The organism is Shewanella sp. SM87, from assembly GCF_025653705.1.
Classification (GTDB): Bacteria; Pseudomonadota; Gammaproteobacteria; order Enterobacterales; family Shewanellaceae; genus Shewanella; species Shewanella oncorhynchi.
The window spans coordinates 1-53,534 of record NZ_JAKKSC010000015.1; the positions used below are offsets into that span (position 1 = coordinate 1).

The window sequence follows — 53,534 nt, forward strand, 5'->3', positions numbered from 1 at the left end:
CCTCCATAGCAATAAGGCTACCTTCGGGGAATTGTCTAATTTTATCGAGCAGCTTGTTTCTGTTAACCTTTTTGTTACTCATGACAGAGTTATCCATAAGACAAACACAAACTTGAAAAACATTTTTGGCTAAATCGATACCAATAACTTTAATATCCATGATGGAAACCTCCAGAACTATTTGTCAGCTTTAAGCTTGGCATAATACTGCAAGCTTAGGTGCTGAGGCGTCCATCACATCACTACACATGATACTTTCGCGTTGTTGCTCTTTGAGCAATGCTCGCTTAAATTTTGCAAAGATAGAGTGATTTACTGAATCAAGAACGGGGGTCTAAGAAGTCAAGTGTGACCTGGAGAAAGGATCAAGGCGAGAGCATCGCTGCGCTCAACGTCCAGAGATCGAAATGGAGCAAGGGGGACTGCTACGTAAACCTCGTAGTTTACTTTCTAGCCCTTGGCGAAGATAAGTCTCCTACAGAAAATAAGTGTCATGTTCGAGTTCGCCTACCTGTCGAAGAGCTATCCACGGTAGTGTCGATAGCAGATGATTGGTTTCTAGAGAGGGCGATGTTTCAAGACGCTGCGAATTTATCAGCATCTGACTCCCAGCATAAAATGGTCGTTAAGGAGCTTAAGTGTGTCACCGGCACATAACTAGTCGGTCAACCGGCCGCCAAAAGCGTGGCGCTTTTGGTGCCCTCCGCTGCCCTCCTACGCTGGTTGCCATCAGCGTTAGGCCGCAATGTCGCTCTGAAGTTTTGGTATAAAATTATATGAGAAATTATTTTGAGAGTCCGTTTAAGGGTAAACCTCTCACTGAACAGATTAAGAACCCGAATATCAAGGTTGGTCGTTATAGTTACTATTCAGGCTATTACCATGGACATTCATTTGATGAATGCGCCCGCTACCTCCTGCCAGATCGCGATGACGTTGATAAATTAATTATTGGAAGCTTTTGCTCCATAGGAACAGGCTCATCCTTTATCATGGCTGGCAATCAAGGGCACCGGCATGATTGGGTTACATCATTCCCTTTCTTCTACATGAATGAAGAGCCTGCATTTTCGGAATCAGCTGATGCTTTCCTAAGTGCAGGTGATACCGTTATAGGAAACGACGTGTGGATCGGTTCGGAGGCAATGATTATGCCCGGAGTAAAGATCGGTCATGGAGCAGTAATTGGTAGCCGGGCTTTGGTGACCAAAGATGTAGAGCCTTACGCGATTGTTGGCGGAAACCCGGCAAAAGCGATAAGAAAGCGGTTCTCAGAACAGCAAATTTCAATGTTACTGGAGATGCAGTGGTGGGATTGGTCGTTGGAGCAAATTAAAGAAGCAATGCCTTTTTTGTGTTCGTCTGACATCGAAGGACTTTACCGTATTTGGCAACGTTCAAGTGCCTAAAAACCGGCCGTTGTCATCCCTTCGGTGCTGGGAAGGCTTTCCGCCGCTTCGCGACTACAAGTCCGCCCCAAGGCCGGGTGTTAGTTTTCGTAGAGATGGAGCTTTGTAGATGTTTAAGAAATTTATTTTTTTGTTAGTTATGATTGTGTCTCTTACTGGCTGTAGTGCAACAGGTCCAAAATTTACTCAAACGGAAGCTCCTGAGGTAAATAAAGCTAAAGTGTATTTTTATCGTCCTTGGGCCATGCTGGATGGCGCCGCTGCTCCTATGGTACAGATAAATGGGGTAGATGGTTTTGAAATCAGTAATGGCGGCTTTCATATATTGGGCCTTAATCCAGGCAATACGATAATCGCAGTTAAAGAGGGCGGCATTATGTCCAACTGGCGTGCAGGACCATTGCAAATCTCTTTCGATGCACAAGCCAATAACACTTATTTTGTTCGCTTAACTGCAGGGCTTGCTAACTCAGCTTATCTTGGGGGAGTAGCCAGTATTTCTGGGAATTACTCGCTTGGATTGGTCAATCCAGAAACTGCAAAGCAAGAGTTGCGTGAAACTAAGAAAAACTAACAAGGCAAGCCAGCATCGCACCTTAGGTGCTGGACTCGCTTACGCTCGCCGCTTGCGGCGTTAGGTAGACAAGGATAACTCAGAGTGTACCTCAAGTATTTCATCATAATTACCTTATCCCTCTTCACTATGGGTTGCCAATCTACCCCAAAAGGCGGAGCCATTCCCATTGAGTCCGCTAAAGAAATAAAACTAGATGTTTTGAATATCAAATGGAGTGATCTTAGCTTAGCTCCAGGCGATAGAAGAATTGAAGATACAGGTTTTGTAGTCGCTAATTGGTCTGAGTTTTCTGATGATATTGGTCTATATTTAGGCATTTTAGGCGTATTAGCATCTGATTTATCAAATGAAAAAAACTTAGAAGGGCGCTTGGAAACTGAGTTAAAAGAAAATTTTGATTTGGCTAAAATTCTATTGGATTCGTTAAATTCACACCCTGAATTAATATCAGAAATAAAGTCAATTCACTTAAACTCTAATATAAAAAATCAAGTAATAACACTTGAGCCATGGTGCATTATATTTTCCAATGAAAAAGGTCTTATTTTTGTTCCTCAGCTCAAAGCCACATTAAAATCTGAGTCTGGAAATGCAATTTGGGAAGGCAATTATGGACCAATGAGCAAAAACAAGCCATTTGCTCTTAAAAACTCAATGACGAGCGAAAATATAGCTTTATTAAAAGCCAGACTAATTAAAGTCTATGGAGAAATTACAAACCAATTGACTGCTAATATCCAAGGTCAAACTAATTATGTAAGTAAAGATGAACATCAAAAGCTTACCGATGAGCTTATGAATAACTTGGAAATCCAGCTTGATGAAAATCTACTTAACAAGCAAATTAATAAGGAATAAAACATATGGGCTTTCGCTCCGATCAAGTTTAGCCCACATGTTTTAGCCCATTATTTGGACGTTAGGTGTCAGAACTATGAAAGTACTTTTTCTATTATTGAGCATGCTTTACCCAGCCTTATGTTTGGGGAGTGACACAATGTGGGATGTCTACATTCAAAAAGATGAATGGGCAGTACTTACAAAAAAACCTTCAGGTGAGTATTCTTTACCACTTGCTATAAACTCAATACCCAAAGGTGTCTGGATCGAGAATTTTAGGTTTTTTCCAACAGAAAAAGACGAGAAGATGCAGGCTGAGCTGCACAAATATTTAGAGGCGAAATATCCACGCTTACAAGCCGAGGCATTAGCCTCTGCTGGGAATATGCATAATCCAAAAATCATAGCTCTGCGAGATGCATTTAAGGAAGCGATACTAGCAACCTCAATGGTTAAAAGTCTAAATTCTGCGTTAACAGATGGCTCAAGATGCGAGCGTATTACCTCAACGAGTTTTGAAAAGTTTCATATTCAAACAAAGACAACAGGGCAACCAATTTACGGCGCAATGGTATGGCTCACTACAGAAAAATGCACCGAGCAACCCTAATACTTCAGTTTGGTTCGAAGCTTCGTTCATGCGGCCTAGATAATCCCTAGATCTCCTTAAAAAGTTGGGAGCACTCAAATCCATGCAGCAGCAACCCTAAAGGAGTATGCAACGGCATTTTTTTGATGCTTTTGTGTTAATTTTTCCGCTCGAAAAGCTAAGAGGAATTGCGAGATTTTGAGCTGTCTTGCGTGAGTTCCAAGTGCTCAATCGTACAATCTCCACTGACGCAACAAAAATCACTTCTGGACAAAACCTTGTTAGATAATTCACTCTGCTTAGTCAGATTCGGATTAGCTATTCTATTAGTAACGTCTCTGTTGACTGTAAACTAATCAACTCTCGATATTACTAGTCGGAATAGGCATAACAGGGACATAAATCAATTCTATAAAGATTTGATTCATCTCAAGGGAAAAAAGCGCCCCAGAATAGCTGCAAACGGGGCATTGGGGATAGCGTGAATCAGTCTGATGTAGAGTGATTCACGGGCACGATTTTTAGTTAAACAACCATGAGGAAATCTATGGCTAATGCTCGACTCACCGAGCAGATTTAGTTGGTCGCTCTTTAGACGTGTTTTTTGCACTAAAGCTGACAACTACTATGCTTTTGAATTTATCAATCAACAAATATAGATTCTTCTGAAGAATCAGCATCAGGTAACATTTGAGCAAGGACTTTATCTACCCTTTTACCGTCCATATCCATAATTTCGAGTCGCCAACCTGCAACTTCAACAATATCTGTGGTTTGAGGTATTTTCCCTAATTCATACATTAAAAATCCATTTAGCGTTTGATAACGCCCATCCTCTTCATTTGGCAATTGCTTTATACCTAAAGCGTCTTTTAGGTCAAAAATAGGGATTAGACCATCTAGTAATAATGAGCCATCTTCCCTTTTTATCACCATCTGATCATTCACATCTTCCTGAAAAAACTCACCAGTCAGTGCATCCATCATATCTTGAAGCGTTACCAGCCCTTTCAAATCACCATATTCATCAACAACAAACACCATCTGCGAGCCTGTAGTACGAAAATGCTCAAGTAGCTCCATTCCAGATAAGCTGTTGGGTACAAAGTTACAATTCTTAACGAGATCCACCAATTCTAAACGTTCACCCGCGATAGACTGTGAAAGGAGTTGTTTAGCTGAAATAATACCCACCATATCATCAACATTGTTACGACAAACAGGAAATCGTGAGTGAGGAGACTGCATAACAGTTCGCAGATTTGCATCAAGAGGCAGGTTTAAGTCGAGAAATACAATATCAGACCGTGGCACCATCAAAGAAGAAATAGTACGTTCATCTAATCGAAAAACATTTTTGACCATCGCATGTTCATTGTGCTCAATCACCCCTGCAGATGAACCTTCTTGCAACATAGCCTGAATATCTTCCTGAGTCACATTGTCGTCAAGTCTATGCGAAAATCCCATTAGACGCATAAGAGCATGAGTTGAACCGGATAACATCCATACAAATGGTTTGGTTGCTATTGCTAGAAATACCATTGGTTTAGCCATTAGACAGGCAATACTTTCCGCACTGACTTGACCAATTCGCTTGGGAACTAACTCACCAATGACAATTGACACATAAGTGACAATGATAACCACTAGAACGGTTGAAAAGATGTTGGTTAAATCTGGACTTAGACCAAAAGTCTGAAGCCAAAGTGACAAAGGTTCGGCGAGGATGGATTCACCAAATATTCCGTTTAAGATCCCTATTGATGTTATGCCTATTTGCACAGTTGACAAGAATTGCGTTGGATCTTCTGCCAGTTTGAGCGCTGCTTTAGCAGTGCTGCTACCGCCATGAGCAAGGGCTGTTAGCCGTGACTTGCGAGCAGTCACAATGGCGATTTCCGACATAGCAAATAAGCCATTTAACACAATCAAACCAATAAGAATAAAAATTTCCATAGTCGTGGCTCTGGGTTCCGCTTTAAGTTGAACAAGAAAAAATGAATAGACAATTGATACTGAAACTCAATGAGCTCAGCTAAATATCGAAAGATAGCTTAGATACAACTCATGAAATAATCTTCTTAAAAAACAAAAGAATATAACGAAAGGACCGTTCCCAGAACGGGCTTGGGGTATGATTTGAAATTCTCAGAACAAACCATCTACTAGCTGCTATCAACTTTTTGATTAGCCGTGTATTTGATTGTGTAGAAAGTTGTCTTAACTCATTAAAATAAATGGAAAGACAATGTTTATTGATAATGGCTGCAACAACTGAAGTTACAGCGTATCGTCGGTGAGGGTCCATAATCCTACATAAAAAAGTGATTGTAATTCGCATATTAAACGAAAAGAGAGAGTTGTAAAGTATTAGTAATTAACATAATTAGTACGGATACTTAAGCTCTAATATTAAAAAATTATAGCTTAAGTGTATGAGTAGCGAAGACTACTTAGGTCATCAGTTGTACGAAGAACTTACGTTTTTACCTTACTTAAGCACACTAAGGTTAACAAAAATTTAAGAAAAACACCTAAATTTTAATGAAGCTCTAGTTGATTAGAATAAAACCAAAAGGCATAGTGCGCACATAGATTTTAACCGTTATCGCATTAAAGTGAATTTTTGCAAAGTGTCCTTATCCTATCTCCAATAACAGTGGCCCTGAGTGAATGATCCATTTTGTAAGAGTGTAAAAATGCTATACATAAAAGTTTTGGGCAATGGATGCACAAAATGCACAAGTACAGCAGTGTTAATCACTGCTATAGCGACTAATCATGGCATCAGTATTAACTTGATTATGGAGTCAGATCCAGAAGTGATGATGGACTATAGAGTGGTGAGCTCACAAGCGGTTGTTATTAACGAAAGATTAATGCATTGGGGCTCTACTCCCCAACCATACATGGTTGAATCATGGCTAAACATTTTGCGCTGAATTGTTGCATTATCACTGCTCAATAAATCAATAATGTACTTTCTTATTTCACTCTCACTTCAACTCCCAATTAATATTCTATACATATAGAAAACAAAGAAAAATCACACATTATTATTGTTGAATTGTTACCTTATTTTCCAAAATATCTGTAAGCACAACAATACTCATTAACAAAGGCCGGTCAATATCCAAGCTTGATACGACGAGTCTACTGGTTTCAATTAAGAATGGGGCAGAAGTGCTTTACCCAAAGCTAACGCCGAATACTAGATTTTGGTCACGTGAATCAGTCTAATGTAGAGTGATTCACTTACATGGACCAGAAAAATTAGTGAATCAATCCGCCAGCTCTTGCGATCCCTACAATACCAATCAAAATCCAAAAACCATTGAGTAACGTGTAAGCGGCATCTTTGCGTAAAGTGGCACACCATGTTAGCAAAACAGCATCTATCGTGTTGAAAATCCAAACAAACATAAAAGGACTTTCAGGGCCAAGCCAACTGACAAGTGAGAAACTAAATATTCGCATTAGAACACCAACCATTTCAAAGGTCCGCATGTTTGCGTTCAAAAATGCATTAAATTTTTTATAAGACAATTTATTACTACTCTTCTATTTATAAGCAAATTCTTATCATGTAGAACTACATAAAAGAACGACTGTTACTAACGCAATCCCTTTGACACAGGGTAAATTGCACGAAATTTTAGTATGTAAACCTGACTAGGTAAATCTGATTCAACGGCTCATTTTTGGCAAAAACGCGTTAGTTTTGTTACCCGTCATCTTGCTAACCTCTTTTTCACCCATTCTATTGTGGATGCTGACTAGCTCGGTATCCGCGCTATAGCGCAAGTGTACTGAGATCACTAAATTAGTACGCTTCGCCCCGTTGGTAAATGTTCTAGACGATCTCCAAGTACTTCTTTAAGTAATCCAAATGCTTTCATTCCTGTGCAATGTCCTGTGTACAGCTTATCAATTGGATAGTGTGACAAAGCTTGACCGATTGCTTGAATATCTTGTTTAGTCCCACCAATGCTATTCAATAGTGGCAAACCAACCAAGTGAAAACCTCCAACAACTGCTTTTATTCTGTGGTTAGGGAACAGTTCAATAGCAGTCTCAACCATATTTAAAACACCGCTGTGAGCACAACCAGTAAAGACGATTAGGCCATCGCTTTCTTTAACGACCAAAAGTAATTCATGGTCAAATGTATCATTTTCGTAACCATTTTCTGATTGGGTATAGAGATACCGATTCCCTTTTGGTTTTTCATATTTATCACTAATTTCGGTTATAATAAAAATGTTCGGCAATATCTCTGTTGTATGTTCAACAAAAACTAAGCGCTCACTTGCATTTTTTAGCAATTCTTTATTAATACCAACATCATTCTTAAAACCAAACGCCTTAAATCGATAGTTTTTATCCTCACAGTCTTTCAGATATATCTTTGCTTTAGAATTTCGTTCAATAAAGTGAGTAGTACCGTTGCAATGATCGTGGTGACGATGAGATATCACTGCTAGATCAATGTCTTGAATGCTAATATTCATCAATGCCGCATTCTCACAGAACGTACTACTGCTTCCTGTATCAAACAGAATTTGGCTTCCCATTGTCTCTACATGAAAAGAGAGCCCCCGCTCAACAGCTAGATCTGGCCTACTGTCTAAACGAGTATTATCAACTAATGCTGTAAGTTTCATCATTATCCAAAATAGTGGTAGTACCTTTGCGCTTAACGCCTTATACCTGCACGAAAGTAATTAAAAGTAGGCACTTGCCATCATTACAAAAATTTTTGGCACAGACTACTTCACGATCAGTGATTCTACCGGATTAAAATTGCTTTGGGGTAGAAGTGGGTTAAAGCTATCTGTCGGATCTAATTGCATAGTGGTTTGAATATTGAGGGGTTAAGTCAAGACTAATCCAGTTCAATCGTGCGTTCAGTTTGACCTGTTCTTAGACCACTATCTTCACCTGCAGACGTGTCACCCAATCTCGTTACGCTTTATGCCTAATCGTCGGTTTTACCCAATCCCAATGCGCATAATGAGCGCTGAACAGTTATCTGCTAATGCCGGTGTGGATGATGTCAGTACCTAAGAGTGTGGTCCTATGATCCTGCCGTGTGTTTACCTGCAGGTGTGGCCGATAATCTCACGCTGGCTAAATAGTATTTGTGAGGCCGGGAGATTCGTTGGGCTGATAGGTATTGATGCCTGGCATCAAGGTGCTTGTTTACGACTTTGTCAGCGGCTTTACCTGCAGGTGCGTTAGTCGTTCAGGCATTTGCTGATGTTTGTGGGTGAAGCTGGCACAAATAGGACTGATATAGGCGTGTTGAGCGACGATGACGAGTGAGAATAGCGCACGTTTTCTTAGCATTAGTTGTTTCTGGTTTGTTATTTGGCGATAGGTGTATTACACCATTATGGTTCAACAGTTCTTCGATGCGGCCTAGATAATCCCTAGATCCCCTCAAAAAGTTGGGAGCACTCAAACCCATGCAGCAGTAGGGCTACAGGCATATCGTTGCATCAACCCTACAGGAGGATGCAACGACTCGCTTTTGTTGCTTTTGTGTTAACGCTTGAAGGGCGTAAAGGGTAGGGCAAAATGTGAGTTTTTTGGCAGTTCTGGGTGAATTGATGGCGCCTAAATGGATCCTTCTATTCCGCTCACTGTTTCGGTCGCGGCCTCATCCTGCGAAGGCGTTATCCGCTCCCCTTTTTTAGTCATCGAAAGCAGGTGAACTGGGATGATCTGCACACTGTTTCTGGGGGATTGAACGCGTTTTTAGGCTCATGCTGCCTTAACCTGAATTGTTATTGATATATTTCTATTCAATGGGTGTTGTTCAGTGTGTTGCACCAATATGGTTCAACCGTTTTTCGATGCGGCCTAGATAATCCCTAGATAGCCTCAAAAAGTTGGGAGCACTCTAGCCCATGCAGCAGTAAGGCTACAGACGAGTCATTGCATCAACCCTAGTGGAGGATGCAATAGCGTGCATTTGTTGCTTTAGTGTTAATTGTTGGCAATGGGTGAAGAGGGTAAAAGCCAAGGTTTTTGACGGTTTTAGGTGAATTGCTTCTGTCTAGGACTAGGCTCATTTTAACCGAGTGCCAGACTCGTTATCTTTACCTATATTAGTCATCCTGCATGGATAGGAATGGAGCGATGATCATGTGCAATTATGAGGAATTTTGATTTTCAGATGGGCGGATTTTGTGTCTCGCCGATGCTCACGGTTTGATTGAAACCGAACGCGACACTTTATGATGATGAGAATCGCTCTCAACTCGATGTAGATGCGAACCATTATCATCGAGGGTCCTTCCGGCGCGGTTGATTGCGGGGGCAGTGACGCGCAGTACTTCACTACATATGAGGATTTTAGAGGGCTTGGTTGTCGTTTTATTTGCAGGCTTTTAGGGGGCGTTCATAATTTCAAACACTGTTTATGATATTGATTTTAATTGATTATTTTCCTTGCCCCCTCAGGTGCTCGAAAAATAGATGTGCTCGGATATACCAACTTCAACAGATCGATTTTGTGATCCTTTGATCTTAGTTGAATGGACCGATATTTTGCCTCTATGTGTAAGTGAGTCACTATAAAAGCGGAGAACGGTGAGGGGAGAAACCTACCTTTAGCTTGAATACATCAGAGCGTCGCCGCCTAGGCTCATCGATTCGTCCCAGCTTTATCTCAAAATCACTTAACTGATAACTAAACCATTCAAAATTGGCTAACCGGTTAGTACTGTATGTCATGACTGTGATTTTACGCAGTACTTAACCAATGCTTGCCACCGCAAAAAGCTCGCGCTAATCAAGTTGCAATCAAACAATCCATTGGTGGTATTGGCGAGTCATTAGGTTAAGGAAGACTGTTCGTGGTTATGCCTGCAATGCCAGTTGGACCATCTGCAGTATTTTGGTCTGAAAAGACCGCAGTAATTAGTGATGATTAACTGCCAAAGTCAGCCAGTACTAATGTTAGGATAACCATTCTCTCAAGTCGAAGCGTATGACCGACAGCGAGAAGCAGCCAACCTTATGGGGTTAAGCTGATGAGGGGGTGAATGACAGCCTGAATGTGGGGCCCCAATGCTGTCAACCAAGGTCAATAATCAGTCGAAAGTGAGAGTGAAAAATGAGAAAGCTAAAACGATATCAAGTGATTACCTACCAAATTGTATAAAAAACTGCTACCGCAAAAAAGCAAATTCCGATAGCATCATTCATACCCATTTACACGGATGTGGCAGCGGCCAAGTCCAACAAGCGATTTATGCCCTGCAAACAGCGCTGTGCATAAATACTAAGACATTAGTGCCACAAACTATGAGCACCCAAGAAGAATTTTTGGCAATTAAATATGCAGCAGGAATACTGTACACCAAAGACATCATTGAGCATGTTAATTCTCAATTAGATAAAGGTATTTGGTCGGATGTCTTTCTTGAAATATTAGATTGCGATCCAAAGGGATGGGGATGTATTTCAACGCTATTCGAAAAATACCTAAAAGAAATAGGTGTATTAATTCCGACAATAGAAGAGGCTGCAAGAGAACTAGTTGAGCATCATGTACTATTAATTGCTTCGGGCACAGTAACGCCCTGTATGCAGTTTAAAAAGTTACTCGAAGAAATTGATAATTATGATTATTACAGCAAAACAAAAGACTATCTCGGGGATAATCTAGGCATACATCAAATGTACGGTTGGTACTACGAAGATTACTGTACGGTTGATCAAATCAACCAAGGAATTCTTGAAGCAAGCAAAGTTTTGGTTACCACGTATGCAAAAAAACACTAATAAGCGCATGGTGTTGTACTGGTTTTCGTTGTGCTTCAAACCAGCAGCAAATGCGAGTGTTAGCTGTATTTAAAGTATGGCAATATCATTAGACTTTAGAATAAAAGGAATTATTATGAAAAAACTAATATTTATCTTAACACTGTGTATTTCTTCTCTTGTTTCGGCCAATGAATCTTCTGGTTCAACTGCAGCAAAAGAGTGGCTTAAAATCGTTGATGCGGGTAATTACACTGAAAGTTGGCAAAAATCTGATTCATTCTTTAAATCACAATTGTCACAAACCAAGTGGGATACAGCACTTAAAGGCGTCCGAACTCCATTAGGTAAAGTTAAATCACGCTCTGAATTAGGCGCTAAAGAATATTCATCGCTTCCTGGTGCCCCAGAAGGTGAATACTTAGTTATTCAATTTCAAACCGAATTTGAATATAAAAAGTTAGCAACTGAAATATTAACACTTAGTAAAACTAGTGGGCAGTGGCTTCCAGTTGGTTACTTCATTAAATAATTTTGTTGTATTTACTTAGGCTTGCAGGACTAACAAGGCCGCGCAGCAAAGCTGGCGATGTTAGACGGCGCAGACAATCTATTTGTCATTGCACTGTTCAACCCAAATTCTTCACCGAAGTCCGATGTTTTTACCATTGACGCATATGCCGCACATTTGTTTTAGACGATAGTTAAAATGGTCTAAATCGACGCCTAATTGGCACTGCTTTTGCGGTGCTATTCAAAATTTCAGACATCATTATCAGTGATTTTTTTTACACAAAATGGAAAAGTCATCTTTAGGATTGAGTAGAAAATCTTTACCTACAATTGAAGTCATCTCAGCTTCGGAGATAAGAGGATTGTCAATTTTAAAAATTAACCTTTGATTCATTTTGCTTTTTATCAAAAAATCACAATGACGTTTGTAAAATAATCTATCAAACTCACCATTGTTGATTATTCTTCGAAGACCGACTTCTATTCTCTGGGCTAAGTGAGGCTTGTTAGGTGAAACATAAAAATACGTAGCAAGAGGAATATGCAGCAAAATGTTTTCATCAATAACTAGATTTGGATACTGTAGATTGAACTGCTCAAGTTCTTGATAAGCTTCGTTCACTCCACGGCCAAATGTAACAAACCTTCCCTTTGATAGCATGTTAAATAAACTATCATATTGAATGCTTTCTACGACCCCAAATCCAGCCTGTTGCATGGCAACTTTAGTTGACCATTGACTACCTGACCCTGTTTTAAGAGACGTTAATTGCATAATAGAGGTTATTTGAGCTAACGATTCCGCATTTTTCTTCTGAATAATGAAAATCCTAAACCCTTGAATTCCCTTACGGATAGGAATTTTTATTGGTATAAGCTTAGTATTCCACTCTGAACTAGAGGCTTCAGCTATAACATTAATAGTTTGACCATCTTGTAATTCTCTTAATATGCGATTTCTGCTCATAATGACATCGGAAACCTCCAGTGAGGCTTGGCCGAAATCGGCATTGGTTGCATCAATCACTAGCTGTAAAAGGTCATATGTATATTGGTACCTATGGTCAAGGTTCGATTCTGAGTGATTGATAATGAATTGATCGTTAGCATAAGTGATAGGTACGCTTGTTATGGCCATCAAGGGAATAACAATCAAAAAAATTCTAACTATTTGTAAGTTATACATAAGAAACTCATGTCCATGTTCAGAAACCTATTTACTACATCCTCAAATAGACTATAGCTTAATTGGTCTGAACGGCGAAAAAACTAATGACTTGTATAAATTATACTCATTAAATATTTACGATATGTGAGCATTCCACCAACTAGGATAAGCAAATATTCTAGCTGCTATTTTGAGGCAACTTGGGGTGTGGCTTTAAAGAGGCCTATTTAGCTGGTTTGTGGGCCGCATCTAAAACGATGTGTATCGACTGCAAATGAGAATCAAAAATGTTGGGAGTAAACAGATTTAACATGAAAGAATATTGAGGTTATACGTAATCTTGTTGTCTCAGAACAGTTAATTTGGAAGGTTATTAAACTGAGTGTGTACATGTGGGTGTACAGATTTGGAGTGTGTACATTGATTTTTATATTATTAATCAATGGTTAAGTGGTTATTGTTTCGTAGTCGTGCCAAAATATGCTTAGCTGAGAATGATTAGACATAAATTAAATTCAATGACAGTTTGTCGAATAATAACATCTTAACACCGATATTCCTCGAATGAACATTTACACTACAAAGGTGATTAAGCCATTATCTTGAAAATATAACGGCTTAATAGGTGATCTTCATTAAGATTCGACGGTACAATTGCGGTTAAATAGGAGAATAATGTCTTATGTACCATCAATTTCTAAATGAACCTATGGTGCTTGATGTTGCAAAGGCATCAATACTCACATTACGGCTACCCGACGATGTGAGTGATTTTATTGTGTCGCAGGCGATCAATGCCCCTTTACTAGAGATTATCGTCATAGCTGAAGCCGGAATTCAGCAAAATATAGTCATCCGCTTCCAGCCGTTTATGGGTCTTAAGGTCGAATCGTTACCGCAAAGCCCTCAGGCTTTCAATACACCAATAACCCGCGGCCTTGGGCAAGGTTTTAGGCTTTATACACGGATGGGAACTGCTGCGAAATTTTGTGCGGCTGAATTGAGGCGAGGTGTATCTTTTACCTTAGATACGACTCATCATTTAGGTGCAGATAATGACTTAATAGGTGCAGATAGTTACTTAACTTTTGCCTTACAAGCCAATTCAAAGTTTGAGTTAGTACCCTTAGAAGCGGATTTGCGGGTTTTGCATGAGCCCAAAGCGTTAATGGTTGCTAAAGCACTGTTAGCAAGGCACTACGACTATGCCGCATCATCTGAATCTCTTGCAATTTACATGACTGAAATCGAGCAGGTTAGATTAGAATTGCAGGCGTTTATGCGTGGGGAGCTTGGTCAATGTCATGCCAGCCTTGCTGATGAAGTATTAAGGATCGATCCCTTGCTACTGCAAAAACAACAATGGTTATTTAGAACCTATACCCATATGTTTGAGCGACCAAACTACAGCCGCGCTGCTAATGATGTCGATAACACTGATAAGCTATTAAGAAAATTAGAGTGTTATGAATTACTCGCTTCACCGGAATTGATCCTGATGGTAGACCGATTGATGGAAGACGAAACGTAAACTTTTTTACCCAAATTTAGCTAAATGATAAGAGTCCATTATGCATTATTTATGTCCCCTGTGTGCCGCCCCACTGACGTTAACGGAGCGAACTTGGGGTTGTTCACAGCAACATAAGTTTGATATGGCCAAAGAAGGCTATGTCAACTTATTACCTGTACAGAAGAAAAACTCAAAAGATCCTGGTGATAATAAACAGATGATGTTTGCTCGGCGTGAATTTTTAAACGCGGGTTACTATCAAGGTTTGAGTGATAGAGTGAATGAGCTCGCGCTTGAGTTTGGTGCCGAAGCAAAACAAATCCTCGATATAGGTTGCGGGGAAGGGTACTACAGTCAACGTTTACTCCATGTGTTGAGCCAGCACCATGATTGCAATTTACAAGGTATAGATATTTCTAAGTCTGCAATTAAATATGCAGCTAAACGTTACCCTAATTTGCAATTTTGTGTCGCAAGTGCCTATGAAATGCCAATCGCATCCCAAAGTGTCGATCTTGCCATTCGTATTTATGCCCCTTCAAAAGTAGAAGAGTTACAACGGATTATGGCTGATGGAGGCTTACTGATAACGGTTTCTCCGGGACCTTTACACCATTTTGCGTTGAAACAACAAATTTATGCTGAGCCAAGATTACATCCCGTTTCCACAGCGCATATTGCTGGATTTGAGTGCCTTCATCAGGAGCGCTTAATCTCCCAGTTAGAACTGGCAAACAGTGAACATATTGCTCATTTTTTAGAAATGACGCCCTATGCTTGGAAGTTTACTCATGCCCAAAAGCAAGCATTTGCGTTGCAAGGACTGAACTGTGAATTGGATTTCCAAATTGAAGTGCATCGGATTTCAAAGTAAGCGATAAGATTAAGCTATTGAAATAAAGTATTTAAAATGCTTAACTGTACTTGCTAAACAGCATGAACCTAGTGTTCTGCTAGCCGGTTGCAAAACCGTAAAGTAGATTTAGGCAAAATAAATAATCCAAAGTGTCGCAGTGTGTTGACTTATCTTTAGAATGGTTTATAGTCTTATCAGCTTGAAGGTTGGGCTTATATTTATGTGTTCAATACGACCAGTTCGTCCTGTAAACATAAGTAATACCGGCATTTTCCAGCTCCACCCGCCGTTAAGGCTTTAATTTTTTATTTACAGGATTTATATTATGTCTCAAGTTACTGGTGTTGTTAAGTGGTTCAACTCTGACAAAGGTTTCGGATTCATTGAGCAAGAATCTGGTCCAGATGTATTCGTACACTTCCGTGCGATCAACTCTGACGGTTTCAAAACTCTTGATGAAGGCCAAAAAGTGTCTTTCACTGTGACTCAAGGTCAAAAAGGTCCACAAGCTGAAAACGTAACTATCATTGGTTAATTTTCAGTGCTGTTAGCCTAGAGCTGATAGCAATGGATTAAAGGGCTATGGTTAATTCCGTGGCTCTTTTTATTTGTGCGAAAATAAGATTTCATTTAGTTTAGATTGTTGAATCCAGTATAAGTATAAGCGACCAGATCTACTTAACATGTCGCATTAATTTAATGCTTAAATCTGAAGTTAATCCTCTAATCTTTCTCTGTTAGAATCCAATTCTGATATCTCCAAGATTTTCAATAAAACCATTTGATACACCTCCTTATTTTTACCCCTGTAACATTCAATTCCATTATATGTTAACTCTTAACGCTTGCTCTTATCGAGTTTATTTTTTGCGTAATCTTATATTCAATGTCGAACGCGAATGTGTCTAATCATTCATTTGTTGTAAATCAGTGACTTCAGATATTGCCGAATATGATTGGTGCACTTGCACTTGCATTTCTTGTTCTTAGTCATCCTGCATATACTAAGCTGTATCTAAGGCTGAAAGCCTTGTAGTAAAGAGTTGAGACTAGCAAAGCATTTAGTGCTTGATATTAAAGAACACTAGCTTATTTATGATGTAGTTTGCAGCCGACCAAAAACGAATATTGCTATTCAGATGCCTTGCATTTCGTACATTTAAGCATTTTCGACGGAAGCTTTAGGTTGCTAATTCAACTTAATTATCGGCTACTTTATCGCGGAATAATGCTCTCCCTCGACTAGTTTTCCTAACTTATAAAGGAGGGGTCTACAGTTAGCACTAAATGGATTAAGAGCCCTTTCTACTGGCGGGTATTGGCCTGATATTTTGTTAGCATGTTTATTGCTTCTAATGTGACGTTAGTGACAACGCAAGAATACTTAAAGTTGAGAACTATATACCGAGGATCTTTTGATGGGTTATGTTATTCAAGGGACTACGATTAAGCCGAAAAATGGATAGAGCTAAATTTAAATATTGTGGAGTATTACAGTATAAATAGAAAAGCCATGCAATTGCATGGCTTTTCTGGTTTAGCTTAAGTGATTATGGACGCGCCATATCCGACTCTGCACCATTAGCGAGTTTGATTTTGGCTGTAGACTCTTCGTTCGCAGTATTCTCATACTCTCGTCCTTTAGGGACTGCCACTTGTTCTCTCACTTCAATGACAGGCTTGGTCATATCTGAAGACACCATAGAGCCAAAGCGGCTGGCGGCTTTCGGCTTGCTGACAACAACGGCATCCGTGATTTGCGGTGTTGTTGGAGCCGTTTGTATTGTGGCTTGAGGCTTAGCGATAGCAGCCGGTCTGGCCATTGGCGCAGAGGCTGTTGCTTTCACGGCTTCTTTTACTTCAACGCTCGGTGCAACACTTGGCTCGACAAGTGTTTCGGTTTTAGCTGCTTCAGCTTTGGGTACTGCTACTGATTTAGTCACTGAGCTTTCAACTGATGGGACTGTAACGACTACGGCTTCAGCAGTAACGCTGGTCACCTGAGTTTCAACGATTGACGCAAGGTCAACTTTTACGTCAGCAGCCTTTGGCTCTTCCGCTTTCGTTTCAGTGGTTTTAGTCACAACAGGTTTAGTTTCAACTTGCTGAGTTTCAACTGCTGCAACGTCATTTGCTTGAGGCTCAACTTTTGCATCTACTTTAACAACAGCAGGAGCTTCAACAGCTGGAGTTGCACTTGTTTCAGCTATTTCGACGTCAGCAGTTTTAACGGCCGGTTCAGTTACCGCTGTTGTTTGAGTTGCAACAACAGGAGTTTCCACTCGAACACTGACGATTTCGCTTGGGTACTCTTGGTCAGCACCTAATTCGTCATTAGGAACGAATTGCGCTGGCGTTGATGTACCTTGGTCATCTTCGTCGCGACGACGACGTTGACCCGCTGCACGAAGGTGGCGAGGGCTACGACGGCTACGACGTTGACCATCTCTTTGCTCGCGTTTTGATTGATCATCAGCATTCGCATTTTCGTTGTCAGCATCAACTTCGCTATCTTGCGATACAGCATCCGCTGCTACAGTATGAGCTGCTGTGTCAACCAAGGTGTTTTCAGCTACGTTAACAGCATCAACCGCAGGTGTTTCTACTACAGTAGAAATTACAGTTGTCTCTTCTAGCACAATATTTTCTTGCGCTTCTTGAGCAGGAGCAGCTTCCTTACGAGGCTGGCGACGTGTTCTTGGCGCTTTAGTTTCTACTGGCGTTTGTGCAATGACTTCAGCTTTGGTATTAACACTGATAGTACTTGCCGCTGCGGCGTTAAGGGCTGCAATTTCCGCTAACACTTCTGCGGCATCTTCAGGTGCAATTGGGATCGCATTATCTGGCGTATTATGGCCATTATCGATACGCACCTTACGACGCATGTTACGGCGCTGACGACGCTCACGGGCGACTTCTTGCTTAGGGGCATCATCTGCTTCAATGTCGGCAACAACATCTTTTGGCGCTTGTACGCGTGGCTTTGGTTCAGCTTTAGCTGGACGTTTAGCCGCTTCTTCTTTTTCGCGTACTGGACGTTCTTGTGTGCTGACTACTGCATCAGCCGGTTTTTTTGGATTGCGGCTACGCGGCTCACGAGTGCCTTCTTTTGCTTTGTCGGCATCTTGGGCATTGCGTGGGCGGCGAGTGTCATTACGACGGTTACGGCGATTTGCGTTAGCCGCACTGGTATCCGTTGCTTTAGTTTCAACAACTTTTACGGGTTCAGCTTTTTCACTTGGCGCAAACATGGCACTGATTGCACTCACAAGCTTGCTGAAGAAGCCTGGTTGTGGCGCTTCAACTTTCACCGTTGGTGATGGGGCTTGTTCTACTTTTTGTGGCGCTGCAAAACCTTTTAATGCCGGGATAGGCGCCGCAGTACGTTCCAGTTTGCGTGGCTCATACAATTTGGCTTCAGGATGCTCTATACGCTTATAGCTTGATTCACTGATTTCATCATCACTACGGTGACGGATCACGCGGTAATCAGGCGTCATCATGTGTGCGTCAGGTATCACATACACTTCGACATCGTGACGCTGTTCTGTGATGCGAATGGCTTTGCGTTTCTCGTTTAACAAGAAAGCTGCAACATCCACAGGCACAATCGCTTCGATTTGTGAGGTGTTTTCTTTGATGGCTTCTTCTTCCATCAAACGTAAAATTGACAGTGCTAAAGACTCGGTACTGCGAATCGTTCCTTGGCCATGACAGCGAGGGCAGATATGCGCTGCAGATTCTTCTAAAGAGGGGCGCAGACGTTGACGCGACATTTCCATCAAACCGAAACGAGAAATGCGACCTAACTGCACGCGAGCGCGGTCGTGGTGCACAGCATCACGTAAACGGTTTTCAACTTCACGCTGATGACGTACTGGCGTCATATCGATAAAGTCGATAACCACTAAGCCACCTAAGTCGCGGAGACGCAATTGACGGGCAATTTCATCGGCGGCTTCGAGGTTAGTGTTAAGTGCTGTTTCTTCAATATCGCCGCCTTTAGTGGCACGGGCAGAGTTGATATCGATTGAGGTTAAGGCTTCAGTTGGGTCGATAACAATCGAACCGCCAGATGGCAGACGTACTTCGCGTTGGAAGGCGGATTCAATTTGTGATTCGATTTGGAAGTGAGTGAATAATGGCACTTCAGCTTCGTACAGTTTTACGCGCTCAACGAAATCAGGGCGAACTAAGGCGATATGTTGCTTCGCTTCTTCAAAAATACGTGGATGATCGATGAGGATTTCGCCCACGTCACGGCGTAAATAGTCACGAATAGCGCGAACTATCACATTGCTTTCTTGGTGAATTAAGAAAGGTGCGCCTTTAACTTGTGAAGCTTCGGTGATCGCCGCCCAGTGGTGTTGTAGAACTTTTAAGTCCCACTTTAACTCGGCAGATTCTTTGCCTACACCCGCAGTACGCACGATAAGACCCATGCCAGCAGGCACTTCTAAGTCAGCCATCGCTTCTTTTAGCTCAGTGCGTTCATCACCTTCGATACGACGAGAAATCCCGCCAGCACGTGGGTTGTTTGGCATTAATACTAAGTAAGAGCCTGCAAGGCTGATGAAGGTCGTTAAGGCTGCACCTTTATTGCCGCGTTCTTCTTTGTCAATTTGGACAATAACTTCCTGTCCTTCACTGACCACTTCTTTGATGTTTGGGCGACCTTGGAACGAATATCCCTTCGGGAAATATTCTCTAGCGATTTCTTTCAGTGGCAAAAAGCCGTGACGATCGGCACCGTAGTCGACGAAAGCGGCTTCTAAAGACGGTTCTACGCGGGTAATTTTACCTTTGTAAATGTTTGATTTTTTTTGCTCATGACCTGGACTTTCAATATCTAGATCATACAGTTGTTGCCCATCAACAAGGGCAACACGCAACTCTTCTGATTGAGTTGCATTGATTAACATACGTTTCATGATGACGTCATTCTTCTTTAAATAGAGGTCATCAAACATCGCGCTTCGCTGCATTACGGGCCTAGCAGTAGGTCAACTGAGCCTCACGGCTGGTGGCTAGGCAAGAGGTGCGCATTACTGTTAGACGCAGTCGCTGCGTGTCGCATCCTATTTATGGCTTATTTTTTAATGATTACAAAAACAAGGAATTCGTTGTAAAACATCAACCAACCCCATAAATTCTTTAGTTTCGTTCCGGTAATGCCCAAGTCGAATCGGTTTGTCTGACGACAAGTTAAAATATCCTTCGAAATCGGGGAGGAAAACCTAGGGTAAACCTTATTAAAGTAAGGTGACTTTCTCGATTTAATCGTAAAAAACGCATTTGTGGTATTTTTACTCTGTATACGATTTGCAAATCAATGATTTGCTATCAAGAAAATCTTTTTTTATCCGTTAAATTTTCCGCTTGGGATCAGGGCGTTGTGAACACTTTATTCACGGCTTATCCCTAATCGCTGGTGAAATATAGCAATAATCAAAAAATTCAGCAATGGAAAGGCACAATTCTTCTCAGTTGTTGTACAATGGCGACCGTTATAATTAGATGGCGCATCATGAATATAGAATCCACCCCACAACAGGTTCAGTTGATCACGATTGATGAAGATCACTTCGAACAGCGTATCGATAACTACTTAATGACCAAGCTGAAGGGCGTGCCGAAAAGCATGATCTATCGCATTGTCCGCAAGGGCGAGGTTCGAGTGAATAAGAAACGCATCAAACCCGAGTACAAGTTGCAGATTGGCGACATAGTACGTATTCCGCCAGTCCGCGTGGCAGAGCCGGATAACCGTACCGCACCATCGGCGAACTTAAGTAAAGTCTCGCAACTCGAAGATCGTATTTTGCATGAAGACAATCATTTGATCGTGCTGAATAAACCTGCTGGCATTGCCGTGCATGGTGGTAGTGGAGTCGATTACGGTGTGATTGAAGCATTGCGTTCACTGCGTCCTCAACAAAAGTTTTTAGAGCTAGTACATCGTCTCGATAAAGATACTTCGGGCGTGTTGTTGGTGGCGAAAAAACGTAGCGCGCTTAAACATCTGCATGATCAGCTTCGATATAAAAAGATGCAGAAAGACTATTTGGCCTTAGTTAAAGGGGAATGGTCTGCTCAAGATAAAGCCGTTAAACAGCCTTTATTGAAAATCACTCTTAAATCCGGTGAGCGCATTGTGCGTGTTAATGCGGAGGGTAAACCTTCAGAAACGCGCTTTAAAATTATGCAGCGTTACCAAGGTTGTACTTTAGTGAAGGCAAGCCCTGTCACTGGACGTACTCATCAAATTCGGGTGCATTGCCAATTTGCTGGCCATCCTATCGCCTGTGATGATAAGTACAGCGAGCAAGGGTTTGACGATAGCATGCGTGCATTAGGTTTAACTCGACTCTTTTTACATGCTGCTGAATTGATGTTCATTCATCCAGAAAATGATGAAGTGATGCGGGTTTCAGCGCCTTTAGATGAAAATTTGTCGCAATTACTCGATAAGTTAAAGCGTGCGTAATCGACGGGGATAGGTTTCAAGGATGAAGATAAAGCAATACGATTTAGTGATTTTCGATTGGGATGGCACTCTGATGGATTCCATCGGTAAAATTATCACTTGTATTGAAAATATGGCTAAGGCATTGCAGTTACCTATCCCAACTGAAAGTGACATTCGCGATATTATTGGTCTTTCTATGACAGAAGCGCTGCGAGTCCTATTTCCACACGGGCTCAATCTCAGCGCTTCTTCTGCCAATTCTCAGCATCAGCAGCATCCTAAAAATGCATTTAGCCAAGGCGAAGATGATCAATATCAGCAGATGCGCGCTGAGTTTAAAGTACAATATTTGCATTTAGACACCACGCCAACGCCCTTGTTTGTACAAACTCCTGCATTAATCGATGACTTGTATAGCCAAGGCTATAAGTTAGCCGTCGCAACTGGTAAAGCCCGTGCGGGACTTGATCGCGTCTTTGAGCAAACAGGCTTAGGTCGATACTTTGTTGCGTCACGCTGCGCCGATGAAGTGCACAGCAAACCCCACCCTGAAATGATCTCAAGCTTGCTGAAAGAATTGAATATAGCACCGAACAGAGCCTTAATGGTGGGTGATTCTCTGCTGGATTTAACCATGGCGGCCAATGCTGGGATTGATAGCGTTGGCGTGACCTATGGCGCTCACAGTGCCGAAAAGTTGCTGCGGGCAAAACCTATCGCCTTGATAGATTCACCAAAGCAATTACTGCAATACCTCTAACACTGCTATTTAATGCTGGAGCGGCAATACATGCCGCTGCGCATGAGACTTCCTTATCACTTTTATTTACGTCTCATCTTCTCGTCGATGAAACGACTCAGTAGCTCGGTATTTTTGATGCGCGTCATTGATTCAATAAACTGAGCAAATAGAGCAAAGCCTTGGTAAACGTTTAAGCGAGAACGTCTACACCTTGGGCTAACAGCATTTCCGTCAGTAATATCAGTGGTAAGCCAACTAAGGTATTGGGATCGCGACCTTCGAGCGCTGTAAATAACGCGATACCTAAACCTTCGCTCTTAAAACTCCCTGCGCAATAATAAGGCTCTTCCTTTTCTATGTAGGCCACAATCTGCGAATGGCTAAGGTGCCTAAAATGAACCGTAAAGGGTTCAACCTCAGCGGCCATAGCGCCAGTTTTGGCATTATAGAGTGCAAGACCAGTATAAAAGGTGATGGCCTTGCCTGAGGCTTGAGTGAGCTGCGCGACGGCATTATTAAAATGATGGGGTTTACCGATAATCTTGCCATTAATGACGGCAACTTGATCGGAACCAATAATCAGACCATCGGGGAATTGTTCTGCCCCCGCGACGGCTTTTGCTTTGGCTAATCGCAGCACTAAAGCATGGGCCGATTCTTCGAGATACGCCGTTTCGTCAATATTAGGATTGCAGCATTCGAAGGGTAACCCGAGTTTTTGCAGTAAAGATTGTCGATATATAGACGTCGAAGCTAAGATTAATGGGGTTGGCATAATGAGATATCCGCAAAAGAGTGACTCATATTGTGACCAATCAATGCGGGAGAGTGCAAGAGTTTCGTCTTTTACGGTTTCTTTTCAATGAATGCGACTATTTTAGTCGGCTTGCGCTTGTATGCGGCTTCATGCTTGGGTACTATTTCGCTTCCGTCAATTTCAATGTTGGGGCAAGGGAAAGGCTTAAGTCGCAAACTGGGACTTAAGTTAGTATTTTTTCTTTGACTCTAGCGTTTTCAAACTATAATATGCGCGCCTTATGCAAACAGTAAAGATACCGGTTTCAATTGATCCATTTCGCGCCGCCTCGAGTCGCCTAGTTTATCAGGGCGTTGTTCCTGGTGTGCAACTGAAAAGATTAACTGAGTTATGTGCCGGCGACTGTTCCGATGTGGCAGTGTCGCTTGAATGTGGCGTAGATTTACAGGGGATAGTCTACCTGAAAGGGAAGGCTGTGACGGAGCTCACTCTGATATGTCAACGTTGCATGACACTATTTACCACTGAGGTTACGGTCGAGTTTTGTTTTGGTCCATGTCGGACTAAAGCAGAAATCGATGAGCTCCCGGATGCGTATGACCCAATTGAGTGCAATGAAATTGGCGAAGTGCGTCTACATCAATTGATCGAAGATGAATTGATAGTCGCTATGCCGATAATCCCAATGCATCAAGAAATTGATTGCAGTGCGGGATCTAAAGACATGGTTGTAGGCGAGATAGAACCCGCTCAAGAGGAGCGTCCAAATCCGTTTGCAGTGTTAGAAAAACTGAAGAGCAAGTAATCGAGGAGACAGGCCAATGGCTGTACAACAGAACAAAAAATCACGTTCAAAGCGCGGAATGCGCCGTTCACATGACGCACTGAGCACTGCTCAGCTGTCTGTAGACGCTACCAGCGGTGAAATCCATATGCGTCACAATGTGACTGCAGATGGCTTCTATCGCGGTAAAAAGGTAATCAACAAGTAATTTGTTGGTTTCCTAATGACGAATCTGACGCTTGCGTTAGATGCAATGGGTGGTGATCATGGCCCCCACGTCACGGTGCCTGCAGCCTTGCGGGCACTACAATTACATTCTTTTCTTAAAATCATTTTAGTCGGTGACAAGACTGAAATTGATGTCTATCTACGTCAAGCCGAAGTGAGTTTACTTTCGCGCATAGAAATCATTCATACCGATGAAGTCGTTAGTATGTCCGATAGGCCTGTGCATGCCTTGCGTACACGTAAAAACAGTTCCATGCGATTGGCTATTGAGTTAGTGCGCGACGACCGCGCACAAGCGTGTGTGAGTGCCGGTAACACAGGGGCGCTGATGGCAATGGCGAAAGTATTGCTGAAGACCTTGCCTGGTGTTGATCGACCCGCATTAGTCAGTTGTTTACCTGCGGTGACTCAAAAACCGGTTTATTTGTTGGATTTGGGCGCGAATATTTCCTGTGACTCGGAAACCTTATTTCAATTTGCTGTGATGGGCTCAGTCCTGTGCGAAGCGGTAGATAAGAAATCTCGGCCAAAAGTCGCCTTGCTCAATGTGGGCGTTGAAGAAATTAAAGGTAATGACCAAGTTCAGCAAGCCGCGCAGTTGCTGCAACACACAGAACAAATCAATTACACAGGTTTTATCGAAGGGGATGAAATCTATTCCGGTAATGTGGATGTGATTGTTTGTGATGGGTTTGTGGGTAACATCACGCTCAAGACCTCTGAAGGTATTGCCAAGTTATTAGTACATCAGTTAAAACGGGGACTAACCCAAGGTTTATTCGTTCGTTTTCTGGCTAAACTTATCGCCCCTCGTATCCAGGCGGTCCTTAGTCAGATGAACCCCGACCACTATAACGGTGCAAGTCTGATAGGATTGCGCGGAATAGTTGTAAAAAGCCATGGAAACGCGGATGAAACTGCCTATTTACAAGCAATTAGTTTGGCAGTAACGGAAGCTCAACGTCGACTCCCTGAAATGATAAAAGATCGTTTGGAGTCGATTCTTTTAGATATCAATCACTGATACCGCGACAAACAAAGATTTATCGCGACATTCGCTAGTATAAAACCTTTAAAATCCTCGTTATGCGTCAAATCACTGCGACAAACTAAGACATTCAAACTCGACATAAGACAAGCAAAACTTGTACAAATTTGTGTGCAAATTTACACTATGTACACCGATAGCCGCTCAGGCTAAAAAAATTTGTACACAAAGAGGGTTTATGGCGCTGTCAGATTCATGGCTAAAAGCTAACTCCGGCAAGGAGATCGACAAGGCTTATGAGAAGGCCGATCGTGATGGCTTAAGTGTGAGAGTGTCACCCAAAGGCAAACTTACATTTCAATTGCGCTATCGATATATTGGCAAAGCATCACGACTTGATCTCGGATCTTACCCTGCGACTTCATTAAAGTCCGCCAGGACGGAATGCTTACGTTTAAAAGGTGAGCTAGAGAAAGGTTATAATCCTAAATTAGTTAAAATTAACGATCGGATTGAAATTGAAAATGCACCAACGATCAGCGACTTGTTCTATCGTTGGCATAGTACGAAAAAAATCATAAATGAAAAGTGCCACAAGCAGGTATTACGTAGCTTTGAAATTCACTTATTACCTAGAATTGGCATGATGTTAGTGCAGGACACTAAATTACATACATGGCTTACTGTGCTTGATAACATCGCGAAGGGAACGCCAGCAGTGGCCGCAAGTATATTGGCCAATGCCAAAAAAATGCTTGGCTGGGGCGTTAGAATGCGGCTAATCAGCGATAACACTTTATCTGACATTGGTGCGAGAGAAGATCTTCATATCGTTAAGCGAGTTGGCAAGCGTTCGCTGAGTAATGATGAAATCGTCTTGCTTTGGGATGCGCTTAGACGCTCAAGAGTTGCACCTAAAAACAAAGTCTTTATAAAGCTCCACCTGTTCTTCGCTTGTCGCACAGGTGAACTACGGCTAGCTGAAAAGTCACATTTTGATTTTGATAAAATGGTCTGGACTGTTCCGGCTGAAAACCATAAAACTGGTTATAGTGGCAACCAAATTGTCAGGCCTATCGTGCCTGAAATTGTGCCTCTACTGAAAGAGGCTTTTCTATTAAGCTCAGGTAAATTTTTATTTGGGTCGGCAGATTCTTTCAGCGAAAAGCCTGATAGTGAAGCCAAGCCGTTAGCGTCGACATCGCATTTATCTATAGTGAACGTCATCAATAATTGGATAAATAAGCATCATGAATGCGGCATCACGCATTGGTCTATCCATGATTTACGTAAAACCGCGCGTACTAACTTTTCAGATTTGACAGATGAAAGGACTGCAGAGGTGATGCTCGGGCATAAGTTGCCAGGCATTCAAGGCGTGTATGACCACAATTTATATTTAAAAACCCAAGCGGCAGCATATACCGCTTGGCATCATAGATTGTGCGACATTATTGGAAGTGAGTTGTAACGATATACAGAACGATAGGGGGGGGGATGTTAAGCGGCTTGGCTGTTATTTGTTTGGTGGTTTGCTGCTTGAGTCTCCCACGCTTCTACATCATCGATGGCCCACAAGTTTTGACTGCCTGCTGCTAGCATCCGTGGTTTTGGAAATGGATGTTGTGGTTTTTGCATCCAGCGGTAAATGGTGCGGCTAGTGCATCTAAACCGCTCGGTGATGTCTTTTGTACACCAGTAACCTTTAATCATCATGCACCTGCCTTATTTAATATGCATTCGTCTAGTGCCATTAGGTCGGTTTTCATCCCCATCCTATCTAATCGAGCAATCACTGCTTGCTCACGGCCATGGACAGTTGATAGATCAAACTCATGGCGTTTGCTAAGGGTTGCCACTTGTTGCTCAAGCTCGGTAATTCTGGCTTTAAGCTCGGCGTTCTCAGCGATAGCTAGGTTAAGTCTGTCATTCATCTTCATGCTGCACCTGCCTTGGCTTATGCCATACTTCCCATGTTTTAGCCTGAAACATACCAGCAAAAGTCTTGAACGTACCAAGTATAATCAGCTTCCAAAATGCCATGATAATATGAACCAAGAAGACGAAAGCATTTAAAGAAATAACCGCGAAAATAGTGGGCAATGTCATTAACACCATTAACGTTCTTCTAATGCCGTTATGTTTGATTGTGCCAATATATCTAGGCCTTAAACTTTTTTTATCTTCAGTGAACTCAAACATTAATTACCACCTTGTTCAAAACATCTTTTATATCTATTCCTGTACTTTTCATCGCTAAGCTTTGATAAAAAGCTCGATTCTATTAAAGGCCAATCAGCAGAACTGTTAAAAATTGCCGCTTGCCTTTTATCGCATGACCACCCTGTATTGCTATCAGTTTCACCTTCAACCCATTCAAGGTGCTTGCATTGATGACACGACTTACTTAGGTTGCCCATCACTCACCACCCTTAGCCGCTTGCCTTGTTATCCATTCTTCTGCAAGTACCTTGATGAATGGCATTGAGCAACCTTCTGCCGATTCTTTTGCAAAATCGCGGACAGCTTTGGCGCGGATATCAGCAATTGATTTTGCATATCGATGTTCAGACTCATACCGCTCAGACCAGTGCATCACATCTTCTGAATTAAATGCGCAAGTATCGTCATCCTCGTTTTTTTCATCTTTGATACGTTCCATATAGCCGTCATACCAGCCATCGCCGATTGCATCTACAAAGAGCGCTTTTACTTCTTCAAGCTCGTTTTGCAACTGGTCGCGCAAGGCTGTCACGTTCTTAAGCGTTTCGGCTGTTTTAACTGCAATGCCAAGATCAACTTCCATCGCGTTTACTTGGTCCTTTAATTGCTGAATCTCGGTACCCAGTTTTTGTTTAACATCGAGTAGAACAGTGGCAGGAACATAAGCACCAAGACCTTCAACATTGATTTGGCTTGAGCCATTGCCGTCTAATAATACTCTGCGTTTAGTTGTCATCACTTACCTTCCTTTGCCAATTCCTCGGCGAGTCGTTTTAAAAACTGTTGGCAGCTGCCGGCTTGTTCGCGTGGCATGGCGTACCACTTCTTAAGCGCTTCGCGAATTGCGGTTGATTGCTTCATGCTGCTTCCTTGGTGCGCTCTATAGCCCACCAAGCAACAGGGCCATCTTCGGTATCGTGAATTGATAAAAGAATGGCATCTGCACTAGGCGCTTCTGGATTCCACTCACCAAAACCAGCATCACCATCTTCAAAGTAATGAATCCATGCAGGATGATCTTCAGTGATTTCGGTATCCATGCGGTTAATAACTAACTGAAAATCCATTTCAGCTTGCCACTGCTCAATCGCATCCTTAGAAATGCATTCGGCACCGTCAAAATTTGGAAGTTGTGAGTGCTGATAATCACCATACCCATCACGAACAACTGTTTCTGTATTGAATTTCATACTGACTCCTTAATGGCTTTTTCAGCTTTCTTTTTGATAGTGACAGCCGTTTTGTGCAGCGTTTTTTTATTACTGAGTGAGGCTGTGGCGGCAATTATTTGATTTGCCATTGAAAGGGCTTCTTGTGGATCGCGCTTGAGTAAATATTGAAGTGACATTTTTGCATCATCAGCGCTGGTATTAAGGTATCCCTGCAGCCTAGACATGATGGTCACCTTTAAGCCGTTTAGTGGACGCTATTTTTATACGCGCTAATAGCAAAACCGTTTCTTTAGCATCGGCATGAGCGCGGCCTAAACCCATCTTGTTGACAACGGCATGCTCTGCGGTGGTGACAAGCATTAAATTGCTAATATCACAGTTGGTGCGGTCGTTATCGATGAACCAAATTTTATGGCTTTCGGGCACTTTACCGTGGTGTTTTTCCCACTCGATAATGTGTTTTAGTCGCCATGTTCTAGGCTCAGATACTTTTACCATCACAAAGCCGTCTTTATTATCGATACGCTCTGATCCAACAGGTTTGTGGTTCAGTGGCATATCGCCTTTTTTAAACTGGGTTGCTGCAGAATTTCCGCCAGCTTGCCAACCTTTCATCCCAGCATTCCACGTTTTACAACCAGGATTAAATCGGCCAGTACGTCCCGATTTCATTTTATGGTTGCGGGTGAAAGCACGGATCTGATTAATCGTTTTTTCAGTACCAAAGGTATGGTTAAAAGCCGTGGTAATTTGCTCGATGGTGAGGCTTTTATATTGCAGCTTTACCCACTCATATTGTTCGTCGGTAAAACTGCGTAATTTGCCTTTCGTTATTTCACCTTGTTTGCGTCCACAGGTGATACCGTGGTTCGAACATGCAGCTTTAATCTGCGATAGCGTCTTGGTGTAACCAAAGGCACAATTGAAAAGTGCTGTGGTTTCAGCAAGTGACTTTTCAGGATACGTTGCACGCAAAAAATCAAGCATGGCAACAGTGAAGAAGAATCTAGCCATTCTTAGCCTCCAACATTTCAGGGAGTTTTCTACCTACGCCCATGTCATTTGCTGCTATTTGCGCATCGAGTGCTAAACGTGCGTTAGCCACAATTTGTGTCGAAATTTGAGTGACTGACTTGGAACGATGGATTTCATCTTGCAGCGCTTCACCTTTTAAGCTTTCGTCAGACAGTCGCTCAAGCTGTGCAAATAGGTGATTATTTAGGTCGATAAGTTTGTTTTTCATGCTGGTTCCCCTGCAATATTTTCTTGCTTAAGCGGGATTTCAATTGAGCCCTTTACCTCGTTACCAAACACATCCCAGCCTTTAGTTTTTGTCCTGGCGAACATTTCAAGGCGAGGAACATCACCCATTAGCTCAACGCATTTATCACGAAATTCATCGGGCTTTTGGCTGTGGCGAATGTTTTGATATGCGCCTACGTAGCAAAGGTGTGCGAGCACTTCATCAAGGCTTTCTGGATCAAAATTACCCACTGCGCGAACGCTGCGGCATGCGGGTGTTGGTTTTCCTTTTACTGCGATGATTGCCGATTCACTGCCTGCACGGGACCAAAAGCCCATACCAAAGAATGGATTGTTGTTCACTGTTAGCTTGTTCCACACAAAGCCATTCATGTTTTTAAGGGTGAATCCCCAGCTTTTAACCAGATCAATGGCATCCTGCGGCATGGCTCCCACGTACCACATCACCAGTACACAGTTGTCGTCGGCAATGCTGCCCACATCGAGGCGCTTTAAGTCCTCGGTGCTGGTGACTGTGTACTTGGCTTGGGCGCTAGATTTCATCGAGCCGCCCGTGTTTTGGTTGCTAAATGCCCATGGCGGATCCGCGTAAATCACTTGATATTTTTTGCTCATGCCGCATGCTCCTTTGAATCACTGATTGCAGCCCTAAGGTGCTGTTCAAGTAATTCATTACCATTCATATAGCTTGCTGCCATGCTGACCAACTGCTCGAGTTCAACGATCCGCACATTGGCCGCGGCTAATTTGGCAAGATGCTTTTCCCAGTCGATTTCTTTGATGGCTTCAACAACGCCCATGGTGTTGTTAAGCGTGGTTTGGGCGCGCATCAGGTTTGATAGCTCGATAAAGTGGCGAGCGGCGCAGCGTTCTGGATCCAAGCCTGTGGTGTAGTGCAGCTTTAGGGCGGCAATAGTGGGCTCGGATGTGATGCGCGTTAGCGATAGCAGTAAGTCGAGTTTTGGCTCAGGTTCGCTGCCTGCCAGCAGGTAGAGCATTTCGCGGGATGATTTAGGTGCGGTCATGCTTCACCGCCTGTGGTGCTGATCACCTTGAACTCAATTACCCAAACCCAAGGGTTTGATTTCAAAGATTGTTCGCCGTAGATTTTCTTCCATAAAAACTTAAAGTTGAATGCCGCTTTGAACTTCCATCCCATTTCTGGAATTTCTGGGTAATCACATCCTTCAGCGATTGCGTCTTCTTCGCTGATATCCTTCAATCGCTCTACACGAACATCGGTTATCTCTAGTATGATGCGAGCAGCCCATCGCGGCATATGGATAGATGGTTTCCACTTGATAACTTCATACCAGCCATCTTCTAAATCAGAAGGCTTATGCGTTGCTTTATAAGCAATGGTAGATTTGGTGCATAAACCAACTTGAAAAGTCTCACGCACATAAAGCTGATCGCCGACTTCACCAAACTGGCAATTTTGTAAGTCGCCGTTATTCACTTCGCCTGCAATCTCATTTGGACTGAGGTTGCATCCAAAGTTTTTGTCTTTTAATGGCTTAACAATTCTGCGAGTTTGCGTTTTACGACCATCAAGAATGGCTTGCACCATTTCGGTGTTGAAGATTATAGGGCGCTGTTTCATGCTGCTGCTCCTGCGCGTTCTGCTAACTTGTGCATGTAGCGAATGACTTTGGTATGGCATGAGCGGCAAACGGTGTCGGCAATAAACTCGCCTGACTTAGTGATGTTGCATTCATGCTTATCGGTTTCGATGCTGAATTTCTCGCCGCGCTTAACTTGTTTGGCGCATATATCGCAGGTTAATTGGAAGTTCATGCTGCCACCTCTGGGAAACAGGTTATTTCAACGCGGGCGCGAACTGGGTCGAGCTTTTGTTGCATCGTTTTTAGAATAAGGTTTGATGTCAGCATCACGGCATCGGCGTTGGCGAGTAACTTGCCTGTTTTGGAGCAAATGCAGCGGCCTGTGAAGTCTTGGCTGTTGCGGGTCCAAACGAGGTTTTGGTAAGCGTAGCGCCAGTGTCTTTGGCCGATTGACTCAGCCACATTTGCGGCGCTCGCCAGCGCTTTAAGCATTACTGTGGTGGTAAATAAGCCGGATTCGCGCTCTTTACTGCCAAGGGATTGGAGCTCCATTGCTGCGCCCATGGTGTTCCAAAAGTCATAGGCAAGGGTGGCGTGGAATGGCTCAAAGTTTTTCTTGGTACCCAGCATGATGGCCGTGGCGTCTTTAATTTGTTTAAAGGACCAATAGCACTCGCTCTGTGCAGTGGGTTTGTTTGTCGCAAAATCAACACGGCCTTGCATCCAGTCGATTTGGTTCACTAAATCCATGGTGAGCTTTGATAACTCATCCCTGTGGTTATAGGTATCTGACAAACCTTGAGGCGGCTTGCTGGCATTTTGGTTTATATCGGTAAACGCTTGCTGGCGCTCTTGCAGCGATAAATTCATGTACAGGGTGATAGAGATTGAGTCTTGCGACAGCTCCGGGGATTTTTCGAGTGCCTTTGCGATACCTGTGGCGCGGTGCTGACCATCGAACAGTTTGATAATCGAATCAAGGCCGATTTTTAATACACCAACCACGCCGCTGATTTCGGACGCTTCGAACTTTGGCGCATCGCCGCCTGTTGGCACTTCAACCACGCCGATAATGCCTGGCAGGTAATACCCCGTTGGATTCGTTACCATGTAATTGCCAATAGATTTAGCACGGGCAGGGTTAACTTTGCGCTGGCTGCGGTCGAGCACACTGCCGGCATCGTCAATGCGTAACATACGAACTAATACACGCATTGACATGATCACGGTGTAAAACACTTTACCGCCTTGTACGCCCACCACAGCGGGCATTGAGTAACACATATCCATCATGCTTCTCCCTGTTCTAGTTCGTTTTCTTTGAGTTCATTCACGCATTTGGGGCACACGCAGACAAAGTATTCATTGTCGTTGATGGCCTTTTGCCAACCTGACTGGCTTAGGCCTTCGGTGATATCTGCTAGCACGTTTAGGCTCTTGCGTGGAATGAAGTGCGTTTTAGTGCAGCTGGTGCAGGTAATTTGGTAGCCTTTCATTACCTCGATTTCTTCAAAATCGGGAGGGGATAGAGTTAGCATGCTGCACCACCTGTAGTGCTGATCACCTTAAACTCGATAACCCACACCCATGGGTTGTCCTCGACGTTGTGATAAATAGATTGCCACAACTTATGAAAAGCTCTTTTTGCGCTTCTTGCTAACTGGCAATTTCCATCATCTTTTTCGTGGGTGAATCCTTCGCAAAGCCCTAAATCTTCTTCACGAAATGTAACGCAATTTATTCCTTCGGCCTTGGCATCTTGCTCGCTGATATCATTTAGCCTTTCAACCCGAACAGCGGTGACTTCAAGCAGAATGCGAGCGCAAGAACGTGGCATGTGGATAGATGGTTTCCATTTGCTTTCGCCACTATCACCCATTGCTTTGAATAAAACTGTTCCGTTAGCCTGACATGAGCAAGGCGATTCACTGCAACCACATTCATCAGATGAATTGAATAATCTCCAAGTCTCACGTACCCAGAACTGATCGCCAATCGTGCCGAATGGTGAAACAAACGCGCAATCTTCATCGCTAACACCAAAAAGCTCATAATTTGCGGGTTGATAGAATCCGCGCTTATCAACAATTGTCGGTGTATACCATTCGGCATTTTTAGAAAATGGCGCCCAATCATAATGCGGCTGAGCTTTAAACATTCTGCGCGTCTGTGTTTTGCGGCCATCAAGAATGGCTTGCACCATTTCGGTGTTGAAGATAATAGGGCGCTGTTTCATGCTGCTTTTCTCCTTGCCTTGCTCACTTTCAATTCTTCGCAGGTATCCGACACAACAAAGCTAAGGCCATTGCGTTCGCTGTATTGCTCTGCGCAGCTATAGTTTTCGTAAGGATTTAAACCCCAAGTGATACAGCCGCAATGTGGGCAGTTACCGCGAGTTTTACCTGTGGTTTGGCGGGTGCGTGGGCGTTTGGGTTTGCGAATGCCTACAGCGGTGATCATTCGGCGTTCGTTGATGTTGGCGGCTTGGAAAGTACGGCGAGCGATGGCGTCTATATCCGGCTTGGCGTAGATGTTTGCATCAATGCCAAGTTCATCGATACGCGCAAGCGCGTTGCGGTAGCTGAATACCACGGCGCCTTTGTAGTTAACACTCAAAAAGTCAAAGGTTAACCAGTAAACGTCATTACCGTCCCATCTGCCTTTTTGAGAGATAACGTATTCATCACAGCCTGACTTTTCGCCAGAATCGCCTAGGTACTGACAATCAACACGCACGGTTGCCAATTCATCCACAAGCTCTTTGCATAGCGGAACGTCAGTGTGACGGATGTTGAATTTGCGCTGTGCTTCTTCAAGCGTAAAAACTTCAGCAAGATCGAGGTTACTGGTGTAGCCGCCTCGGTCTGCCCAAAACATGCAAGTACTGCCAACGTTAGAGCGCGAATCGCGCAGGTAGAATAATTGGCTCATGCTGCCTCCTTGCTGGCCAGTTTTTCATTTGCATGTGGATTAACCCAAATGCACTCGGTACGCAGTCCTGTTCCATTGGCTGCAGAGCAACGCGCTTGCTTTTTGTGTAATGACCAACCAACTAGCATGTCGTTATAAAGCTCTGTCTCGTAACCGCTCAACACGACCATCCCATCAACATTAAGCAGTTGATCAAGTAACGCTTGATGCTCATCAATAGTCATTTCGTGCTGATAAACCCCTTTATTATTTCTTAGCTGCCGAGTCTCTTTGACGTATGGCGGATCAACATAAAACAGGGTGCTATCGGCATCATGTGAGCGAATGCAATCAGGAGCAGGGCGGCTCTCAATGTTTACTGCTTGCAGGCGTTCACACACATAAGCCAGCATTGGAGGATATTTAGCCCATAGATGTGCGCTAGTGTTATGCGCTCGTTTTGCCTCTGAGCGGAAACCTGTAGGGTGGAATGTTGCTGCACCTGATCCAAATCCCATTGTCGAACGCACAATAGTGCGGCGGGCTCGCTCGATAACACATTCAGTTAATTCGTATGACTGCAAAAACTCATCACGCGAATAAGGTGTTAAGTGACAAAATTCAATCAGTTGCATGCATAAATCAGGGTTGCGCAACACTTGAAACAAGTTAAAAATGTCTTGATCAAGGTCGTTATAAACTTCGCCGTGTGAACGTTCTTTTTGTAGCAATACTGATGCGGCTCCGCTGAATGGCTCAACATAACAATGGTGTTCAGGAAAGAAGGAAATAATCCATTTCGCTAAGCGATACTTACCGCCGTGATAGCGTAAAACTGGGTTGGTTAGCTTGCTCATGCTTTCACCTCAACTTTTGCGGCTTGATAAGCACTTTTTACGGCTTCATATTCGCTGCCAAATATCTCGGTCGCATCGATAAGACTTAGGCGGGTATCGAGGTAAATAACATCATCGTGCAGGAACAGCGAAAGCGGGGCGAATAAGCAGTCACCCCAATTTGTACCAATCGCCTCTAGAAGAGGTATGCGTGAAACTTCTACTGGCATCATGGCATTGTATTTAGCTGTGATAGCTTCTAACGCTTCACGATCTGCGGCTTTCGGTTTGCCGCATTTTGGTGATGAAGCAAAGCAATTGGCCGCTTTAGGCTTGAACCATAAATGATTGTTTTCAAGCTGGTTGAAGTTGTGAAAGTTAATGCCAGCACACGAAATACTTTCAACGCGATTGCTAAAAATAGGTTTGCCACCGAAGTGGTCGGCTAATTTAGTCGCTTGCTCAATCAAGTTTGCTTTAGCTGCATCAAAGGCTTTGAATGCTTGCACTGCAGTTGCGTTGGTAATTTTGTAGTAACTCATATCGATTCTCTCTGCTCTGTTTTCACTGCACTTTGGGTTGCGTTACGCGGCTATTTCGCCGTTGTAGACCACCCAACTGACAATCTCTTTCTTGGTCTTGGGGTTAACCTTGCCTGTAGGTTTGCGATAACGAACATGCAGGTCGCGGCATTGATCCTGTTTTTTTTGCTAGCTCAATGTATTGCGCGCAGAGCGAAGGCGTTGAGAGCGAGTGCGACAGCTTTTGTGGCTTCATGGTTTCAAACTTGGCCTTTGCCATTTCATCTAGCTTGGCTTGGTATTCCGCGGGGCTGAGTTCGCGACGCTTCGGCTGTACGCCTTCGTATACGCTGCACTTTTTAGCCGCTTCTTTTTTAGCTATGGTCATGGACACGCCGTATACGAAGAACATGGTGAACTCCAAACTGGTGATTACTCACTAGGCTGATAGATGGAATAGGGTTGGTTTGAGTTGAACTTGTAACGATGACTTACACGTTCACATTGGGTGCTTAGCTTGGTTTGCAGGCGAGTCGTGCATATTCAGCGTTGAGCAGGTCTTGCGCGCTGCGCTGGCCGTGTTTTTGCTTTATCTCTTGCCAGCTTTCAATCAGTCGAACCCAAGTGTGTTTTGATTCGGGATAGTCGATGATCAGCTGGTTTAACTCGGCTATCGAGCGGTCGCAGTGGGCTGACATGGCATTTTCACGTTTACGCCCTTGTGCTTCTTGCTTAAGCTCGTTCGCTAGCATTCCCACTAATTTGTCGCTGGTGGCATGGGCCTGTGCATCAAACATGGGGCACCTGCTTTAGGCTGCTAATGACTTGATGTTGAAAGCAGCGATTAATCCAGCTGCAGGTTCGGTCGCTGACAGTGATTTCGGTCGCGATAGGCAGGGCTACTCGGGTAAGTTTCACGCGACCGCTGCGAGTTATTTGAATGTTGGCCACTTCGTTTAGTGGCGTAGTTTTTAACGGGCTTTCATCCAACTTAGTGACATGGAAGCGCTGGCGAAATGCATAGGTGCAAATGTTGTTTTGCAGGTAACGCTCTAGCTCATTTTTGCGTTGAATGACGGTCGGGCAGTGCATTAGGTTGGTTAATTTGGCGAGGCGACAGGCTATGCCAAGGTGCATTAGCAACCGAGCTTCGGTTGTGGCACGTTTATCTTGCGCAATGGCGCATGATTGCGCTGCGATTGGGTGTTGCATAGGTCACCTCGCTGAATCATGGTTAGGTTTGGCTGGCTTTAAAGGCTAGAAATTAAACGGAAGGTTTCGCGTTATAACATGTCGAACGGGATCAACTTGGCGAGTAGCATTATCACTAAGTCGAGAAAGTCGGGTTGCTGGGCTTTCATGGTTAGGCTTTCCCTTGCTTTACTTTCTGAGCAAACATAGTGAGTTCTTGCCTTAACCCTTCAAGTATCTGAACGGCTGCATCATCACTTATTGATGGGTCTGAGATGGAAAATTGAATTCTCATCATTGCTTCTGCACCAGCATAAAAGGATCTGCGCATTTCTTGCTGTTGATATGGTGCAGCATCTTTAGGAACCACTAGCTTTAAAAACAATAACCACTGTTCTTGTATCGTATTCATGCGTATTTACCCCAGCAGCATTTTTTAAATTTATGACCGCTTCCGCATGGGCATTCACGATTGCGCATACTGTTCTTTCGCTGATTTTTGGTCATAGGCTGCAGCTCTTTGAACTGCTGTTCATTAAGAGGGATGAGTGGAGAACCTAACATTCTCTGCCTCTCTATTAAGTCTGCATGAGTCAGCTCGTACAAGTTTCCTCGTGTATCCATATTTGCCTCAGAATTAAATTATTGAGTTTGGCTTGTTTGAACTATCCGGTAATTCCGGTTGGTTCGATTTTATTGATTGCCGGTTACGTCATCCGGCGGCCTGAACCCGTCCTCTGCCGCGCTATGCCGCTAATAACTGGTGCACTACTTTCAGGCGTTCGCGCTGCTTTACCAGTGGGACCTTTATTTATTAACCCTAACCAGATCCAAAGCTGGCTCAGAACGTGCTGACTCGGGGCGCTGTCATGACCTACGCTTGTAAGTGGCCGCTTCTAACGGCTGGTTAGTCACATTGGCTTATCCTCTGTTAATTGCCTGCTGGTGCCGCAGGCTGGCGTGATTAGTGTGATTTCAAAACCGCTAATTGTTTTGCAAGCAACAAGCAATTGACGCTTTCAATCTGTTCCTTTGTGCCTTCCCAGGCATCTAGCAGCGCTTGGCCTGCCTTTCTCAAATCAGCACCAAGTTCGCGGCGTTGAATGCACAGTCTATGTGCTTCACCACGGCTGATATTGAATATAGGGGTAACCAGTTCAATCAGGTTATCTTCGGCAATTTCTAATGAACTTCTGCCATATGTTTGCATGGCGATCTCCTTGTTTTTCGCATTGGTGAAGGTGGCTTTCTCTTTACGGCTTTACCGCCAGTTCGATGACTAAGTACCTCAGCCACCTTCCCAATGCGCCCTGTTGCCAAGGCGATTGTCCATCTACCACACCGCCGATGGTTGGCGGGGCTATACACATATTTGGGTCATGCTCGCAGTGAAACCATTTAGTACCTGTTCTTATGGGCTCTTCCCACTCAAACAGTCCGGTCGCCAATAGCGGTGTATAGGTCTGTTTACGCGGATTACTATCCTCCGCCGCGTGATCCTCGGAGTGACCTAGTCCGCTCTAGGCGGGTTTAGTCGTTCATGGGCCAGATTGTTAAAGAGCGTGGCATATCGCCGATGTGATAAATATTACATAATGGAATTATCGTGTCAATTACAAAATGGAATAATATTTTGTTTTGGTATATTATTGCTTAAGAAGTTAGTGTTGATATTTAGATGGGAAGTAATGGATGGGTAATAAAAAGGATGGATTTTAGATGGGTTCAACAAGGCGAACAGTGCTTATCGAGCTGAAGAGAGGGGGGGTAATCGTGGATAATAATCAATGTACTATTATTAAGTTTTCGGGCTCGCTAGCCAAAAAGTTTGGCCGTGAGCATAAGCGCTTTTTAGATACGGGTACGACGACAGAGGCATTTAGCGCCATTAAAAACACGCTGAATGGTTTTGAGCAGTTCATTAAAGAACAGGCCAAGCTTGGGTTACGCTATGCGATTTTTCGTAATGGCAAAAATACAGGCGAAGATGAGTTTAGTTTGGCGGGGTCGCGGGAAATACGGATTGTGCCTGTTATCGGTGGTAGTAAACGAGCAGGAGTAATGCAAACTATTATTGGCGCCGTTCTTATTGTCGTTGGCGTTTTTACAACAATATTCGGCGACTATAGCGGTTCGGTAATTCAGGTTGGTGTGGCAATGGTTGCCGGTGGGGTAGTGCAAATGCTTTCACCACAAGCGAAAGGGCTTAAGGGCAGGGAGGCTGCGGAGAACGCCCCAAGCTATGCTTTTGGCGGCGCAGTTAATACCACCGCCGCAGGGAACCCAGTCGGCATTGGTTACGGTAAGCGCCGTATTGGTGGCGCCATCATCAGTGCCGGTATTTATGCTGAAGATATTGCAACGACAAAGCGCCCAATCCAAAGTGGCGGCGGCAATGGGAATGGAACACAAGAGCCATAGATTACCTTTGTTCTGATAAACCCGCTGATGCGGGTTTCAAACTGCTTAATATCATTTGATTGAGGTGATTATGTTTAAAAAACTGAGCGCTTATTTAACTCGTGTACTGAAGAAAGCACAAAATAAAATAGAGAGATTGCTGATACGTGTTATTTCAAAGTCAGACTATTGGAGCGGAATAGGTTTGGAGGCAAGGGTTAAGTTTAATGAACCGCTTATGGCCTTTATCTATGGGCATATCACTATAGAACAGTTTGATGCCATCGGGCGTGGCGAAACGACTTTAACTGACATTGTCAGAAATCTAATTCCCGCCGAACAGTTTGGCGCTATTAAACGTGGCGAAATCACTTTAACTCAAGCGCTGAGTGTTTTCTACAAGGACGAAGAAAGGTTGCGAGACTTCTTTAACAGCTGAAGCGCTGAATAGTTTATACCACGACCAAAGCTAGCATGATCTTCACCAATCTCAATAACGACTACTGCATCCTCATTGAGTAATATACTGGGTTGGCGGTGTTGATCATCGCCGCTCAGCTTTGCTCTAATAATGCCTGCTGGCAGATAACTTTTTATTATAAGCCCTGCGGTAATGCCGTCAGTATCAGTAAACAAAATATGTGGTTTTGCGCCAGATATTGCCAGTAGTTGTTCGTTAACCTTTCTGAAAGCCTCTGACACTCTGACTGCATTAGTTTTAGTGCTGCCTTTTATTATGGCACTTCCTAAACGCACTATCACAATGTAATTTTTAACATTATCTTTATCGATATCCATGCTATCCACCTAATTATATGTCCATTTTATTCAGTCTGATAACGCTTACCTATGCCTCAATCAGCGTCATAAATTCATCTTCATCTAAAATTTTCATTTCGACGCCAGACTCGCGTAGTGCCTAGACTCTAACCTGCTTGATAGTAATATTTATATCAAATACAGCCAGTTAATATTGTATTCTAGACGATTTCTACTTTTTCTAATTTGAATGATTTTGAGGCGTTAGACTGGGTGCAATAAGCACTGAATGATCCATCGGCGTTAATTTTTTGAGGTTTAATTTGGCGAGACTTGCCCGGTGTTGAGCCACCGTGATAAATCATCTCGACAGGCTCATTAGACAAAAACTTATCTAGAAAGCTGGCCTTGTCTGGATATTCAGCTTTTAAGCGATTTACCGCATCGTATAATGCGACCACATCGGCAAGTTTCTTTTTTGATTGTGCTTCAAATTGCGCTTCGGTGATTTCAAGACGGATCATGTTAGTTCCTTCATTTAGCGTTAGCCTCAGTAAAGTGGTTTAAACTTCACTTCCGCAGTGTTTACATTTTTTTGCGGCCATTAATATGTCTTCAGCGCAATAAGGGCATTGTTTCATTTGTTTTGCGGGTGACGGCGGACTAACTGGGGCAGGTTGCGGTGTTACAGGTTTGACATCGGGCGTTGAAACAACCGCTGTTTTGACGGGTTCTTGGCTTTTTAGCGCCCAGACCAGTGCAACAACCCAACCCACTAGCGTCCAACCTAAAAAGAGGTTGAGGGCGAAGATTGAATAAAAGTTAGGTTGCTTATTAAAATAAGCTTCGTACATGGGGTAAAAATAAAGCGCTGGGGCAAGCAGGAAGAATGATGCAGCAACAAAAGTGCCAACTTCATTAAGCTGGTTAGCTGGCGTTTGCCCCATGCCAAAACTTAATGCTGTCAACAAAATTAGTGCCAGCAATCTTATAATAAACATGGTAAATTCCTTTTATTTTATAATTTAACTTTTAATTATACTGCCAGCTAAAATTTGCATATTCCCTGATGGATCAGAGTAAACGCGATAGGTTTTATGTTGCCCTTGCTTTATTGAGGTTTCTAAATTGCGAATGCTACTATTTACGCATAATCCATTGCCTGAAAACTGAGCGCCAAGATATAAGTCACCAGCTTTTACTTTGAATACAGCCTTTTCAGAAGTGCCCAGTGTTGCTGCCAGATCTTCATTTATAAATACGTTAATATTGCAAGCGCTACCCAATAAACCACTATCTCTAATGATGGTTATTGTGGCATTGCCGTCGGTGTTTTTAACGAATAATCGCTCTTCAGGTACTTCTTTAGCTATGTCTATATTTACTGCTGAGGTAGCGCAACCGCCGAGCATAAAGAGCGCTAGTGAAATAGAGATCATTCTCATGGTAATAATCCTTTATCATTCAAAATTCTAATTAGTTAGAAAATTTTAATTTTAGCATCAACTACTACACCAATAATTTTGCAATTCCCATTAATTGGAAGCGTAGGATATGAGTTGTTTAGAGGTTTAAGGAACTTTTGCCCAGCATCAATCACTAGTTTTTTAAATGTGGACTCATTAACGTCAGTTAGCTTTGCGACTACAAAAGAGCCATTTTGATGATCTCGCTCAGTATCAACGAGTATTAGAGTTCCCTCAGGAAAGCTAACGCCAGACGGTGATGTCATTGAATCGCCAGAAATACGCAACCAAAAACATTTTTCGCTGGTGCGCTCTGTTGTTTCATACCACTCATCTGAAGCTGGACAGGATTCAACAGCTTCAGTCCAAGCACCAGCTTGCACATAGCTGATAACTGGGAATGACTTTACATATGATATTTTCGCTGGAACTTCCTTAGCATTCCCCAGCACAGAATCAGGGTAATCAATCAATCCATCTGCCCCCAAAGTCATGTGACTAATCCCCACGATACTCATCATGGACGCAATATCTTCAATACTTGGTTTTCTGTTCCCACCTAACCAGTGAGCGATGGCGCCCTGAGACATACCCATCTTTTCAGCAAGCATTGACTGAGTTACCCCAGCTTCTTTCATTCTGGTTTTAACCAGATCAATCCAACTAATTTTCATAGTGCAATTATTACCTATTGTAATTGATTGCAGAATATCCATAATGTAATAAGTGTTTGCTGTTTCGTATTCCATTGTGTAATATCTGGGTTAGGCAAAAAACGGAGTCTATATGACAAACATCAAAAAAATACTGAAGGCCATTAATCGGTCTCAGGATGATTTGGCTAGCGAGGTTGGAATCTCACAAGGTTCTGTTAACCACTATGCCAATGGAAATAGAAAACCTAGCTATGACATGGCTTGGAAAGTAGTAAATGCTCTCAATCGTTTAGGCTCCTCATGTTCATTTACTGATGTTTTCCCAGATCCGTTGGAATGTGGTCTACCTGCTGCAAATCAATTGATTGATACACAGGATAACTAACCCTATGAGTAAACTCACATTAAAGCGCCAAAGTCTCTCATGTACCGATCCACTCTATGCCGCCCATGCGCTTGGGCACGATTACGGTGTAGATAAGCTAGCGAAGGATTTATTCCAGCAGCCCGGTGTGATGTACAACAAGCTCAACCCTGATAACGACAGCAATCACTTTTACTTACGTGATGCGATTCATCTTACTGAGTTGGCCGATGACGACCGTATTGTGTCGGCGTGGTGCCATAGCCGTGGGGGCGTGTTCGTTAAGCTGCCTGAGGCGGTTAACTGCGACGAAGAGTTGAGCGATCAACTGCTGATGATTAGCGAGCAGATGGGTATTGCACTGGCCGAAATTCGTGACTCCCGCGCTGATGGGGTGATCACCCCTGACGAGTTTGAACGTATCGGCCGCGAACTGACCAACACAGTACGCGAAGTGCTGTCACTTAAAGCCGTGGTGAGCAGCCAAGTGCGGGAATTGCCGCAAGTGAATGATTTTAGTATTGAGTTGAAACCTAGCAATCCTGTGACAGTGGCTTTTTCGCAAGCCTTATCAAAGAGCGCATCCAATGAGTGATATTGCAGATGTAGCTGCCATTGAGCAAGACATTCACATTAAGGCCGCGCTGGGCGTTCGCCAGCCGTCATTGCCGTTTACTGGGTTCTGCCATTACTGCAAGAGCCCAATTCATCATCAACAACATTTTTGTGATGCCGACTGTCGCCATGACCATGAGCGCCTAAAGGCTAATGGGAGAGTGTGATGGCAGGTAGAAACTTAGTCTTTACGCCACGGTTTAACGCAAATCAGTTAACTGATAAGTCACGCGAACAATCATACAAAATTATTCCTTACACACCTGAAGAAGATGAAGCGTTTGCGCGGATTCAGCGCAATCAAGATATTGCGTTGCTGGCTAACGTGATCCGCACATCGCCGACGACGAGTGCTGAAGGTATTGCGGCGCGGGTACTGGATGCGGGGTATCAGTTTTCAGGTAGTGCAGTGGAGTTGAAATAAGAAAGCCCACTAGAGCTGTGGAGGCTGTGGGCTTAATACCTAGAAACGTTTGAAGAAGTCGAGGTAAGACGATGTTACAAGAATCAATTAATAGCGTCAATCATGATGCTGGTGGCAGCAATGTGGTGCCGTTACGGCCCGTTGCTGAGCACAAACAACAAGCGCGGGGTGGGGTGGTGAAAGCAGACTTGGATGATGGTTATTTACGACTCTCCAATACGCTGGTGGATGCCCTGTGCCGTACTAAATTAAGCGATCGTGAGAGTCGGGTGGTGTTTGCGGTGATCCGTAGAACCTACGGCTATGGCAAGGCCACTGATTGGGTTTGCTTAGAGCAATTAGCCGACATGACGGGGATTACAACAAGCAATATTTGTCATGCAATTAAGTCGCTTACTGCGCGCGATATCATCATAAAAGACGGTCGTAAAGTTGGCGTTAACCCGATTGTTTCGGCGTGGCAAGACAAGAAATCGCATTCGATTAACGGTAAAAAATCCACTATTAAAACCGACAATATTATTGTCGATTCTGACAATGCCATTGTCGAAACCGACAGCGTAGGTTGTCAGAACCGAGAGATACAAAAGAAAGACACTAATACAAAAGAAATACAAAAGATCTCTTCGTCGAACATTGCTGTCGCAATGACCGACAAGCCATTAAAACCTGATGCTGCTGTTCAAACTCCGAATGGCAAACTTTGGGGCACTCAGGACGATTTAACCTGTGCTGAGTACATCTTCAACAAAGTCCTGATTGTTAACCCCACTGCAAAGCAGCCTAACTGGCCTGACTGGGCTAACCAAGTGCGCTTAATGCGCGTGCAAGACCAACGCACTCACCATGAAATCTGCAAGCTGTTTAAGTTTGCCAATAGCGACTCATTTTGGGCAAGCAATGTGTTATGCCCCAAAACCCTACGTAAACAATGGGACAGGCTCACCGTACAACTTTCAGCGAGAACATCACATGAAACCACTGCAAACGATTCTGCCGGACACGGTCAGCGCTATGAGAACCCCACAGCCAGAGTATTCCGCGAACTGCGGGAAATGGCAGAGCAACTCGAGCAGTCAACAGATCACCACTGTGGTGGCCACACAATTGATGCCGACTATGAACCTGTACAGTCGTGATTTTAGCAATCGGTTTGGTGCTGAGCTTGGCAGTGTAGTGGCGGAGTTTGTTAGCAAAATTGGCGAGGCAGGTTTGAGTGTTAGTGAGGTGATGATCGGTATTGAGGCATTTAAACAACGCGCAGCGACCGCGCCATGGAGCGTTAACCCTGCGGAGTTCGTGGCTATGTGTACGCCTACGCCTGAACAGTTGGGCTTGCCTAGTGCAGAACAAGCTTACCGGGAGTGTTGTTCACATGGTCGATGGCCGAGTGAGCACAATTGGAGCCATGGCGCTGTATTTGCCGCTGGCCGTGAAACGGGTTGGTATGAGCTGCAAAACCGTACTGAGCAGCAAACATGGCCCTTGTTTAAACGCAACTATGAGGTTATGTGCCGCCGCGCGGTGAAGGGTGAAAGCTTTAATGCGTGCATTCCTAAGGCGCTTGCTGCCCCTGTAAACAAGCCAGTTGAAAATCAAAAGGCATGTTCGATTATCGCTGATCTGCGCCAAAAGTTTGGGCTAAGGACTGCCAATGGCTCTGGCAATTAAACCGTTACCTGCAGATGCGCCTGATTTTTATAGCGCGATTGTATCGCCAACTGCGGCTGCTATCACGGTTAAAGATGCCGTTAACGATGCGGTGTTGTTTGTGCCGACTCAGTACTCTGCAGCTGATCTACTCGCACAAGGATTTCGGTGTGCGCGTGAATACCCCCAGATGTGGCACTGCCGTGGTGGGGAGTCTGACGGCAAATGGATTCAAAAGCACATGGCTGTTATTCCTCAGCAGTTTAAGCATTCAGTGTCTATCGAGTACGAACGTTTATTTGCCATTGGTGGGCGTGATGGTCGCTTTCAGGCGAATCGGTTTTTAGTGCAGCAGTCGAAACATTTTAGAGGGGTATAGCGTGATTCGAATTGGTATTGATCCTGACCTGACTAAAAGCGGTGTAGCGACTGTCGTAAACGGCGAAATAGTGACGCTTAAAAGTATGGGGTTTAGTGAGTTGATTGAGTTTGTTATCAGCAAAAGCCATCTTCCTTACGCTGTATTGCTTGAAGATGTGGATAACAAGAAGCCGGTGTTTCCTAAGCGGTTAAGGCAGTCGGCTAAAGGGCAAAACCCATTGCTTGCCTACGTTGGCCATGCACCTAGCCAAAGCGGATCTAACGCCAAGGTGAACATGAGTATTGCAGAAGATTTGGGCAAGGTGAAAGCCACGGCCAGACTGATTAAAGAAGTGCTTGAGGATAAGGGCATCAAAGTCACTTTGGTAAAGCCGCTGCGTGGTCCGATTAAAAAAGCCAAGGATAGCAGTGTTTATTTTAACAAGATCACTGGCTGGACGGGGCGCAGCAATGCCGATACTCGCGATGCTGCACTGATCGCCATGTTTGGGCAGGGGGAATAATGACTATAGCCACTAGAGACTGTACCACGGAAGAAAAGCTTGAAACGGCGGTTAGGCTTTACGTTGTTGAAGGATTACCAGTTATTGCTGCATCACAACAAGCTGGCATAGGTACCCGCAGATTAAGTGCAGCACTAATCGAACGCCAACTTATGCGAACTGATCGCCGCAGTGCCAATGCGAATGGGAAAAAATCTGGTTCACGCATTGATCCGCTGGAATCGAAAGAGAGTCGTGTTTCTCGCATGGCGCTGGCCATTATTCACAAAAGTGCGGCACCGACTGCGCAATCACATCAAGGGACTGACCGATGATATCGATAGAGCGCTTATTTGAGTTGTTGTCGCCCCGTGGTGTTGCGATTGGCGCTGCAGTCGGTGGCAAAGGGGTTTTTAGTAAGGAGGATGCTATGGGTGTTGTCGCGCAGGTGCAGGGTAAGTATTTAGTCGGCGTTAAAGTATTAGAGGCCAGTATTTGCGGCGATATTGATGCCGAAAATTTACTGATCAACGCCTTAGCCAAACAGTATGAAACCGACTTTAGGCCTGTTGCTGCTACTGCGTTGGCAAAGCTGGCAGTGAATGAGGTTTGTGGATCCCGCGTTTGCACTAAGTGCCATGGCACTAAGCTGAATTATCACCGCAATGGTGAGTGTCTACATTGCTGCGGTACCGGAAAGATGTTGAACACGGTTGAGCAGCTGACTAAATCGTTTTGTGATTTAAGCGGTACCAAGATCACTGCAGAACAATTTAGCCAGCATTTTTACGACAAGTACATGACTGGTGTCGACACACTGCACCATCATCAAGCCGATGCCGAACGCCATGCAAAGCGGGTATTGCGCTTAGTCGCTGCTGAAAATGAGCAGGTGAACTAATGAGTGCACCAGATAACAGACTTACATTTAATGACGTCCCTTGGCAGCAAGGTCGCGTTCTTTCCACAAGGCACACTCGCCGCTGGAGTAAGCAAGAACTTGAGAAAGTCACAAGGATAGAACGCCGCACCGCCTTTGCTCACTTTTATTCCCATGATGAAGGTCGCAGCCGTGAGCTTGTGTATCAATTTGATAGCGCTGAAGAGTGTGCGAAAGCGGTTAATGAGCACAATAAAGCGCTAGCTGAGGCACTATCTAAATGATTGAGACAGTAAACGACTTAGTTAAGCGCCTAGTTAAAGAGGCCGATCAACTCGAGTCTATGGGCTCGGTTGATTTGGCCTGTGGCGTTCAGGCTGCAGTGCGGGTGATCCGTGATGAATTAGACGCCAATGCCGCGATTGGTAATGCTGACAGCCACCGTATCGAGCCACTAGAACGCCAGAACAAGCGCTTGATGGCGGTACTCGCCAAGCAGTCAGTAATGAATGAACGCTTTGATTTGCTCTGTAAAGACAGCGTGTTATCAACGCCTGAATATAAAGCTATGGTGTTTGCCAAAGAGGCGATTAAACGCCAGATCAATGCGCTGCCAAAGTGCAGAACCTGCCGCGGCGTTGGCAAAGTTAGGCCGATGTTTGCGCTGCATTGCTGTGATAAATGCGGCGGTGTTGGCGTGAATATAACGGCCAATAATGAGCTGATTAAGCTGCAGCAATCCTTAATCCTGACTGAGTTTGAGTTGATTGAAAAACTGACTGCTGACTTGTTTAAGGTTGGGTTATCACCTGCAGATAAAGAAGCCATTGCGATCGAGTATTTTTACGCGGATTGCCGCACTAACCTGAGGTGTGACTAATGGCCGTGACCTGTATTGCGTTAAGTGACGCCGCCATTAAACGGGCGGTTGCCGATAAGTCTATTACTGAAATCAGGGACCCAAGATTTCCGCTGCGACTGCGTTTGGCGAGTTCACGCAGCCGTGGTAGCTGGCACTTAATCACCTATAAAGACGGCAAGGCCAATTGGGCTAAGGTTGCCGATTGGCCGCTAGTTAGCGCTAAGGCCATGCTGGATGATTTACCGTCGCTCAGCATGCAGCATAGGCAAGATCAGAGTGTGAAGGTTAATACCTGGCTAAGTTGCTGCGGGTTATTGAATTGGTATTTAAGCCGGTCACAAACGGATACCAGTTTATCGTTGAAGCGTAAACGCAACATCAAGTGCGCCATCACCAAGCACTTAATCCCTGTGCTGGGTGATGTGATGCTGAGTGAGCTTAATCATCATAAGGTTGATGAGTTATTGATTTGGCCCCTACAGGCTCGCTACGCATTAGGCAGCGTTCGCCAGTATTACGCTATTTTACGTAAGGCATTTAAACAGGCGACAGTGCTTAAGTTGATTAGTGATGATCCTCTGGCATCATTGAGTTTTACCGATTTTATCTCGACCCCCATTGCGACTAAGCCCCCAAAATTACAATCCACTGATCTGCTGCAGCTGCTGACGAATATCGGCAACGCTAACGATGGTGCCGCCATGCTTATTTTTATCATGCTGGCTTACGGTACCCGTATCGGTGAAACCCGCTTACTGCGCTGGACCTATTACGACGAGGCTAATGCTAAGTTGGTGATCCCTGCCGACATTACTAAAACACATGCCCAACTGACTATCCCGATCACCCCATTAATGGCTGATGTATTACGTTGGCATAAAGCCATGCAGGAAGCTGCAGGGTATCGCGGTGGGTATTTATTTCCGCATCCTTGTCGCAATGGTGGATTAGATGAACGGGGTGCTAATAGCTTGGTTAAGCAGGTGAGTAACAGTGAATGGACGGCCCATGATTTACGCAAGCTAGCAAGGTCGTGTTGGGCTGACTTAGGGATTGATTACATGGTGGCAGAGCAGATGTTAAACCACTCGATGACCAAGCTAGATCAAGCCTACATTCATACCTATTTAGCAGACCAAAAGAGAGCAGCAATTGAGTTGTGGCACAGTCATTTAATGGCAATTTATAACCCATTTATTGGTCGTGTAAATCAAGACAGTGCCAAGACAGGAATTAATTGTAAATCAGCCTAAACCGTTGGTGTAATTGGTTTGCGGGTGAGTTTATGCATCTTCACAAAGGGAAGATATTTAATGAGTAAAGCAGCATAGTTCAAGTTTTATTACTTTGGAGAATAAAGTTCACTATAATCGACAATTTGTTGAAATATTTTACAACATCCGTTGTCGAATAGTTCACACAAAAAGAGTTAATGGCAATCTTGAAGTTCTATATCCTTAGACTAATGAATTGGCTATATAGTCAAGGAAATAGTTCTTGCCAATTTTATCGCCATCAAGCGTTTAATTTACGGGTGTTTTTATTGTGAAAATTGTTGATCTAAATGATGAATGGGCTCTGAATATTGGTAAGGTATTTTTGTCATTTGGTTGTTTGGAGAAGTTAACTATTGATTGTATTAACAAATGGTTAGATGGACAAAGGATTGTAAATCATTTAGTTAATGGACCTCTTAATCAGAGGGTAAATATAGTTATTGACTTAGCTAAAGACAAATATGGCGATTGCGAAGAATTTCAGTCATTTTCTAAACATCTAAAAAGCCTTCAAGAACTTGGTAAGCAGAGAAACTTAATCGCTCATAACCCTTTGATGATAGTCTTCTATGAAGACTCTTTTGAAGAGAAAATTTGCTCGTTAAGGAATGATGATGTGACATTTACTCTGAGTGAGTTGCATCAATTTGTACTTAATTCAGAGGTTTTGTATCAAGAGTTACTTACTGATTTAGTAAAATTTAAAATTTTAGATTCCCCAAACTACATGAACATGAAATTACTGGAGGGGCTTCACGGTCTCGAAAAAGTCTGATGTAACACACATGAGATAAATACTTAGAGATGGGCTAAAAGTGCGAGGCGTTCTTACCCTTATAAAGCGATAGTTGCAGGAGCATATATGAGTGTAGATTGGATGGATAAGTACATGACAGGAAATGCTTTTCGTTTCACGGAACTAATAAACGATGATTTTTTTCAACCTTTCAGATTAATGTATCAAGCAGGTTATTATGTATCTAGTATTAAGTTGATGCTTGTTGCTATTGATTCAATTGGTTACATCGAGTTTGGTGAAAGTAAAAGTGGAGAAGATACCCCGTTTGTAAAGTGGTTAAATAAGTATGCTGACTTAACTTCTACCAATCTCACTCCTAGAGAACTTTGGGAGCATAGAAATTCGCTTTTACACATGAGTAATTTAAATTCACGCCAAGTTCAAAAAGGTAGCATCAAGCGGTTAATCGCCTATGTTGGTAGTATGCCGCATGAAGTTAAGTTGCAAGAAGGTAATGCGAAATATTATGACTACCGGGCTTTAATTCATGAGTTTGGTCAGGCCTGTAACAGGTGGATTCAATCATACGATGATGATCCATCAAAATATAAGCTGTTTATTGCTCGATACGATCTTATTGTATCTGACTCGCGTATGCTACATATTCCGCTTCCAAGCTAACAATGTTCGCTTCCATGTTTAGATAAAATTTGATTTACAGTATGATTTTTATATAAAAAATTAGTTTAAATAGTAGCAATATGCTAAATATTGTGACCAATTTTTTAGTTGAACATAAGGTAATCATGAATTTAGCAGTAAAGGAAATTGTCGAAATTTATACTTCTAATCCTAATTATAGGGCTGAAGTTATCGATTCTCTTGGGTATGCGGGTGGTGATGATGCCGTTGAAGCTATTATGCGTATCTATACTCTTCATCCGAATTTTAGAGAAGAAGTACTAAAAGCTTTAGGTAAAGCAGGTGGTGATAAAGCAGTGCAATCTATAATGAGTATTTATCGACTCCACCCTAACTTAAGGGCTACAGTTTTGCAGGCATTAGGGCAAGCAGGAAGAGGCTGTAAATAAACTTCGATTTAGCTCTATCTAATGTAATTTAAATTTTTGAGAGCTAAATATCGATAGTCACTGAGGATTAGACATGTAGACATTATCAATGTTTAGTGACGTCAATAATCAGTTAACTGATAACTAAATCATTCAAAATTTGCTAACCACAACTCAAGCGCTATAATCACTGTAATTATATACAGTGATTTGGTGCTTTTATGCGTGTTTTGCCCTTTATAGCTTTACCTGCACACGCTGGGGTTCATGGCTTTGAAAGCCCTGCAGCAGAATACACACAGCTAGGTTTAAGTCTGGACGAGCTTTTAGTGCAACATCCTAGCGCTACTTACATTGGTATAGCGCAGGGGGATTCGATGCAGGGCGTTGGCATCTTTGACGGTGACGTACTCATTGTGGACAGGTATGTTACAGCTCAACAAGGTAACGTTATCGTTGCAACGCTGAACGGCGAGTTCGTGTGTAAAATCTATGATAAAGCCAGAAAAATGCTTTTATCATCTAATGAACAACAGCAAGCCGTAGAGGTTAAAGATTACGATGACTTCCGTATTGAAGGGGTTGTAACTCGGTCTGTTAGGTTGCACACCCATTGTTCTATATTGGCGTCACAAATATGTATGCCTTAGTTGATGCCAACTCATTTTACTGCAGTGCAGAGCAAGTCTTTCGACCAGATTGGCGTGGCAAGCCAATAATCGTACTAAGCAACAACGATGGATGTATCGTTGCCGCGAATAGGCAAGCCAAGGAAGCTGGTATACCTAAATTTGCGCCTTACTTTCAAGTAAAAGATCAGTGTCAGAAACTCGGGGTAATTGCTTGCTCTTCAAATTACGAGTTGTACGCCGACCTATCGTCAAAGATGATGGAGATTATTGGTCGGTTTGCACCGGATCAACATGTGTATTCTATCGATGAAAGCTTTCTTTCCTTCAAGCATTGTTATCCAGCGATTCAGTGCCTAAAGACGCAAGGACAGTTAATCCGCCGTGCAGTATGGAAAGAGGCTTGCTTACCTGTATGTGTTGGCATTGCTGCTAGCCTTACGCTGGCTAAAATTGCCAACCACGCAGCTAAAAAGTTACCAGGTTATAGCGGTGTTTGTGTCATTGATAATGAGACAGAACGGCTAGCCATTTTAAAGCAAACACCCGTTGGTGAGGTGTGGGGAATTGGTCGGCGGATTAGTAAAAAGCTTGAGTTAATGAACATCAACACTGCGCTAGATCTTGCTAAAATGCCAGCAGGACTTGCTAGAAAGCAATTCAGCATTGAGGTTGAACGCACAGTGCGTGAACTCAATGGACAAGAATGTAAAAAATGGGACCAAGCCAGAGCAGATAAGCAACAGATATTCTCCACCCGTTCAGTTGGCGAAAGGATTATGGATTTTGATTCACTCCTGCAGGCCTTGAGTAAACATGTCGCAATTGCCGCATCCAAGGCAAGGGCGCAAGGCTCAAGTTGTAAATCAATGCTACTGTTCGCCAGCAATTCTCCTTACGACGAACATACTGCAAGTTTTAAATCTATTGTTCACTTCCCCTGTGCTACTAACTGCACTGTCGAAATGACCAGAGCGATGACAGCTGCTGCACCTAAATTATTTAGAGAAGGTGTGAGGTATTACAAGATCGGCATTGGGCTCATTAATCTAAGTTGTGACAAGTATCAGCAATTAGACTTATTTAACGCACCGAAAGCAGATCCAGCTTTGATGCAAACACTTGATGACATTAACTTACGCTATGGCCGTGATACCTTGTTCTTAGCCGCTCAGGGTATCGAACAAAAGTGGGCAATGCGGCGTGAGCTACTGACACCCCAGTACACTACCAAGTGGGGCTGTTTGCCAAGGATAAAGTGCTAAGTTAGTTGTTTAAAATTAACATAGTAATTGAGTGTGACTGAAACTATTTAATTAATCTTTAGCAATCCATTGGCAGATATTTAATCTATTTTAATTGGTGAGAAAAATTTATGAGTCATGCTGATATTGGAAAAGCATTTTCAACATGTGTTTACCAAAATGTACGGATAAAACAGGCTGATGCTTTTACTCGTTTCATAGATAGTAGAAGTTCTACAAAAGCATATGTTGTTAATCTAAATGGAGCTTGGGGCACGGGAAAGTCATTTTTTGTAAACAATTGGTGTCATCGACTTAAAGAAAATAGTTATGCATCAATAAAGATAGACGTATGGGAATCTGATTACCTGAATGATCCTCTTGCGATATTGACATCCGAGTTGCTCACTGAGCTTGAAAAATATGACATTGTAGACTTTTATGAATCTGAAAAGAGAATTTTTAATGTTGGATGGAAATTGGCTAAGAATTTTTTTCCAGTTATCATGATGGCAATTGGGCAACACTATTTTGGTAAGGATTTTAATGAGATTCTTAAAGAAGTTGGTGTTTCAACTAAAGATTTAGTAAATGACCGTAGCTCTCCAGTAAGTAGAATGGGGGATTTTGGTGAACATATTTTTTCTACGCATAAAATGCATAAAGAGTTTGTTCATGATTTTAAACGTGAACTAACTGATCTTATCTCTATAGTTTGCGAAAAATCTGGGAAGGATAGGGTTTAT

General features: G+C 43.3%; 74 protein-coding genes and 1 pseudogene (1 of these 75 running past the window's edge). 38 read left to right on the top strand and 37 right to left on the bottom strand.

Annotation, left to right across the window (positions count from 1 at the left end; all coding sequences use genetic code 11):
• Positions 1–160, bottom strand: a pseudogene (locus L5M11_RS12970) (IS110 family transposase); the annotation flags it as partial.
• 155 nt (positions 161–315) lie between these two features.
• On the opposite strand from L5M11_RS12970, the gene L5M11_RS23985 reads away from it, so the two are divergent.
• The 5 genes from L5M11_RS23985 to L5M11_RS12990 all read left to right on the top strand — a co-directional run bounded on the left by L5M11_RS23985 (position 316) and on the right by L5M11_RS12990 (position 3,436).
• Positions 316–657, top strand: a complete 342-nt coding sequence (locus L5M11_RS23985; protein ID WP_105252871.1) for a DUF4304 domain-containing protein — start codon at positions 316–318, stop codon at positions 655–657.
• Between the two features lie 119 nt (positions 658–776).
• Positions 777–1,409: a type B chloramphenicol O-acetyltransferase gene (gene catB / locus L5M11_RS12975; RefSeq protein ID WP_263192328.1), complete on the top strand. Its 633-nt coding sequence runs from the start codon at positions 777–779 to the stop codon at positions 1,407–1,409.
• A gap of 109 nt (positions 1,410–1,518) precedes the next feature.
• A complete protein-coding gene (locus L5M11_RS12980) occupies positions 1,519–1,983 on the top strand; it encodes a DUF2846 domain-containing protein (protein WP_263192330.1) in 465 nt (154 codons plus the stop codon).
• Positions 1,984–2,067: 84 nt separating this feature from the next.
• Positions 2,068–2,844, top strand: coding sequence for a hypothetical protein (locus L5M11_RS12985; RefSeq protein ID WP_263192333.1), 777 nt, complete (start codon positions 2,068–2,070; stop codon positions 2,842–2,844).
• A gap of 139 nt (positions 2,845–2,983) precedes the next feature.
• The gene (locus L5M11_RS12990; RefSeq protein ID WP_263192334.1) at positions 2,984–3,436 is read left to right on the top strand and encodes a hypothetical protein; all 453 of its coding nucleotides are present in this window, start codon (positions 2,984–2,986) and stop codon (positions 3,434–3,436) included.
• Positions 3,437–4,057: 621 nt separating this feature from the next.
• Here the strand turns inward: L5M11_RS12990 and L5M11_RS12995 are convergent.
• Positions 4,058–5,374 (bottom strand): hemolysin family protein, encoded by a 1,317-nt coding sequence (locus tag L5M11_RS12995; protein WP_168823978.1) that lies wholly within the window; start codon positions 5,372–5,374, stop codon positions 4,058–4,060.
• 743 nt (positions 5,375–6,117) lie between these two features.
• On the opposite strand from L5M11_RS12995, the gene L5M11_RS13000 reads away from it, so the two are divergent.
• On the top strand, positions 6,118–6,360 hold the full coding sequence (locus L5M11_RS13000) for a thioredoxin family protein (protein ID WP_263192336.1): 243 nt from the start codon (positions 6,118–6,120) through the stop codon (positions 6,358–6,360).
• A 331-nt stretch (positions 6,361–6,691) separates the two neighbouring features.
• On the opposite strand, the gene L5M11_RS13005 is transcribed toward L5M11_RS13000, so the two are convergent.
• Both L5M11_RS13005 and L5M11_RS13010 read right to left on the bottom strand, forming a co-directional pair.
• Positions 6,692–6,964 (bottom strand): hypothetical protein, encoded by a 273-nt coding sequence (locus L5M11_RS13005; protein WP_263192339.1) that lies wholly within the window; start codon positions 6,962–6,964, stop codon positions 6,692–6,694.
• Between the two features lie 272 nt (positions 6,965–7,236).
• The gene (locus L5M11_RS13010; RefSeq protein ID WP_263192340.1) at positions 7,237–8,082 is read right to left on the bottom strand and encodes an MBL fold metallo-hydrolase; all 846 of its coding nucleotides are present in this window, start codon (positions 8,080–8,082) and stop codon (positions 7,237–7,239) included.
• A gap of 2,413 nt (positions 8,083–10,495) precedes the next feature.
• On the opposite strand from L5M11_RS13010, the gene L5M11_RS13020 reads away from it, so the two are divergent.
• Positions 10,496–11,212, top strand: a complete 717-nt coding sequence (locus tag L5M11_RS13020; RefSeq protein WP_263186149.1) for a hypothetical protein — start codon at positions 10,496–10,498, stop codon at positions 11,210–11,212.
• A gap of 115 nt (positions 11,213–11,327) precedes the next feature.
• Positions 11,328–11,723 carry a DUF4019 domain-containing protein gene (locus L5M11_RS13025; RefSeq protein ID WP_263186151.1) on the top strand — a complete coding sequence of 132 codons (396 nt, stop codon included), beginning with the start codon at positions 11,328–11,330 and terminating at the stop codon, positions 11,721–11,723.
• 243 nt (positions 11,724–11,966) lie between these two features.
• On the opposite strand, the gene L5M11_RS13030 is transcribed toward L5M11_RS13025, so the two are convergent.
• Entirely contained in the window at positions 11,967–12,890 is a 924-nt protein-coding gene (locus tag L5M11_RS13030; RefSeq protein WP_263186152.1) for a hypothetical protein, read from the bottom strand.
• Positions 12,891–13,554: 664 nt separating this feature from the next.
• Between L5M11_RS13030 and L5M11_RS13035 the strand changes: the two genes are divergently transcribed.
• The 3 genes from L5M11_RS13035 to L5M11_RS13045 all read left to right on the top strand — a co-directional run bounded on the left by L5M11_RS13035 (position 13,555) and on the right by L5M11_RS13045 (position 15,776).
• Complete coding sequence (locus L5M11_RS13035) at positions 13,555–14,403, top strand: hypothetical protein (protein ID WP_263192341.1); 849 nt, start codon at positions 13,555–13,557, stop codon at positions 14,401–14,403.
• Positions 14,404–14,443: 40 nt separating this feature from the next.
• Entirely contained in the window at positions 14,444–15,259 is an 816-nt protein-coding gene (gene rlmA, locus L5M11_RS13040; protein ID WP_263192342.1) for a 23S rRNA (guanine(745)-N(1))-methyltransferase, read from the top strand.
• Between the two features lie 307 nt (positions 15,260–15,566).
• Entirely contained in the window at positions 15,567–15,776 is a 210-nt protein-coding gene (locus L5M11_RS13045; protein WP_011789734.1) for a cold-shock protein, read from the top strand.
• Positions 15,777–16,791: 1,015 nt separating this feature from the next.
• Here L5M11_RS13045 and rne read toward each other — a convergent pair.
• On the bottom strand, positions 16,792–20,226 hold the full coding sequence (gene rne, locus L5M11_RS13050) for a ribonuclease E (RefSeq protein WP_263192344.1): 3,435 nt from the start codon (positions 20,224–20,226) through the stop codon (positions 16,792–16,794).
• Positions 20,227–20,768: 542 nt separating this feature from the next.
• Here rne and rluC point away from each other — a divergent pair.
• Both rluC and L5M11_RS13060 read left to right on the top strand, forming a co-directional pair.
• The gene (gene rluC / locus L5M11_RS13055; protein ID WP_105252860.1) at positions 20,769–21,728 is read left to right on the top strand and encodes a 23S rRNA pseudouridine(955/2504/2580) synthase RluC; all 960 of its coding nucleotides are present in this window, start codon (positions 20,769–20,771) and stop codon (positions 21,726–21,728) included.
• Between the two features lie 22 nt (positions 21,729–21,750).
• A complete protein-coding gene (locus L5M11_RS13060) occupies positions 21,751–22,470 on the top strand; it encodes an HAD family hydrolase (RefSeq protein ID WP_263186157.1) in 720 nt (239 codons plus the stop codon).
• A gap of 172 nt (positions 22,471–22,642) precedes the next feature.
• On the opposite strand, the gene L5M11_RS13065 is transcribed toward L5M11_RS13060, so the two are convergent.
• On the bottom strand, positions 22,643–23,227 hold the full coding sequence (locus L5M11_RS13065) for a Maf family protein (protein ID WP_263186158.1): 585 nt from the start codon (positions 23,225–23,227) through the stop codon (positions 22,643–22,645).
• Between the two features lie 262 nt (positions 23,228–23,489).
• Between L5M11_RS13065 and yceD the strand changes: the two genes are divergently transcribed.
• From yceD to L5M11_RS13085, 4 genes are all read left to right on the top strand, one after another.
• Positions 23,490–24,014: a 23S rRNA accumulation protein YceD gene (gene yceD / locus L5M11_RS13070; protein ID WP_028760371.1), complete on the top strand. Its 525-nt coding sequence runs from the start codon at positions 23,490–23,492 to the stop codon at positions 24,012–24,014.
• Positions 24,015–24,030: 16 nt separating this feature from the next.
• Entirely contained in the window at positions 24,031–24,201 is a 171-nt protein-coding gene (gene rpmF / locus L5M11_RS13075) for a 50S ribosomal protein L32 (RefSeq protein WP_006081226.1), read from the top strand.
• Between the two features lie 15 nt (positions 24,202–24,216).
• Positions 24,217–25,245, top strand: a complete 1,029-nt coding sequence (gene plsX, locus L5M11_RS13080) for a phosphate acyltransferase PlsX (RefSeq protein ID WP_263186159.1) — start codon at positions 24,217–24,219, stop codon at positions 25,243–25,245.
• A 121-nt stretch (positions 25,246–25,366) separates the two neighbouring features.
• Complete coding sequence (locus L5M11_RS13085) at positions 25,367–26,680, top strand: tyrosine-type recombinase/integrase (RefSeq protein ID WP_263192345.1); 1,314 nt, start codon at positions 25,367–25,369, stop codon at positions 26,678–26,680.
• 29 nt (positions 26,681–26,709) lie between these two features.
• On the opposite strand, the gene L5M11_RS13090 is transcribed toward L5M11_RS13085, so the two are convergent.
• The 25 genes from L5M11_RS13090 to L5M11_RS13205 all read right to left on the bottom strand — a co-directional run bounded on the left by L5M11_RS13090 (position 26,710) and on the right by L5M11_RS13205 (position 38,100).
• The gene (locus L5M11_RS13090) at positions 26,710–26,925 is read right to left on the bottom strand and encodes a helix-turn-helix transcriptional regulator (RefSeq protein ID WP_115334968.1); all 216 of its coding nucleotides are present in this window, start codon (positions 26,923–26,925) and stop codon (positions 26,710–26,712) included.
• Positions 26,922–27,143, bottom strand: a complete 222-nt coding sequence (locus L5M11_RS13095) for a hypothetical protein (protein WP_263192347.1) — start codon at positions 27,141–27,143, stop codon at positions 26,922–26,924. Before L5M11_RS13095 ends, L5M11_RS13090 begins: the two co-directional genes overlap by 4 nt.
• Positions 27,136–27,411, bottom strand: coding sequence for a hypothetical protein (locus tag L5M11_RS13100; RefSeq protein ID WP_263192350.1), 276 nt, complete (start codon positions 27,409–27,411; stop codon positions 27,136–27,138). Before L5M11_RS13100 ends, L5M11_RS13095 begins: the two co-directional genes overlap by 8 nt.
• Positions 27,412–27,628: 217 nt before the next feature.
• Positions 27,629–28,168 (bottom strand): hypothetical protein, encoded by a 540-nt coding sequence (locus L5M11_RS13105; protein ID WP_263192352.1) that lies wholly within the window; start codon positions 28,166–28,168, stop codon positions 27,629–27,631.
• Positions 28,168–28,293: a hypothetical protein gene (locus L5M11_RS13110; RefSeq protein ID WP_259574240.1), complete on the bottom strand. Its 126-nt coding sequence runs from the start codon at positions 28,291–28,293 to the stop codon at positions 28,168–28,170. Before L5M11_RS13110 ends, L5M11_RS13105 begins: the two co-directional genes overlap by 1 nt.
• Entirely contained in the window at positions 28,290–28,622 is a 333-nt protein-coding gene (locus L5M11_RS13115; RefSeq protein ID WP_263192354.1) for a hypothetical protein, read from the bottom strand. Before L5M11_RS13115 ends, L5M11_RS13110 begins: the two co-directional genes overlap by 4 nt.
• Positions 28,619–28,828, bottom strand: a complete 210-nt coding sequence (locus L5M11_RS13120; RefSeq protein ID WP_263192355.1) for a hypothetical protein — start codon at positions 28,826–28,828, stop codon at positions 28,619–28,621. Before L5M11_RS13120 ends, L5M11_RS13115 begins: the two co-directional genes overlap by 4 nt.
• Complete coding sequence (locus tag L5M11_RS13125; RefSeq protein WP_263192357.1) at positions 28,821–29,618, bottom strand: HNH endonuclease signature motif containing protein; 798 nt, start codon at positions 29,616–29,618, stop codon at positions 28,821–28,823. Before L5M11_RS13125 ends, L5M11_RS13120 begins: the two co-directional genes overlap by 8 nt.
• Complete coding sequence (locus L5M11_RS13130) at positions 29,611–29,847, bottom strand: hypothetical protein (protein ID WP_168823769.1); 237 nt, start codon at positions 29,845–29,847, stop codon at positions 29,611–29,613. The genes L5M11_RS13125 and L5M11_RS13130 overlap by 8 nt, the downstream gene beginning before the upstream one ends.
• On the bottom strand, positions 29,844–30,482 hold the full coding sequence (locus L5M11_RS13135; RefSeq protein ID WP_263192359.1) for an S-adenosylmethionine-binding domain-containing protein: 639 nt from the start codon (positions 30,480–30,482) through the stop codon (positions 29,844–29,846). Before L5M11_RS13135 ends, L5M11_RS13130 begins: the two co-directional genes overlap by 4 nt.
• Entirely contained in the window at positions 30,479–30,892 is a 414-nt protein-coding gene (locus L5M11_RS13140; protein ID WP_263192361.1) for a hypothetical protein, read from the bottom strand. The genes L5M11_RS13135 and L5M11_RS13140 overlap by 4 nt, the downstream gene beginning before the upstream one ends.
• Complete coding sequence (locus tag L5M11_RS13145; protein ID WP_263192364.1) at positions 30,889–31,470, bottom strand: hypothetical protein; 582 nt, start codon at positions 31,468–31,470, stop codon at positions 30,889–30,891. Before L5M11_RS13145 ends, L5M11_RS13140 begins: the two co-directional genes overlap by 4 nt.
• The gene (locus L5M11_RS13150; RefSeq protein ID WP_263192366.1) at positions 31,467–31,664 is read right to left on the bottom strand and encodes a hypothetical protein; all 198 of its coding nucleotides are present in this window, start codon (positions 31,662–31,664) and stop codon (positions 31,467–31,469) included. Before L5M11_RS13150 ends, L5M11_RS13145 begins: the two co-directional genes overlap by 4 nt.
• Positions 31,661–32,725 (bottom strand): DGQHR domain-containing protein, encoded by a 1,065-nt coding sequence (locus L5M11_RS13155; RefSeq protein WP_263192369.1) that lies wholly within the window; start codon positions 32,723–32,725, stop codon positions 31,661–31,663. Before L5M11_RS13155 ends, L5M11_RS13150 begins: the two co-directional genes overlap by 4 nt.
• Positions 32,722–32,970 (bottom strand): hypothetical protein, encoded by a 249-nt coding sequence (locus L5M11_RS13160; protein WP_259524170.1) that lies wholly within the window; start codon positions 32,968–32,970, stop codon positions 32,722–32,724. Before L5M11_RS13160 ends, L5M11_RS13155 begins: the two co-directional genes overlap by 4 nt.
• Complete coding sequence (locus L5M11_RS13165; RefSeq protein ID WP_263192371.1) at positions 32,964–33,668, bottom strand: hypothetical protein; 705 nt, start codon at positions 33,666–33,668, stop codon at positions 32,964–32,966. Before L5M11_RS13165 ends, L5M11_RS13160 begins: the two co-directional genes overlap by 7 nt.
• Positions 33,665–34,363: a hypothetical protein gene (locus tag L5M11_RS13170; protein WP_263192374.1), complete on the bottom strand. Its 699-nt coding sequence runs from the start codon at positions 34,361–34,363 to the stop codon at positions 33,665–33,667. The genes L5M11_RS13165 and L5M11_RS13170 overlap by 4 nt, the downstream gene beginning before the upstream one ends.
• Positions 34,360–35,199, bottom strand: a complete 840-nt coding sequence (locus L5M11_RS13175; RefSeq protein ID WP_263192375.1) for a DNA adenine methylase — start codon at positions 35,197–35,199, stop codon at positions 34,360–34,362. Before L5M11_RS13175 ends, L5M11_RS13170 begins: the two co-directional genes overlap by 4 nt.
• Positions 35,196–35,720, bottom strand: a complete 525-nt coding sequence (locus L5M11_RS13180) for a hypothetical protein (protein ID WP_263192377.1) — start codon at positions 35,718–35,720, stop codon at positions 35,196–35,198. The genes L5M11_RS13175 and L5M11_RS13180 overlap by 4 nt, the downstream gene beginning before the upstream one ends.
• 103 nt (positions 35,721–35,823) lie before the next feature.
• Positions 35,824–36,111, bottom strand: coding sequence for a hypothetical protein (locus tag L5M11_RS13185; RefSeq protein ID WP_263192380.1), 288 nt, complete (start codon positions 36,109–36,111; stop codon positions 35,824–35,826).
• A gap of 100 nt (positions 36,112–36,211) precedes the next feature.
• Positions 36,212–36,496 (bottom strand): hypothetical protein, encoded by a 285-nt coding sequence (locus L5M11_RS13190; protein WP_263192383.1) that lies wholly within the window; start codon positions 36,494–36,496, stop codon positions 36,212–36,214.
• On the bottom strand, positions 36,489–36,911 hold the full coding sequence (locus tag L5M11_RS13195) for a hypothetical protein (protein WP_263192384.1): 423 nt from the start codon (positions 36,909–36,911) through the stop codon (positions 36,489–36,491). Before L5M11_RS13195 ends, L5M11_RS13190 begins: the two co-directional genes overlap by 8 nt.
• A gap of 151 nt (positions 36,912–37,062) precedes the next feature.
• Positions 37,063–37,302 (bottom strand): hypothetical protein, encoded by a 240-nt coding sequence (locus L5M11_RS13200; protein WP_071938937.1) that lies wholly within the window; start codon positions 37,300–37,302, stop codon positions 37,063–37,065.
• Entirely contained in the window at positions 37,299–37,514 is a 216-nt protein-coding gene (locus tag L5M11_RS23990) for an SEC-C metal-binding domain-containing protein (protein WP_071938936.1), read from the bottom strand. Before L5M11_RS23990 ends, L5M11_RS13200 begins: the two co-directional genes overlap by 4 nt.
• 340 nt (positions 37,515–37,854) lie before the next feature.
• On the bottom strand, positions 37,855–38,100 hold the full coding sequence (locus L5M11_RS13205; RefSeq protein ID WP_263192387.1) for a hypothetical protein: 246 nt from the start codon (positions 38,098–38,100) through the stop codon (positions 37,855–37,857).
• A gap of 563 nt (positions 38,101–38,663) precedes the next feature.
• Here L5M11_RS13205 and L5M11_RS13210 point away from each other — a divergent pair.
• Entirely contained in the window at positions 38,664–39,311 is a 648-nt protein-coding gene (locus tag L5M11_RS13210; RefSeq protein WP_259574259.1) for a tail assembly protein, read from the top strand.
• 70 nt (positions 39,312–39,381) lie between these two features.
• Positions 39,382–39,729, top strand: coding sequence for a hypothetical protein (locus tag L5M11_RS13215; RefSeq protein ID WP_259574260.1), 348 nt, complete (start codon positions 39,382–39,384; stop codon positions 39,727–39,729).
• Here the strand turns inward: L5M11_RS13215 and L5M11_RS13220 are convergent.
• The 5 genes from L5M11_RS13220 to L5M11_RS13240 all read right to left on the bottom strand — a co-directional run bounded on the left by L5M11_RS13220 (position 39,687) and on the right by L5M11_RS13240 (position 42,264).
• Entirely contained in the window at positions 39,687–40,088 is a 402-nt protein-coding gene (locus L5M11_RS13220) for a hypothetical protein (RefSeq protein WP_259574261.1), read from the bottom strand. The two genes, L5M11_RS13215 and L5M11_RS13220, sit on opposite strands and share 43 nt — an antisense overlap.
• Positions 40,089–40,270: 182 nt before the next feature.
• Entirely contained in the window at positions 40,271–40,573 is a 303-nt protein-coding gene (locus L5M11_RS13225) for a hypothetical protein (protein ID WP_259574262.1), read from the bottom strand.
• Positions 40,574–40,612: 39 nt separating this feature from the next.
• Complete coding sequence (locus tag L5M11_RS13230; protein WP_263192391.1) at positions 40,613–41,050, bottom strand: superinfection immunity protein; 438 nt, start codon at positions 41,048–41,050, stop codon at positions 40,613–40,615.
• Between the two features lie 24 nt (positions 41,051–41,074).
• On the bottom strand, positions 41,075–41,494 hold the full coding sequence (locus tag L5M11_RS13235) for a hypothetical protein (protein WP_263166860.1): 420 nt from the start codon (positions 41,492–41,494) through the stop codon (positions 41,075–41,077).
• 35 nt (positions 41,495–41,529) lie between these two features.
• Entirely contained in the window at positions 41,530–42,264 is a 735-nt protein-coding gene (locus L5M11_RS13240; RefSeq protein ID WP_263166863.1) for a LexA family protein, read from the bottom strand.
• A gap of 37 nt (positions 42,265–42,301) precedes the next feature.
• Between L5M11_RS13240 and L5M11_RS13245 the strand changes: the two genes are divergently transcribed.
• From L5M11_RS13245 to L5M11_RS13335, 19 genes are all read left to right on the top strand, one after another.
• The gene (locus L5M11_RS13245; protein ID WP_263192393.1) at positions 42,302–42,556 is read left to right on the top strand and encodes a helix-turn-helix domain-containing protein; all 255 of its coding nucleotides are present in this window, start codon (positions 42,302–42,304) and stop codon (positions 42,554–42,556) included.
• A gap of 4 nt (positions 42,557–42,560) precedes the next feature.
• Positions 42,561–43,130: a phage regulatory CII family protein gene (locus L5M11_RS13250; RefSeq protein ID WP_263192394.1), complete on the top strand. Its 570-nt coding sequence runs from the start codon at positions 42,561–42,563 to the stop codon at positions 43,128–43,130.
• Positions 43,123–43,317: a hypothetical protein gene (locus tag L5M11_RS13255; RefSeq protein ID WP_263192395.1), complete on the top strand. Its 195-nt coding sequence runs from the start codon at positions 43,123–43,125 to the stop codon at positions 43,315–43,317. The genes L5M11_RS13250 and L5M11_RS13255 overlap by 8 nt, the downstream gene beginning before the upstream one ends.
• Positions 43,317–43,574 carry a hypothetical protein gene (locus L5M11_RS13260; RefSeq protein ID WP_263192396.1) on the top strand — a complete coding sequence of 86 codons (258 nt, stop codon included), beginning with the start codon at positions 43,317–43,319 and terminating at the stop codon, positions 43,572–43,574. Before L5M11_RS13255 ends, L5M11_RS13260 begins: the two co-directional genes overlap by 1 nt.
• A gap of 71 nt (positions 43,575–43,645) precedes the next feature.
• Complete coding sequence (locus L5M11_RS13265; protein ID WP_263192397.1) at positions 43,646–44,713, top strand: replication protein; 1,068 nt, start codon at positions 43,646–43,648, stop codon at positions 44,711–44,713.
• Positions 44,694–45,245 carry a replication protein P gene (locus tag L5M11_RS13270; RefSeq protein ID WP_259482501.1) on the top strand — a complete coding sequence of 184 codons (552 nt, stop codon included), beginning with the start codon at positions 44,694–44,696 and terminating at the stop codon, positions 45,243–45,245. Before L5M11_RS13265 ends, L5M11_RS13270 begins: the two co-directional genes overlap by 20 nt.
• Positions 45,229–45,603: a hypothetical protein gene (locus tag L5M11_RS13275; RefSeq protein WP_263192399.1), complete on the top strand. Its 375-nt coding sequence runs from the start codon at positions 45,229–45,231 to the stop codon at positions 45,601–45,603. Before L5M11_RS13270 ends, L5M11_RS13275 begins: the two co-directional genes overlap by 17 nt.
• Before the next feature lies 1 nt (position 45,604).
• Positions 45,605–46,108, top strand: coding sequence for a hypothetical protein (locus L5M11_RS13280; protein ID WP_173496349.1), 504 nt, complete (start codon positions 45,605–45,607; stop codon positions 46,106–46,108).
• Positions 46,108–46,422, top strand: a complete 315-nt coding sequence (locus L5M11_RS13285; protein ID WP_263192401.1) for a hypothetical protein — start codon at positions 46,108–46,110, stop codon at positions 46,420–46,422. Before L5M11_RS13280 ends, L5M11_RS13285 begins: the two co-directional genes overlap by 1 nt.
• The gene (locus L5M11_RS13290; RefSeq protein WP_263192402.1) at positions 46,419–46,988 is read left to right on the top strand and encodes a TIGR02642 family protein; all 570 of its coding nucleotides are present in this window, start codon (positions 46,419–46,421) and stop codon (positions 46,986–46,988) included. The genes L5M11_RS13285 and L5M11_RS13290 overlap by 4 nt, the downstream gene beginning before the upstream one ends.
• Positions 46,988–47,251, top strand: coding sequence for a hypothetical protein (locus L5M11_RS13295; protein ID WP_263192404.1), 264 nt, complete (start codon positions 46,988–46,990; stop codon positions 47,249–47,251). The genes L5M11_RS13290 and L5M11_RS13295 overlap by 1 nt, the downstream gene beginning before the upstream one ends.
• Complete coding sequence (locus L5M11_RS13300) at positions 47,248–47,847, top strand: hypothetical protein (RefSeq protein WP_263192405.1); 600 nt, start codon at positions 47,248–47,250, stop codon at positions 47,845–47,847. The genes L5M11_RS13295 and L5M11_RS13300 overlap by 4 nt, the downstream gene beginning before the upstream one ends.
• Positions 47,847–49,082, top strand: coding sequence for a tyrosine-type recombinase/integrase (locus tag L5M11_RS13305; RefSeq protein WP_263192408.1), 1,236 nt, complete (start codon positions 47,847–47,849; stop codon positions 49,080–49,082). Before L5M11_RS13300 ends, L5M11_RS13305 begins: the two co-directional genes overlap by 1 nt.
• A 292-nt stretch (positions 49,083–49,374) precedes the next feature.
• Complete coding sequence (locus L5M11_RS13310; protein ID WP_173496343.1) at positions 49,375–49,881, top strand: hypothetical protein; 507 nt, start codon at positions 49,375–49,377, stop codon at positions 49,879–49,881.
• Between the two features lie 87 nt (positions 49,882–49,968).
• Positions 49,969–50,526, top strand: coding sequence for a hypothetical protein (locus L5M11_RS13315; protein WP_173496342.1), 558 nt, complete (start codon positions 49,969–49,971; stop codon positions 50,524–50,526).
• Positions 50,527–50,606: 80 nt separating this feature from the next.
• A complete protein-coding gene (locus tag L5M11_RS13320) occupies positions 50,607–50,936 on the top strand; it encodes a HEAT repeat domain-containing protein (RefSeq protein WP_263192410.1) in 330 nt (109 codons plus the stop codon).
• A 200-nt stretch (positions 50,937–51,136) separates the two neighbouring features.
• A complete protein-coding gene (locus L5M11_RS13325) occupies positions 51,137–51,565 on the top strand; it encodes a LexA family protein (RefSeq protein WP_263192411.1) in 429 nt (142 codons plus the stop codon).
• A complete protein-coding gene (locus L5M11_RS13330; RefSeq protein WP_263192413.1) occupies positions 51,553–52,809 on the top strand; it encodes a Y-family DNA polymerase in 1,257 nt (418 codons plus the stop codon). Before L5M11_RS13325 ends, L5M11_RS13330 begins: the two co-directional genes overlap by 13 nt.
• Positions 52,810–52,919: 110 nt before the next feature.
• A protein-coding gene (locus L5M11_RS13335) for a KAP family NTPase (protein WP_263192415.1) crosses the window boundary here: on the top strand, positions 52,920–53,534 show its beginning. It continues 891 nt past the right edge of the window; only the first 615 of its 1,506 coding nucleotides appear in the window; its start codon is at positions 52,920–52,922; the stop codon falls past the right edge of the window.

Bases quoted from the DNA above. Each gene is read 5' to 3' on its own strand.
- L5M11_RS13275 (WP_263192399.1), top strand. From the start codon at position 45,229: ATGGCTCTGGCAATTAAACCGTTACCTGCAGATGCGCCTGATTTTTAT.
- L5M11_RS13250 (WP_263192394.1), top strand. From the start codon at position 42,561: ATGAGTAAACTCACATTAAAGCGCCAAAGTCTCTCATGTACCGATCCA.
- L5M11_RS13320 (WP_263192410.1), top strand. From the start codon at position 50,607: ATGCTAAATATTGTGACCAATTTTTTAGTTGAACATAAGGTAATCATG.
- L5M11_RS13190 (WP_263192383.1), bottom strand. From the start codon at position 36,496: ATGTTTGATGCACAGGCCCATGCCACCAGCGACAAATTAGTGGGAATG.
- L5M11_RS13095 (WP_263192347.1), bottom strand. From the start codon at position 27,143: ATGAATGACAGACTTAACCTAGCTATCGCTGAGAACGCCGAGCTTAAA.
- L5M11_RS13010 (WP_263192340.1), bottom strand. From the start codon at position 8,082: ATGAAACTTACAGCATTAGTTGATAATACTCGTTTAGACAGTAGGCCA.
- L5M11_RS13315 (WP_173496342.1), top strand. From the start codon at position 49,969: ATGAGTGTAGATTGGATGGATAAGTACATGACAGGAAATGCTTTTCGT.
- L5M11_RS13295 (WP_263192404.1), top strand. From the start codon at position 46,988: ATGAGTGCACCAGATAACAGACTTACATTTAATGACGTCCCTTGGCAG.
- L5M11_RS13185 (WP_263192380.1), bottom strand. From the start codon at position 36,111: ATGTTCTTCGTATACGGCGTGTCCATGACCATAGCTAAAAAAGAAGCG.
- rlmA (WP_263192342.1), top strand. From the start codon at position 14,444: ATGCATTATTTATGTCCCCTGTGTGCCGCCCCACTGACGTTAACGGAG.
- L5M11_RS12980 (WP_263192330.1), top strand. From the start codon at position 1,519: ATGTTTAAGAAATTTATTTTTTTGTTAGTTATGATTGTGTCTCTTACT.
- L5M11_RS13140 (WP_263192361.1), bottom strand. From the start codon at position 30,892: ATGACCGCACCTAAATCATCCCGCGAAATGCTCTACCTGCTGGCAGGC.
- L5M11_RS13330 (WP_263192413.1), top strand. From the start codon at position 51,553: ATGTATGCCTTAGTTGATGCCAACTCATTTTACTGCAGTGCAGAGCAA.
- L5M11_RS13120 (WP_263192355.1), bottom strand. From the start codon at position 28,828: ATGTCTAGGCTGCAGGGATACCTTAATACCAGCGCTGATGATGCAAAA.
- L5M11_RS13115 (WP_263192354.1), bottom strand. From the start codon at position 28,622: ATGAAATTCAATACAGAAACAGTTGTTCGTGATGGGTATGGTGATTAT.
- L5M11_RS13290 (WP_263192402.1), top strand. From the start codon at position 46,419: ATGATATCGATAGAGCGCTTATTTGAGTTGTTGTCGCCCCGTGGTGTT.
- L5M11_RS13030 (WP_263186152.1), bottom strand. From the start codon at position 12,890: ATGTATAACTTACAAATAGTTAGAATTTTTTTGATTGTTATTCCCTTG.
- L5M11_RS13240 (WP_263166863.1), bottom strand. From the start codon at position 42,264: ATGGAATACGAAACAGCAAACACTTATTACATTATGGATATTCTGCAA.
- rpmF (WP_006081226.1), top strand. From the start codon at position 24,031: ATGGCTGTACAACAGAACAAAAAATCACGTTCAAAGCGCGGAATGCGC.
- L5M11_RS13020 (WP_263186149.1), top strand. From the start codon at position 10,496: ATGCTGTCAACCAAGGTCAATAATCAGTCGAAAGTGAGAGTGAAAAAT.
- yceD (WP_028760371.1), top strand. From the start codon at position 23,490: ATGCAAACAGTAAAGATACCGGTTTCAATTGATCCATTTCGCGCCGCC.
- L5M11_RS13045 (WP_011789734.1), top strand. From the start codon at position 15,567: ATGTCTCAAGTTACTGGTGTTGTTAAGTGGTTCAACTCTGACAAAGGT.
- L5M11_RS13060 (WP_263186157.1), top strand. From the start codon at position 21,751: ATGAAGATAAAGCAATACGATTTAGTGATTTTCGATTGGGATGGCACT.
- L5M11_RS13260 (WP_263192396.1), top strand. From the start codon at position 43,317: ATGGCAGGTAGAAACTTAGTCTTTACGCCACGGTTTAACGCAAATCAG.
- L5M11_RS13305 (WP_263192408.1), top strand. From the start codon at position 47,847: ATGGCCGTGACCTGTATTGCGTTAAGTGACGCCGCCATTAAACGGGCG.
- L5M11_RS13100 (WP_263192350.1), bottom strand. From the start codon at position 27,411: ATGTTTGAGTTCACTGAAGATAAAAAAAGTTTAAGGCCTAGATATATT.
- L5M11_RS13300 (WP_263192405.1), top strand. From the start codon at position 47,248: ATGATTGAGACAGTAAACGACTTAGTTAAGCGCCTAGTTAAAGAGGCC.
- rluC (WP_105252860.1), top strand. From the start codon at position 20,769: ATGAATATAGAATCCACCCCACAACAGGTTCAGTTGATCACGATTGAT.
- L5M11_RS13035 (WP_263192341.1), top strand. From the start codon at position 13,555: ATGTACCATCAATTTCTAAATGAACCTATGGTGCTTGATGTTGCAAAG.
- L5M11_RS13150 (WP_263192366.1), bottom strand. From the start codon at position 31,664: ATGAACTTCCAATTAACCTGCGATATATGCGCCAAACAAGTTAAGCGC.
- L5M11_RS13155 (WP_263192369.1), bottom strand. From the start codon at position 32,725: ATGATGGATATGTGTTACTCAATGCCCGCTGTGGTGGGCGTACAAGGC.
- L5M11_RS13090 (WP_115334968.1), bottom strand. From the start codon at position 26,925: ATGATGATTAAAGGTTACTGGTGTACAAAAGACATCACCGAGCGGTTT.
- L5M11_RS13285 (WP_263192401.1), top strand. From the start codon at position 46,108: ATGACTATAGCCACTAGAGACTGTACCACGGAAGAAAAGCTTGAAACG.
- L5M11_RS13195 (WP_263192384.1), bottom strand. From the start codon at position 36,911: ATGCAACACCCAATCGCAGCGCAATCATGCGCCATTGCGCAAGATAAA.
- L5M11_RS13265 (WP_263192397.1), top strand. From the start codon at position 43,646: ATGTTACAAGAATCAATTAATAGCGTCAATCATGATGCTGGTGGCAGC.
- L5M11_RS13110 (WP_259574240.1), bottom strand. From the start codon at position 28,293: ATGAAGCAATCAACCGCAATTCGCGAAGCGCTTAAGAAGTGGTACGCC.
- L5M11_RS13025 (WP_263186151.1), top strand. From the start codon at position 11,328: ATGAAAAAACTAATATTTATCTTAACACTGTGTATTTCTTCTCTTGTT.
- L5M11_RS13245 (WP_263192393.1), top strand. From the start codon at position 42,302: ATGACAAACATCAAAAAAATACTGAAGGCCATTAATCGGTCTCAGGAT.
- L5M11_RS13325 (WP_263192411.1), top strand. From the start codon at position 51,137: ATGCGTGTTTTGCCCTTTATAGCTTTACCTGCACACGCTGGGGTTCAT.
- L5M11_RS13235 (WP_263166860.1), bottom strand. From the start codon at position 41,494: ATGAGAATGATCTCTATTTCACTAGCGCTCTTTATGCTCGGCGGTTGC.
- L5M11_RS13145 (WP_263192364.1), bottom strand. From the start codon at position 31,470: ATGAAACAGCGCCCTATAATCTTCAACACCGAAATGGTGCAAGCCATT.
- L5M11_RS13215 (WP_259574260.1), top strand. From the start codon at position 39,382: ATGTTTAAAAAACTGAGCGCTTATTTAACTCGTGTACTGAAGAAAGCA.
- L5M11_RS13220 (WP_259574261.1), bottom strand. From the start codon at position 40,088: ATGGATATCGATAAAGATAATGTTAAAAATTACATTGTGATAGTGCGT.
- catB (WP_263192328.1), top strand. From the start codon at position 777: ATGAGAAATTATTTTGAGAGTCCGTTTAAGGGTAAACCTCTCACTGAA.
- L5M11_RS13270 (WP_259482501.1), top strand. From the start codon at position 44,694: ATGAACCTGTACAGTCGTGATTTTAGCAATCGGTTTGGTGCTGAGCTT.
- L5M11_RS13180 (WP_263192377.1), bottom strand. From the start codon at position 35,720: ATGAGTTACTACAAAATTACCAACGCAACTGCAGTGCAAGCATTCAAA.
- L5M11_RS13000 (WP_263192336.1), top strand. From the start codon at position 6,118: ATGCTATACATAAAAGTTTTGGGCAATGGATGCACAAAATGCACAAGT.
- L5M11_RS13170 (WP_263192374.1), bottom strand. From the start codon at position 34,363: ATGAGCCAATTATTCTACCTGCGCGATTCGCGCTCTAACGTTGGCAGT.
- L5M11_RS13160 (WP_259524170.1), bottom strand. From the start codon at position 32,970: ATGCTAACTCTATCCCCTCCCGATTTTGAAGAAATCGAGGTAATGAAA.
- L5M11_RS13135 (WP_263192359.1), bottom strand. From the start codon at position 30,482: ATGAGCAAAAAATATCAAGTGATTTACGCGGATCCGCCATGGGCATTT.
- L5M11_RS13130 (WP_168823769.1), bottom strand. From the start codon at position 29,847: ATGAAAAACAAACTTATCGACCTAAATAATCACCTATTTGCACAGCTT.
- L5M11_RS13175 (WP_263192375.1), bottom strand. From the start codon at position 35,199: ATGAGCAAGCTAACCAACCCAGTTTTACGCTATCACGGCGGTAAGTAT.
- L5M11_RS13105 (WP_263192352.1), bottom strand. From the start codon at position 28,168: ATGACAACTAAACGCAGAGTATTATTAGACGGCAATGGCTCAAGCCAA.
- L5M11_RS13230 (WP_263192391.1), bottom strand. From the start codon at position 41,050: ATGTTTATTATAAGATTGCTGGCACTAATTTTGTTGACAGCATTAAGT.
- L5M11_RS13255 (WP_263192395.1), top strand. From the start codon at position 43,123: ATGAGTGATATTGCAGATGTAGCTGCCATTGAGCAAGACATTCACATT.
- L5M11_RS13065 (WP_263186158.1), bottom strand. From the start codon at position 23,227: ATGCCAACCCCATTAATCTTAGCTTCGACGTCTATATATCGACAATCT.
- L5M11_RS23990 (WP_071938936.1), bottom strand. From the start codon at position 37,514: ATGGATACACGAGGAAACTTGTACGAGCTGACTCATGCAGACTTAATA.
- L5M11_RS13165 (WP_263192371.1), bottom strand. From the start codon at position 33,668: ATGAAACAGCGCCCTATTATCTTCAACACCGAAATGGTGCAAGCCATT.
- plsX (WP_263186159.1), top strand. From the start codon at position 24,217: ATGACGAATCTGACGCTTGCGTTAGATGCAATGGGTGGTGATCATGGC.
- L5M11_RS12995 (WP_168823978.1), bottom strand. From the start codon at position 5,374: ATGGAAATTTTTATTCTTATTGGTTTGATTGTGTTAAATGGCTTATTT.
- L5M11_RS12990 (WP_263192334.1), top strand. From the start codon at position 2,984: ATGTGGGATGTCTACATTCAAAAAGATGAATGGGCAGTACTTACAAAA.
- L5M11_RS13125 (WP_263192357.1), bottom strand. From the start codon at position 29,618: ATGGCTAGATTCTTCTTCACTGTTGCCATGCTTGATTTTTTGCGTGCA.
- L5M11_RS13200 (WP_071938937.1), bottom strand. From the start codon at position 37,302: ATGAATACGATACAAGAACAGTGGTTATTGTTTTTAAAGCTAGTGGTT.
- L5M11_RS13205 (WP_263192387.1), bottom strand. From the start codon at position 38,100: ATGCAAACATATGGCAGAAGTTCATTAGAAATTGCCGAAGATAACCTG.
- rne (WP_263192344.1), bottom strand. From the start codon at position 20,226: ATGCAGCGAAGCGCGATGTTTGATGACCTCTATTTAAAGAAGAATGAC.
- L5M11_RS13225 (WP_259574262.1), bottom strand. From the start codon at position 40,573: ATGATCCGTCTTGAAATCACCGAAGCGCAATTTGAAGCACAATCAAAA.